The 57,671-nt window shown below is 56.1% G+C and carries 41 protein-coding genes and 2 rRNA genes (1 of these 43 running past the window's edge); 7 read left to right on the forward strand and 36 right to left on the reverse strand.

Features of this window, described 5'->3' with window-relative positions; translation table 11 throughout:
* The 10 genes from HMPREF9241_RS09505 to pheS all read right to left on the reverse strand — a co-directional run.
* Positions 1 to 1,272 (reverse strand): 23S ribosomal RNA (locus HMPREF9241_RS09505); the annotation flags it as partial.
* A gap of 334 nt (positions 1,273 to 1,606) precedes the next feature.
* Positions 1,607 to 3,149 (reverse strand): 16S ribosomal RNA (locus HMPREF9241_RS06840).
* A gap of 651 nt (positions 3,150 to 3,800) precedes the next feature.
* Positions 3,801 to 5,066 (reverse strand): tyrosine--tRNA ligase, encoded by a 1,266-nt coding sequence (gene tyrS, locus HMPREF9241_RS06845; RefSeq protein WP_006681555.1) that lies wholly within the window; start codon positions 5,064 to 5,066, stop codon positions 3,801 to 3,803.
* 42 nt (positions 5,067 to 5,108) lie between these two features.
* Positions 5,109 to 6,542 carry an argininosuccinate lyase gene (gene argH, locus HMPREF9241_RS06850; protein WP_006681556.1) on the reverse strand — a complete coding sequence of 478 codons (1,434 nt, stop codon included), beginning with the start codon at positions 6,540 to 6,542 and terminating at the stop codon, positions 5,109 to 5,111.
* On the reverse strand, positions 6,539 to 7,924 hold the full coding sequence (locus tag HMPREF9241_RS06855; RefSeq protein ID WP_006681557.1) for an O-antigen ligase family protein: 1,386 nt from the start codon (positions 7,922 to 7,924) through the stop codon (positions 6,539 to 6,541). Before HMPREF9241_RS06855 ends, argH begins: the two co-directional genes overlap by 4 nt.
* 139 nt (positions 7,925 to 8,063) lie before the next feature.
* A complete protein-coding gene (locus tag HMPREF9241_RS06860; RefSeq protein ID WP_006681558.1) occupies positions 8,064 to 9,287 on the reverse strand; it encodes an argininosuccinate synthase in 1,224 nt (407 codons plus the stop codon).
* Between the two features lie 57 nt (positions 9,288 to 9,344).
* Positions 9,345 to 9,857: an arginine repressor gene (locus tag HMPREF9241_RS06865; protein ID WP_006681559.1), complete on the reverse strand. Its 513-nt coding sequence runs from the start codon at positions 9,855 to 9,857 to the stop codon at positions 9,345 to 9,347.
* Positions 9,858 to 9,907: 50 nt separating this feature from the next.
* Complete coding sequence (locus HMPREF9241_RS06870) at positions 9,908 to 10,399, reverse strand: flavodoxin domain-containing protein (protein ID WP_040318670.1); 492 nt, start codon at positions 10,397 to 10,399, stop codon at positions 9,908 to 9,910.
* A gap of 128 nt (positions 10,400 to 10,527) precedes the next feature.
* Positions 10,528 to 13,176: a phenylalanine--tRNA ligase subunit beta gene (gene pheT, locus HMPREF9241_RS06875; protein WP_006681561.1), complete on the reverse strand. Its 2,649-nt coding sequence runs from the start codon at positions 13,174 to 13,176 to the stop codon at positions 10,528 to 10,530.
* A 1-nt stretch (position 13,177) separates the two neighbouring features.
* Entirely contained in the window at positions 13,178 to 14,263 is a 1,086-nt protein-coding gene (gene pheS, locus HMPREF9241_RS06880; protein ID WP_006681562.1) for a phenylalanine--tRNA ligase subunit alpha, read from the reverse strand.
* A gap of 206 nt (positions 14,264 to 14,469) precedes the next feature.
* On the opposite strand from pheS, the gene map reads away from it, so the two are divergent.
* On the forward strand, positions 14,470 to 15,357 hold the full coding sequence (gene map, locus HMPREF9241_RS06885; protein WP_006681563.1) for a type I methionyl aminopeptidase: 888 nt from the start codon (positions 14,470 to 14,472) through the stop codon (positions 15,355 to 15,357).
* 134 nt (positions 15,358 to 15,491) lie between these two features.
* Positions 15,492 to 16,247, forward strand: a complete 756-nt coding sequence (ppgK, locus tag HMPREF9241_RS06890) for a polyphosphate--glucose phosphotransferase (protein ID WP_006681564.1) — start codon at positions 15,492 to 15,494, stop codon at positions 16,245 to 16,247.
* Positions 16,248 to 16,325: 78 nt separating this feature from the next.
* Here ppgK and acnA read toward each other — a convergent pair whose 3' ends face one another.
* The 6 genes from acnA to HMPREF9241_RS06920 all read right to left on the reverse strand — a co-directional run bounded on the left by acnA (position 16,326) and on the right by HMPREF9241_RS06920 (position 26,376).
* Positions 16,326 to 19,016 carry an aconitate hydratase AcnA gene (gene acnA / locus HMPREF9241_RS06895; protein ID WP_006681565.1) on the reverse strand — a complete coding sequence of 897 codons (2,691 nt, stop codon included), beginning with the start codon at positions 19,014 to 19,016 and terminating at the stop codon, positions 16,326 to 16,328.
* A gap of 390 nt (positions 19,017 to 19,406) precedes the next feature.
* Entirely contained in the window at positions 19,407 to 20,633 is a 1,227-nt protein-coding gene (locus HMPREF9241_RS06900) for an MFS transporter (protein ID WP_006681566.1), read from the reverse strand.
* A gap of 749 nt (positions 20,634 to 21,382) precedes the next feature.
* The gene (locus HMPREF9241_RS06905) at positions 21,383 to 21,862 is read right to left on the reverse strand and encodes a hypothetical protein (protein ID WP_006681567.1); all 480 of its coding nucleotides are present in this window, start codon (positions 21,860 to 21,862) and stop codon (positions 21,383 to 21,385) included.
* 33 nt (positions 21,863 to 21,895) lie between these two features.
* Positions 21,896 to 22,834 carry an alpha/beta hydrolase gene (locus tag HMPREF9241_RS06910; RefSeq protein WP_006681568.1) on the reverse strand — a complete coding sequence of 313 codons (939 nt, stop codon included), beginning with the start codon at positions 22,832 to 22,834 and terminating at the stop codon, positions 21,896 to 21,898.
* A gap of 158 nt (positions 22,835 to 22,992) precedes the next feature.
* Positions 22,993 to 24,306 (reverse strand): class I SAM-dependent RNA methyltransferase, encoded by a 1,314-nt coding sequence (locus HMPREF9241_RS06915; RefSeq protein ID WP_006681569.1) that lies wholly within the window; start codon positions 24,304 to 24,306, stop codon positions 22,993 to 22,995.
* Positions 24,307 to 24,375: 69 nt separating this feature from the next.
* On the reverse strand, positions 24,376 to 26,376 hold the full coding sequence (locus HMPREF9241_RS06920) for an amino acid permease (RefSeq protein WP_083856969.1): 2,001 nt from the start codon (positions 26,374 to 26,376) through the stop codon (positions 24,376 to 24,378).
* Between the two features lie 199 nt (positions 26,377 to 26,575).
* Here HMPREF9241_RS06920 and HMPREF9241_RS06925 point away from each other — a divergent pair, with 199 nt between their 5' ends.
* Positions 26,576 to 27,226 (forward strand): potassium channel family protein, encoded by a 651-nt coding sequence (locus HMPREF9241_RS06925; RefSeq protein WP_006681571.1) that lies wholly within the window; start codon positions 26,576 to 26,578, stop codon positions 27,224 to 27,226.
* Between the two features lie 5 nt (positions 27,227 to 27,231).
* Complete coding sequence (locus HMPREF9241_RS06930; RefSeq protein WP_006681572.1) at positions 27,232 to 27,936, forward strand: potassium channel family protein; 705 nt, start codon at positions 27,232 to 27,234, stop codon at positions 27,934 to 27,936.
* A gap of 30 nt (positions 27,937 to 27,966) precedes the next feature.
* Here HMPREF9241_RS06930 and HMPREF9241_RS06935 read toward each other — a convergent pair whose 3' ends face one another.
* The 4 genes from HMPREF9241_RS06935 to HMPREF9241_RS06950 form a co-directional block, all read right to left on the reverse strand.
* Positions 27,967 to 28,671 (reverse strand): DUF3159 domain-containing protein, encoded by a 705-nt coding sequence (locus HMPREF9241_RS06935; protein WP_006681573.1) that lies wholly within the window; start codon positions 28,669 to 28,671, stop codon positions 27,967 to 27,969.
* Positions 28,668 to 28,976: a DNA-binding protein gene (locus HMPREF9241_RS06940; protein WP_243440792.1), complete on the reverse strand. Its 309-nt coding sequence runs from the start codon at positions 28,974 to 28,976 to the stop codon at positions 28,668 to 28,670. The genes HMPREF9241_RS06935 and HMPREF9241_RS06940 overlap by 4 nt, the downstream gene beginning before the upstream one ends.
* Positions 28,977 to 29,055: 79 nt before the next feature.
* Positions 29,056 to 29,697: a DUF3710 domain-containing protein gene (locus HMPREF9241_RS06945; protein WP_006681575.1), complete on the reverse strand. Its 642-nt coding sequence runs from the start codon at positions 29,695 to 29,697 to the stop codon at positions 29,056 to 29,058.
* A gap of 9 nt (positions 29,698 to 29,706) precedes the next feature.
* Entirely contained in the window at positions 29,707 to 30,009 is a 303-nt protein-coding gene (locus HMPREF9241_RS06950) for a DUF4193 domain-containing protein (protein ID WP_006681576.1), read from the reverse strand.
* 173 nt (positions 30,010 to 30,182) lie between these two features.
* Here HMPREF9241_RS06950 and sepH point away from each other — a divergent pair, with 173 nt between their 5' ends.
* Positions 30,183 to 31,337, forward strand: coding sequence for a septation protein SepH (sepH, locus tag HMPREF9241_RS06955; RefSeq protein WP_006681577.1), 1,155 nt, complete (start codon positions 30,183 to 30,185; stop codon positions 31,335 to 31,337).
* Between the two features lie 71 nt (positions 31,338 to 31,408).
* Here the strand turns inward: sepH and HMPREF9241_RS06960 are convergent, their stop codons facing one another.
* Positions 31,409 to 32,548 carry an alkaline phosphatase family protein gene (locus HMPREF9241_RS06960; protein ID WP_006681578.1) on the reverse strand — a complete coding sequence of 380 codons (1,140 nt, stop codon included), beginning with the start codon at positions 32,546 to 32,548 and terminating at the stop codon, positions 31,409 to 31,411.
* A 5-nt stretch (positions 32,549 to 32,553) separates the two neighbouring features.
* Positions 32,554 to 33,087, reverse strand: coding sequence for a DUF5998 family protein (locus tag HMPREF9241_RS06965; RefSeq protein ID WP_006681579.1), 534 nt, complete (start codon positions 33,085 to 33,087; stop codon positions 32,554 to 32,556).
* Positions 33,088 to 33,155: 68 nt separating this feature from the next.
* Between HMPREF9241_RS06965 and HMPREF9241_RS06970 the strand changes: the two genes are divergently transcribed.
* Positions 33,156 to 35,630, forward strand: a complete 2,475-nt coding sequence (locus HMPREF9241_RS06970; RefSeq protein ID WP_006681580.1) for a DNA gyrase/topoisomerase IV subunit A — start codon at positions 33,156 to 33,158, stop codon at positions 35,628 to 35,630.
* A gap of 47 nt (positions 35,631 to 35,677) precedes the next feature.
* Here HMPREF9241_RS06970 and HMPREF9241_RS06975 read toward each other — a convergent pair whose 3' ends face one another.
* The 3 genes from HMPREF9241_RS06975 to HMPREF9241_RS06985 form a co-directional block, all read right to left on the reverse strand.
* Positions 35,678 to 36,718 carry a GNAT family protein gene (locus tag HMPREF9241_RS06975; protein ID WP_006681581.1) on the reverse strand — a complete coding sequence of 347 codons (1,041 nt, stop codon included), beginning with the start codon at positions 36,716 to 36,718 and terminating at the stop codon, positions 35,678 to 35,680.
* 83 nt (positions 36,719 to 36,801) lie between these two features.
* On the reverse strand, positions 36,802 to 37,740 hold the full coding sequence (locus tag HMPREF9241_RS06980) for a GNAT family N-acetyltransferase (RefSeq protein ID WP_006681582.1): 939 nt from the start codon (positions 37,738 to 37,740) through the stop codon (positions 36,802 to 36,804).
* Between the two features lie 216 nt (positions 37,741 to 37,956).
* A complete protein-coding gene (locus HMPREF9241_RS06985) occupies positions 37,957 to 40,059 on the reverse strand; it encodes a DNA gyrase/topoisomerase IV subunit B (protein ID WP_006681583.1) in 2,103 nt (700 codons plus the stop codon).
* A 172-nt stretch (positions 40,060 to 40,231) separates the two neighbouring features.
* Here HMPREF9241_RS06985 and HMPREF9241_RS06990 point away from each other — a divergent pair, with 172 nt between their 5' ends.
* Complete coding sequence (locus HMPREF9241_RS06990) at positions 40,232 to 40,453, forward strand: DUF7455 domain-containing protein (RefSeq protein WP_006681584.1); 222 nt, start codon at positions 40,232 to 40,234, stop codon at positions 40,451 to 40,453.
* 144 nt (positions 40,454 to 40,597) lie between these two features.
* On the opposite strand, the gene smc is transcribed toward HMPREF9241_RS06990, so the two are convergent.
* From smc to glpA, 11 genes are all read right to left on the reverse strand, one after another.
* Complete coding sequence (gene smc / locus HMPREF9241_RS06995) at positions 40,598 to 44,113, reverse strand: chromosome segregation protein SMC (RefSeq protein ID WP_006681585.1); 3,516 nt, start codon at positions 44,111 to 44,113, stop codon at positions 40,598 to 40,600.
* Between the two features lie 123 nt (positions 44,114 to 44,236).
* On the reverse strand, positions 44,237 to 44,689 hold the full coding sequence (ndk, locus tag HMPREF9241_RS07000) for a nucleoside-diphosphate kinase (protein WP_006681586.1): 453 nt from the start codon (positions 44,687 to 44,689) through the stop codon (positions 44,237 to 44,239).
* Positions 44,690 to 44,809: 120 nt separating this feature from the next.
* Positions 44,810 to 45,511 carry a dihydroxyacetone kinase phosphoryl donor subunit DhaM gene (gene dhaM, locus HMPREF9241_RS07005; RefSeq protein WP_040318674.1) on the reverse strand — a complete coding sequence of 234 codons (702 nt, stop codon included), beginning with the start codon at positions 45,509 to 45,511 and terminating at the stop codon, positions 44,810 to 44,812.
* Entirely contained in the window at positions 45,508 to 46,140 is a 633-nt protein-coding gene (dhaL, locus tag HMPREF9241_RS07010) for a dihydroxyacetone kinase subunit DhaL (protein WP_006681588.1), read from the reverse strand. Before dhaL ends, dhaM begins: the two co-directional genes overlap by 4 nt.
* An 8-nt stretch (positions 46,141 to 46,148) precedes the next feature.
* Complete coding sequence (dhaK, locus tag HMPREF9241_RS07015) at positions 46,149 to 47,141, reverse strand: dihydroxyacetone kinase subunit DhaK (RefSeq protein WP_006681589.1); 993 nt, start codon at positions 47,139 to 47,141, stop codon at positions 46,149 to 46,151.
* Between the two features lie 95 nt (positions 47,142 to 47,236).
* Entirely contained in the window at positions 47,237 to 48,904 is a 1,668-nt protein-coding gene (locus HMPREF9241_RS07020) for a bifunctional folylpolyglutamate synthase/dihydrofolate synthase (RefSeq protein ID WP_006681590.1), read from the reverse strand.
* Positions 48,905 to 49,042: 138 nt separating this feature from the next.
* Positions 49,043 to 52,321: an isoleucine--tRNA ligase gene (ileS, locus tag HMPREF9241_RS07025; protein ID WP_006681591.1), complete on the reverse strand. Its 3,279-nt coding sequence runs from the start codon at positions 52,319 to 52,321 to the stop codon at positions 49,043 to 49,045.
* 346 nt (positions 52,322 to 52,667) lie between these two features.
* Entirely contained in the window at positions 52,668 to 53,654 is a 987-nt protein-coding gene (locus HMPREF9241_RS08800; protein WP_006681592.1) for a DUF4349 domain-containing protein, read from the reverse strand.
* 145 nt (positions 53,655 to 53,799) lie between these two features.
* On the reverse strand, positions 53,800 to 55,038 hold the full coding sequence (locus HMPREF9241_RS07035) for an anaerobic glycerol-3-phosphate dehydrogenase subunit C (protein WP_050998825.1): 1,239 nt from the start codon (positions 55,036 to 55,038) through the stop codon (positions 53,800 to 53,802).
* Positions 55,039 to 55,049: 11 nt separating this feature from the next.
* The gene (gene glpB / locus HMPREF9241_RS07040) at positions 55,050 to 56,300 is read right to left on the reverse strand and encodes a glycerol-3-phosphate dehydrogenase subunit GlpB (protein ID WP_006681594.1); all 1,251 of its coding nucleotides are present in this window, start codon (positions 56,298 to 56,300) and stop codon (positions 55,050 to 55,052) included.
* Positions 56,297 to 57,671 carry the 3' portion of an anaerobic glycerol-3-phosphate dehydrogenase subunit GlpA gene (glpA, locus tag HMPREF9241_RS07045; RefSeq protein WP_050998826.1) on the reverse strand. 257 nt of this gene lie beyond the right edge of the window, so 1,375 of the gene's 1,632 nt are visible here — the last part of the coding sequence; its start codon lies beyond the right edge, outside the window; its stop codon occupies positions 56,297 to 56,299. Before glpA ends, glpB begins: the two co-directional genes overlap by 4 nt.

Genomic DNA, 57,671 nt, shown 5'->3' on the forward strand with positions numbered 1-57,671 from the left:
AGGCAGGTCCCCTGCCCAGGCTCTTTCATGTGTGAGTGCCACAGCTTCGGCGGTACGCTTAAGCCCCGCTACATTGTCGGCGCGAAACCACTTGACCAGTGAGCTATTACGCACTCTTTCAAGGATGGCTGCTTCTAAGCCAACCTCCTGGTTGTCACCGCGATCTCACATCCTTTCCCACTTAGCGCACACTTAGGGGCCTTAGCTGATGATCTGGGCTGTTTCCCTCTCGACTACGAAGCTTATCCCCCGCAGTCTCACTGCCATGCTCAACCTAATGGCATTCGGAGTTTGGCTGACGTCAGTAACCCATAGGGCCCATCGGCCATCCAGTAGCTCTACCTCCACCAGGCAACACACAACGCTGCACCTAAATGCATTTCGGGGAGAACCAGCTATCACGGAGTTTGATTGGCCTTTCACCCCTACCCACAGCTCATCCCCCAGGTTTTCAACCCTGGTGGGTTCGGTCCTCCACACAGTCTTACCTCTGCTTCAACCTGGCCATGGGTAGATCACCCCGCTTCGGGTCCAGAACACGCGACAAACGCCATATTTCAGACTCGCTTTCGCTACGCATACCCCACACGGGTTAAGCACGCCACGTATCACTGACTCGCAGGCTCATTCTTCAAAAGGCACGCCATCACCCCACAAGGCTCTGACGGCTTAAAGGCACACGGTTTCAGGTACTATTTCACTCCCCTCCCGGGGTACTTTTCACCATTCCCTCACGGTACTATGCACTATCGGTCATCAAGAAGTATTTAGGCTTACCAGGTGGTCCTGGCAGATTCACACGAGATTTCACGAGTCCCGCACTACTCGGGCACCTATCCCACCTACGCATGCAACAGTCCATCTACACGACTATCACGCACTCCGGTCCGCTATCCCACACGGTTCAACTACCATCACACACGCAAGCCCCTCCCCGGCAGAGAAGAGACGAACAAGCCCCACAACACCGCACACGCAACCCCCGCCGAGTATCACACGCACACGGTTTAGCCTCCTCCGCTTTCGCTCGCCACTACTCACGGAATATCTTTTCCTACGGGTACTAAGATGTTTCACTTCCCCGCGTTCCCCCCACCACCCTATACACGTTCAGATGATGGTAACCAAGCACAACCCTGGTTAGGTTCCCCCATTCGGACACCCTCGGATCAAAGCTCGCTCGCCAACTCCCCGAGGCATATCGCAGGCCGCAACGTCCTTCATCAGCTCTTGATGCCAAGGCATCCACCGAATGCCCAACAAAACTAAACAAAACCACACAACAAGAAAATAAAGATGCTCACAACCACTATACAAATCACAAACAACCCACCACACACACCACCACCCCCCAAACACCCCACAAACACAGGGCGCAACAAAAAAGAGAGGCGGCAACATGCGAGCCAAAACGCTCAAACGGTGTTGAACGTGAACCCGACAGCGTGTCTGCTTCCATGGAGCTTGCACCCCTGTTTTCCACTAAAAACACCCACGCACCCACACCCACCAAGAAAAACCCTCGGTGAACACATGCGAGCACAAGAAACACACACCACACACACTCACGTGCCATGATGCGCATCCCCAAAAACGGGCTCCCTAGAAAGGAGGTGATCCAGCCGCACCTTCCGGTACGGCTACCTTGTTACGACTTCGTCCCAATCGCCAATCCCACCTTCGACCACTCCCCCCGGAAAACCGGTTAGGCCATGAGCTTCGGGTGTTACCAACTTTCGTGACGTGACGGGCGGTGTGTACAAGGCCCGAGAACGTATTCACCGCAGCGTTGCTGATCTGCGATTACTAGCGACTCCACCTTCATGGGGTCGAGTTGCAGACCCCAATCCGAACTGAGACTGGCTTTAAGTGATTCGCTCCACCTTACGATATCGCAACACTCTGTACCAACCATTGTAGCATGCGTGAAGCCCAAGACATAAGGGGCATGATGATTTGACGTCATCCCCACCTTCCTCCGAGTTAACCCCGGCAGTCCCCCACGAGTCCCCACCATAACGTGCTGGCAACATAGGGCAAGGGTTGCGCTCGTTGCGGGACTTAACCCAACATCTCACGACACGAGCTGACGACAACCATGCACCACCTGCACACCCCCAACCAAATGCCACCACATCTCTGCAGCGTCAGGGTGCATGTCAAGCCTTGGTAAGGTTCTTCGCGTTGCATCGAATTAATCCGCATGCTCCGCCGCTTGTGCGGGCCCCCGTCAATTCCTTTGAGTTTTAGCCTTGCGACCGTACTCCCCAGGCGGGGCACTTAAAGCGTTAGCTACGGCGCAGAAACCACGGGTGGCCCCCACACCTAGTGCCCAACGTTTACAGCGTGGACTACCAGGGTATCTAATCCTGTTCGCTCCCCACGCTTTCGCTCCTCAGCGTCAGTAACGGCCCAGAGACCCGCCTTCGCCACCGGTGTTCCTCCTGATATCTGCGCATTCCACCGCTACACCAGGAATTCCAGTCTCCCCTACCGCACTCAAGTCAACCCGTACCCACCGCACGCCCCCAGTTAAGCCAGAGGATTTCACGGCAGACGCGGCCAACCGCCTACAAGCCCTTTACGCCCAATAATTCCGGACAACGCTCGCGCCCTACGTATTACCGCGGCTGCTGGCACGTAGTTAGCCGGCGCTTCTTTACCCACTACCCTCACCACAACCCAAAGCTGCGGCTTGACCATGAGCGAAAAAGGTTTACAACCCGAAGGCCTTCATCCCTCACGCGGCGTCGCTGCATCAGGCTTGCGCCCATTGTGCAAAATTCCCCACTGCTGCCTCCCGTAGGAGTCTGGGCCGTATCTCAGTCCCAATGTGACCGGTCACCCTCTCAGGCCGGTTACCCGTCAAAGCCTTGGTAGGCCATCACCCCACCAACAAGCTGATAGGCCGCGAGCCCATCCCCCACCAGAAAAAACCTTTCCACCCACCAACATGCGCCAATGAGTGAATATCCAGTATTAGCAGCCGTTTCCGACCGTTATCCCAAAGAAGAGGGCAGGTTACTCACGTGTTACTCACCCGTTCGCCACTAATCCACCCCAACAAAGCTGGAGCATCATCGTTCGACTTGCATGTGTTAAGCACGCCGCCAGCGTTCGTCCTGAGCCAGGATCAAACTCTCCGAACAAAAACATATCCAGAAAAAACCAACCACCAAAACGCGGCCAGCCAATCCCAACAATAAAAACAAACTCAAAAACAAAAAACAGGCATAAAAACAAACACACTATCGAGTTCACAAACAACACCCACACACCCCAAAACAGCCACAAAAAACCGCAACCATCAAAAACAGGGAGGAAGCAACCACGCCACAATCACAAACCCAAAACCACAAACAGGCCCAAAAGCTTGCAACCACTCGGCGCAACAACAGAAACAATACCCACCCCCCACCACACCGTCAAATCAGCGCAAGCTTCAATTCCTACCTCTTGCACACCAGCAGATTCGCAGTATTTCGCCGAAAAGTGGCTCTGAGCAGCAAGGAAACACTAAAATTGTGATCTGTCAGCGTTTTGCAGACCACAAAACTAGACCGCGATTGCGACTCAGATCTCCGTAGCAAACGCCGACTGTCACACGGCGCCTACACGTCGCCACATACATGCGATTGCGTACGTACACGGCGACCAATACATCTAAGAACACCACGCAGCACAGCACCAATATCGAGATGCAATGACCTGTTAGAAACGCACTGCGGGGCGGAAACGTAGTGTTTCCGCCCCGCAGGTGAGTCCAATCAGGAAATCACTGCGATTCCCATACGGACGCTTCAGTCGTCGAATTCGATGACAGCAAGGTTGCGACGCCCCTTACGGATCAGCAGTCGATGACCAGCCAGAACGTCGTCAGCCGTGAACACAGCTTCCGCGTCCTCAAACTTGACGTTGTTCAGGTACGCGCCACCGGAAGCAATCGTGCGACGTGCGGCGCCTCGTCCCTTTTCCAAACCGGTTTCAACCAACGCGTCAACCATCGTTGCCTCACCGAGCTTCACAGTTGCGCGAGGAAGATCCGACGTAGCAGAAGCCAAGGTATCCGCATCGATTGCGCGCAGATCTCCACCACCCCAAAGGGCGTTGGTTGCGCCAAGAACACGCTCAAACTCTTCTTCACCGTGAACAAGCTTCGTCACCTCAGCCGCCAGGGCCTTCTGGGCTGCGCGCGCATGAGGACGCTCTGCAACCTCAACCTCAAGCTCTTCTATGCGAGCACGGTCAAGGAAGGTGAAGATCTTCAGGAAGCGAACAACATCGGCGTCCTCAACCTGCAGCCAGAACTGGTAGAAGGCGTACGGGCTCATCATCGTCGGATCGAGCCAAATCGCACCGCCCTCGGACTTACCGAATTTCGTACCATCAGCCTTCGTAATAATCGGAGTCGTCAGCACGTGCGACACCTCGCCGTCAACCTTACGAATCAGATCAACGCCACCGATCATATTGCCCCACTGATCGTTACCGCCGGTCTCGAGAGTGGCACCGTAACGACGATGCAGTTCAAGGAAATCGTTCGCCTGCAGGATCTGATAGGAGAACTCCGTGTAGGAAATGCCCTCATCCGATGCCAGACGACGCGCAACAATGTCCTTACCGAGCATCGTGCCAACGCGGAAGTACTTACCGATACCGCGGAGCAGATCAATGGCGCTCAGTTCCTCAGTCCAGTCGAGGTTGTTCACCATCGTCGCCGCGGCCGGTCCTTCAAAATCGAGAAAACGCGAGATCTGGTTGCGCAGATTGTCTGCCCAACCGCGAACGACCTCGGTCGGCTGTAGCTGACGCTCCCCCGATTGACGCGGATCGCCAATCTGACCGGTTGCCCCACCAACAAGTGCGAGTGGCTTATGACCAGCCAGCTGCAGGTGACGCATCAGAAGAATTTGAACAAGGTGTCCGTGGTGCAGAGAAGCTGCGGTCGGGTCGAAGCCACAATAAAAGGTGACCGGCCCGGCGTTCAGGTGCTCGCGAAGAGCATCAATGTCGGTGTGCTGGGCGATGAGACCCCTCCACTGGAGGTCATCCAGAATGTCGGTCACTTTAAATTCCTTCCATTTCGGCTCGAAGTAGCCGAGGCTATCTTAGCGGGTTGGGGTGGACGCCCACTCACGGCATCCAGCAATACGGACAGCAAGTGCTTGTCGTTGTTCCTCAACGCGAACAGGAGCAGTTCCCCCCTTCCCCAGTCGCGCGGATACAGATCCTGCGACGTTCAGGACTTCGCGGACATCCGGGGTCAGAAGCGACGAGGCCGAGGTCAATTCTTCATCGCTGAGATCAGCAAGCTCGACGCCACGTCGCTCTGCCATCTTGACGCAAGCTCCAGAGATTTCGTGCGCGCTACGGAAAGGTACTCCCCTACGCACAAGCCACTCTGCAATGTCCGTGGCAAGCGAGAATCCCTGAGGTGCGAGCTCCGCCATGCGCTCCAAGTTAAGGGTCATCGTTTCAACCATTCCCGAAACAGCGGGCAGCAAAACATCGAGCGTATCCAGCTGATCGAAGACAGGTTCTTTGTCTTCTTGAAGATCGCGATCGTATGCCAGCGGGATGCCCTTGAGCACCGTCAATAGGCTCATCAGATCACCGATCAGGCGACCGGCTTTACCGCGAGCGAGTTCAGCCACATCGGGATTCTTCTTCTGAGGCATGATCGATGATCCTGTTGAGAAGGAATCATCAAGAGTCACGTAGTCGAATTCCTTGGTGTTCCACATGATGATTTCTTCGCTGAGGCGAGAGATATCAACGCCGATCATCGCAAGGATAAAAGAGCACTCCGCAACGATGTCACGCGACGCGGTTCCATCGATCGAATTATCCACCGAATCATCAAAGCCGAGCTGACGAGCAACAGCCTGCGGATCCATGCCGAGAGTATTACCTGCCAGAGCGCCCGAGCCATAGGGAGAAATCGCGGCACGCTTATCCCAATCGGCAAAACGTTCAACGTCGCGAATCAGAGGCCATGCGTGTGCCATCAGATGATGCGCCACCAAAACGGGTTGTGCGTGTTGCATATGAGTACGCCCCGGCATAACAGCGTCACCAGCACGTGCAGCCTGCGACAAAATCGCGTCCACAACATCCAGGACGCGGCTCGCAATATGGCGCGTCTCGTCACGCAGGTACATGCGAATCAGTGTTGCAATCTGATCATTACGCGAACGCCCCGCACGCAACTTTCCGCCAAGCTCACTACCCGCGCGCTCAAGCAAACCACGCTCGAGTGCCGTATGGACATCCTCATCGTCCGGCGATGGAACAAACGCACCCGACGCAACATCGGCATCCAATTGCGCCAACGCGGCATGCATCGCGTCGATTTCATCAGCGCTTAAGAGGCCAGCCTCGTACAGCGCGTCAGCGTGGGCATGAGAACCAGCAATGTCCACATGCGCGAGACGCCAATCGAAATGGGTAGAAACTGAAAGGGCTGCGAGCGCCTGCGCAGGACCACCGGAAAAACGGCCACCCCACAAAGCAGTCGGTGTTGTTGTCTCTTGCGAAGTCACGGGTTCATCATTCCTTGCCCTCGCGACAAACTCCAATTCGCGAGACGTTTAAACGGACCATATTTTGCAAACAGTGAAGCAAAAGGTTGTTTTTTCGCCACCCACGCTGCCAAGATGACAAAAAGAATCCAGTTGCCTTCAAACAAAAGACGGGATTCAACCGTCGACTGAATAATCAATGCTGAAGCAATCATTGCTGGCATTACAACCCTGCGGGATTCATCGATATGGCGCACAGCGTAAATGAACGTGCCAAAGAATACTGTCGCAACGGCGACGCTCAGAATTGAGACTCCGATAATGCCTGTCTGGAAAAGGGCCTCGATAAACGAGTTGTGAGCCTGAGTTGTCGGAGTTCCATCACCGCGACGAATGAAATTCGAAAAAACAGGCACATCACCTTGATAGCCAATGGTGAAGCCCCATCCGAGAATCGGATGTTGGCTCCACATGGGGAGAAGCGCCTTCCAGATGTCACCACGACCTGAAAAATCCGGGGAACGACCAAGGAAATCAGTGATCGCCAAACGGTTAAACAGTGCGATCACCGCTCCTGTCAGAGTCAGCGAGACGATCAAAGAAATCAGGGCGGGACGATGAGGACGCGTCACCGACTTCACCAAACCGAAGGACATTGCGATCGCCATACAGATGATGACCGCGACGGTGACCGTTCCTGAACGCGTCAGAGCAATTGTCACAATCGAAATGATCAGCCAGATAATCGTTGACGTCGTGTTTTTATACGTTGACATCCATTTGACAAGCAAACAGAGAATCAACAGCAACGCAATAAACGCAAGCGGATTCCGATTACCGGGGAAGCCTTGAATAGGGCCACCATTAAAAAGATCTCCATAAACCCAATAGGACATATCGGGCACGGATTCCCCAGCGCGGATCATTGGAATCGGAGCCAAGCGCTGTTTCCAGATAAGAGCGGTGAACAGCTCAAGAGCGTAGGAAACAATCAGAATGACCTTGAACGAAACGATGAGAAGATTCGCTGTTTCCGTAAACGTGTAACAGGCAGAAATCGCCAAACCTGTAAGAGACACGCCGATTGTCACGACGGCAAACATCGCAGAATAATGCGGATATTGCGACCATGTGACCGATAAAGCGCACCACATGACGAACAGCAGTGTGGCAAGTGGATACGCAACCTGTGTGAAACGAATCTGATTGAGATGCATCAGATACGCCAAAGCAACAAATAATGCCACCATGACAACCGAAGACCCGTAGAAGCCAACGATATTACGTACGCCTTGGCCTGCGAAGCCTAGAAAGAAGATTGCAATGGTGACGATATCTAAGGCTCGACGCTCAGGCGTCGTCTTCGCCCCATACCTGCGTAGAAACTCAACCGATTCTTTCATCGTGACCACTCTAGCGAAAGAACGTGCCACGCCCCGGTGTCCATTGGGCACACTTAGATAAAGAAAACACGTGTGCCCAAGGAAATCGGCCTTGGGCACACGTGCATATCAGTGTTTGTTTGACCAAACGAACGTCTGCTCAGTATCCCTGCGAGTTACCCAGACGGACGTCACGAGCAGCCGCAAGCTTCGACTGCAGACCGTAGATATCAATGAATCCACGCGACGAGGACTGATCGAAGCTATCGCCAGTCTCGTAGGTTGCCAGGTTGAAGTCATACAGTGAAGCCTCGGAACTCCGCCCATTCACAGTTGCACGGCCACCGTGCAGGACCATACGAATATCACCGGTCACATACTGCTGAGTATCTTCAATGAACGCATCCATGGACTTCTTCAACGGTGAGTACCACTGGGCTTCATAGACCAATTCACCCCACATCTGCTCAAGACCACGCTTGTAGCGGCGCTGCATGCGTTCGAGGGTGATGGATTCCAACCCCTGGTGTGCTTCGATCAAAGCGAGAGCACCGGGAGCCTCGTAAATCTCACGTGACTTGATGCCAACCAGACGATCTTCGACCATGTCAATACGACCGATGCCTTGAGCGCCTGCACGGCGGTTCAGCTCTTGGATTGCTTCAAGCGGGGTGACTGCGCGACCGTCAATGGCTACCGGGATGCCCTTTTCGAAGGAAATGACGACCTCATCCGGAAGCGGCGGGTAAGTCGGATCATCGGTGTAAACGTAGACGTCCTTGGTCGGCGCGTTCCACAGGTCTTCAAGGAAGCCAGTTTCGATTGCTCGACCCCACACGTTCTGGTCGATCGAGAACGGGTTATGCTTCGTCGTTTCGATCGGCAGGTGGTGCTTCTCGGCGTATTCGATAGCAACGTCACGCGTCAGCGCAAGGTCACGAACCGGCGAGATGCAGTCCATGTCGGGGGCCATCGACGTAATCGAAACCTCGAAACGTACCTGGTCGTTCCCCTTGCCGGTGCAACCGTGAGCAACAGTGTGTGCGCCAAATTCGCGCGCAGCTTTCACCAGGTGCTTGGCGATCACGGGACGGGACAGAGCTGAAACCAGCGGGTACTTACCTTCATAGAGGGCATTCGCCTTCAGTGCCGGCATGCAGTATTCGTTGGCGAACTCGTCGCGAGCATCTGCAACGTAGGCTTCCACCGCACCGCAGTCGAGCGCGCGCTGGCGGATGACCTCGAGGTCTTCGCCGCCCTGCCCCACGTCAACTGCAACCGCAACGACCTCGCGACCGGTCTGTTCGCCGATCCAACCAATAGCAACGGAGGTGTCCAAACCGCCCGAGTATGCGAGGACAACGCGGTCCTTGTGCTCTGCCATGTTGTATTCCTTCTCCGATGAAAGTGTGAGAGTGGAGTGAATAAGAAAAGTGTGGGCTCAGTGAGCGGAAGATCCGGGCTCAGCAAGATCCATCAGATACGATTGGGTCTGCTGCGCATCTTCAGAAGATCGACAAATCACAAGGATTGTGTCATCGCCCGCGATTGTTCCCGCAACTGCATCAAGACGAACAGCATCGATAGCTGAGGCCAAGAGATTGGCTGCTCCAACCGTTGTCCTGAGCACCAGCTGATGGTCAACAAGGATTGAGGTAACGAGGATCGACTGGCACCATTTCTGCAAGCGTTCGTGTCCAGCTTCGCCTTCGTGGGTTGCTCCCCCGTCAATATCGGGAACGGAGTAGATGCGAGTGCCGTCAGCCACACGAATCTTTGTCGCACGCATATCGACAAGGTCACGCGACAGAGTTGCCTGAGTAACGTCAATACCTTGCTCACGCAACAGATCGCGAAGATCCTTTTGCGAACCGATTGATCCGCTAGCAAGAATTGAACGAATTGCTTCACGTCGCGCAGCGGGCGTTTGTGTGCTTCGATCTCCCATATGCATGATTATACATAACTATGTATAAATTGCACAATGGCGCGAGGCGCCCAAAATCAGCGCTGTTCGAGATCCTTCAGAATCGAATCAGTCCACTCGTTGATCTCATCCCAGTTGCGGAAATCGCCTTCCACAACACCGGCAAGACGTGCAACTGAGCGTTCACGCAACGAAAGCAACGATGGGGTGTAGCGACCAGCAAAAGAATGAAGATCAATAGCACTGACGCGAGTCAGAAGCGGACCGATACGCGTCGGATCCTGAGGGGCATGCTTCGGAACACCATTCATACCAACCGAGAATGCCCACACGGGCTTGTTTTCAAGCTGGGCGCTAAAACGATCCATGAAATCGTGCGCTCCATCCATCCACTGCAGGATATAAACAGCCGAACCGCAAATCACAGCGTCATAAGTGTCAACAGAAGTAACATCCTCCGGCGCGATGCGATCAGCCGTGTGACCGGCATCTTCGAGTCGCCTCGCAATCGCGTCGGCAACTTCGTTCGTTGAACCATGCTTTGAAGAAGCAGTGACAAGGATATGCATAGCTATAAGTGTGGCAGAAAGCCGGGCTGGAGTCGCGCTGACATCTCGTACTGAGTCAAGATACACAAGGCGCGGACTCCAGCCCGGCTGTTCTATCGGTCATCGTGCCCCGTCAGGAGCCTCGTTAACTAAGAGCGCAACTGTGCTCCCAGCACCTTGCCCGCCTTCGCGACGACACTTTCGCGAACCTCACGAACTTCGTCGGCACTCAGCGTGCGATCCGGCGCACGCAACTTCAGAGCGAACGCCAGCGAGCGAACGTCAGCGCCAAGTGTCTCGGATTCGAAAATGTCGAACAGCGTCACTTCTTCAAGCAACGCTCCCCCGCCCTGGCGAACAACCTGCTCGACGCGAGCAACAGGGATCGACTTCGACACAACAAGAGCGATGTCTTCCTTCGCAATCGGGTAAGTCGAGACGGGCTTCACCTGCGTCGGCTCACCGCTCATCGCCTCAATCAGAGCAGACAGATCAACCTCTGCGGCGCACGAACGGGCCTGCAAGCCAAACGACTTGCACACGCCGGGGTGAAGTTCGCCAGCCATCGCGATATCAATCAAATCGCGACCACGGCGGACGAATACGCGAGCAACACGACCCGGATGCCACGGAGCAACATCAGCCGGATCCGATGCAGGTTCAGGCATCAGCGGACCGGGCACCTTCTTGTAGTCGGCATCCCACGCGCGAGTGACCTCAATGCGAACGCCCAGAAGAGACGCAATATTCTCGACCGTCTCAAGAGCATCCGACCATGCGAACATGCGAGCAGGCTCGACAACCGGCGAAGCCGAGGCACGACCGGCAAGGACAACACCCACATGCCACGGCTGAGCAGGAGTGCCAGCACGCAGTCCAGCAAGTTCCTCATCAGTCGGGCGCTGTTCAGCGCTCAGAAGATCGGCAGGAACTGTGCCTGCAGGGCGAACAACAAGTCCGGTTTCAAACAGCGCCACGCGGTCGCTACCGCGTGCAACGTTGCGTCCGGCAGCGTCAAGCAAGGTATCAATGATCGAGGTGCGCAACAGGGGTGCATCATCCGCAAGCGGGTTACGAAGCTTCAGAGCCTGACGACGTTCATCGCCCTGAGTGAGACGCTGACGATCGAAGGAATCCGAAACGAACGGATAGCTGAGAACCTCAACCAAACCAGAAGCTGCAAGCGACGCAGAAACGTGACGACGCGCCTGCTGCGCATCAGTCAAACCAGCACCGGCAGGAGCCGACGGCAGAATCGACGGAATAGTGTCGAAACCGTCAAGACGTGCAATTTCCTCAACCAGGTGGGCAGAACCAGTCAGGTCGGGACGCCACGTCGGAACGGTCACGTTGAAGATTCCGTCTTCGATTTCGTCGAGCATGCAACCAATTTCAGTGAGAAGCTCCTCAACGCGTTCCTTCGAGTAGTCGACGCCGATCAAGCGGGCGGCATCGGTGTACGGGAAACGAATTGACGAGGCCGGCGCGACTTCGTTGAAGTCGGATACTGCTGCATCTGCCGTTCCCCCGCCGTACTCAACCAGCAGGTCAACAGCTCGTTGAGCTGCGACAGGAGCAAGCTGGGGATCAGTGCCACGTTCGAAGCGCTTCGACGCTTCAGACGGCAGGTGGTGACGACGTGCGGTACGGGCGACCGACACCGCATCAAAGTGAGCGGCTTCGAGGAGGATATCCGTCGTGGAATGCTCGACCTCTGAATACTGACCACCCATAACACCGGCCATGCCGATGATGCGTGATCCTTCACCGTTCGGAGAATCTGTGATCAGCAGGTCCTGCGGATCCAGTTGCCGATCGACCTCATCCAGCGTTGTCAGACGCTCACCGGCGCGTGCGCGACGGACAACGATCGGAGCTTCAAGAGCATTCAGGTCGTAGGCGTGCATTGGCTGCCCAAGGTCGAGCATCACGTAGTTGGTGATGTCAACGGCCAAGGAGAGGCTACGCATTCCTGCTGCTTCGAGACGCTCGACCATCCAACGCGGGCTGGGAGCCGAAGGGTTCACGCCACGAACAATGCGGGTGACAAAACGGTCCGCACCGGGCTTACCGTGGATCGGCGCGTCGTCTGCGATACGCACCTTGAATCCGTCAGCGGTTGCCTCGGGCACCGAAGCAACACGGTTTCCAACCAGACCGGGATCCGTGAACTTCGCACCCGTCGAGTGCGCGAATTCGCGTGCGACACCGCGCATTGAGAAGCAGTAACCGCGGTCAGGGGTCACGTTGATCTCAAGAGTCTCTTCGCCCAAGCCAAGGAAACCGAGCAGATCAGAACCCGGAGCAGGGATCTCACGGTCTGGGAAATACTTCGGCAACACGATGATGCCATCGTGATCGTTACCCAGTCCCAGTTCACGGGCAGAGCAAATCATGCCATCGGAAATGTGGCCGTAGGTCTTACGCGCTGCAATCGCGAAATCGCCGGGAAGAACTGCACCGGGCAGGGAAACAACAACGAGGTCACCCTCAACGAAGTTGTGAGCACCGCAAATGATGCCACGGCTTGGCAGATCCGAAGGTTCCTTACCGGCACCCGGCTGGTCGTTGTACTGACCAACGTCGACGCGACAGTAATTGACAGTCTTGCCGTTGGAGGCAGTTTCCTTCACCAGGGTCAGAACCTTGCCAACAACCAGCGGACCGGTGACCTTTGCGGGGTGGATTGCTTCTTCTTCCAGACCAACCTTCACCAGCGCTGCTGCGAGCTGCGCGGCATCAAGATCAGCAGGGACCTCGACGTGATCGGCGAGCCAAGAAATCGGAACCATTGGCATGTCAGTGTCCCTTTCCAATCAAACCGAACTGCTGGCTGAAACGAACGTCGCCTTCAACGATGTCGTGCATGTCAGCAATTCCGTGCCGGAGCATGAGGGTGCGTTCAATACCCATACCGAATGCGAAACCGGTGTAGACCTCCGGATCGATTCCGTTTGCTCTGAGAACGTTGGGGTTCACCATGCCGCAACCACCGACTTCAATCCACCCGGCGCCGCCCTTCTTCTGTGGGAACCAAATATCAAGTTCGGCACTGGGCTCAGTGAAAGGAAAAAACGACGGGCGCAGGCGCGCCTTCGCTTCAGGACCAAACATTGCCTGAGCAAAGTGATTGAGCACGCCCTTCAGGTGCGCCATGGTCAGGCCCTTATCAACGGCCAAACCTTCGACCTGGTGAAAAACCGGGGTGTGCGTCGCGTCGAGAGCGTCAGAACGGAACACCTTGCCCGGGCATGCGACGTACAGAGGGACACCGCGGTCAAGCATGGCACGCGACTGCACCGGCGACGTGTGAGTACGCATCACAAGGTGCCCATCATCGGCGTTCTGGCCACCAGCAGAAGTGCCGTCAACGTAGAACGTGTCCTGCATCTGACGAGCCGGGTGGTCGATGTCGAAGTTCAGGGAGTCGAAGTTAAACCATTCGTGTTCAACTTCGGGGCCTTCAGCGATAGCCCAGCCCATGGACGTAAACACATCTTCGATCTCTTCAATCAGAGTCTCGATCGGGTGACGCGCACCCGTCACCGTGCGATGCCCACCGGCAGTCACATCGACGGATTCTTCGCGAAGAACACGTGCCTCGTTCTCAGCTTCAAGCACTTCTTGACGGACGGCGAGAGCCTTCGAAATCTGGCCGCGAGCACCACCGAGATTCTTACCTGCAGTGCCACGGTCTGCGGGTTTGAGGGAACCGATGATGCGGTTGGCTGCGACCAGCGGGGCGTTGTCGCCAAGGATCGCTTGCTTTGTGGCCTTGAGTTCTTCGAGTGAAGATGCGGCTTCAATATCTGAAAGTGCAGCTGTGACGAGGGCGTCGACGGCTGCGCTATCCAGTGGATTGAGGTCAGGGGCTTCCTGGGCCATGTCCTGTTTCCTCCAATTAGGTCTCGTTTTGAACGCACTATATGCCCTGCCATGATAGTCCGAGCCTGCAAGATACCGCCTTGTCGTCCACATGGGGTCACTCACGCTGGGTTCCTATCTTCGTTGTCTGCACAGTCAGCAGTCATAAAGGAGCCTCGTCGCCTGGCCATCTGCCCGAGGTGCGCGAAAGGACTAGTCTTAAAGGTATGACTCATGTATCTGATTTAGCCAAGCGTGCGCCACTTGGAACCTTGAAACCGGGAACTATCTCCCCTGTTCGTTTAGTCCCGTCTCATATTGATCGTCCTGAATACATGTTCCATGAGGGTCCGGAGCGCGTGACTGCGTCGGATATTAAGGACGTGTCGACGATCGAGCGTATTCGTCACGCGGGTCGTATTGCTGCTCAGGCTCTGGAGGCTGTAGGCAAGAGCGTCGCACCGGGCGTGACGACCGACGAACTCGACCGTATTGGCCACGAGTTCCTCATTGACAACAATGCCTACCCGTCATGCTTGGGGTACATGGGTTTCCCGAAGTCTCTGTGCACGTCGATCAACGAGGTCATCTGCCACGGCATTCCCGACGATCGCCCGTTGGAAGAAGGCGACATCGTGAACGTTGATATCACCGCCTATGTTGATGGTGTTCACGGTGATACCTGCGCGATGTTCGAGGTTGGCAAGGTCGACGAGGAATCGCACCTTCTGATTGAACGCACGCATGAAGCGATGATGCGTGGCATTAAGGCTGTTGGTCCGGGTCGTGAAATCAACGTGATCGGTCGTGTCATTGAACGTTATGCGAAGCGTTTCGACTACGGCGTGATCCGCGATTACACGGGGCACGGTGTGGGCGAGGCCTTCCACTCCGGTCTGATTGTTCCTCACTACGATGCTGCACCCGCGTATTCGACGATGATGGAGCCCGGTATGGTCTTCACGATCGAGCCGATGTTGACCCTTGGTGGCATTGATTGGGAGCAGTGGGACGATGACTGGACCGTTGTGACCGCTGACCGTTCACGTACTGCTCAGTTTGAGCACACCCTCGTTGTCACCGAAGACGGTGCGGAGATTTTGACTCTTCCGTGAGTCTGAGGCTGGCACATTTTTGCTGATCGACGAGGTCGCGCGGACGTAACTGTTCGCGCGACCTTGTTGCTCGGCGCTACGATACGATAGCGACTGAGTCGAACAATGATGTTTCGGAAGGGATCATTCGCACAATGACGACCGTTGGATGTGGAATCGATATTGGTGGATCTGGCGTGAAAGCAGCGCTGGTCGACCTGGAGACTGGTGAGTTCATCGGCGAACGTATTCGCATTGAAACGCCCAAGCCTGCAACCCCCGATGCAGTTGCTGATGTTTGTCGTCAGCTTCTTGAAGGTCTTGAGGTTGCCTCCGATATTCCTGTCGGAATTACCTTCCCAGCTCCAGTGATTCACGGCGTTATTCCTTTTATGGCGAATCTGGATGATTCGTGGGTTGGTGTGAATGTCATTGACCTGATGGAAAAGCACCTTGGTCGCAAGGTTGTTCCACTCAACGACGCTGATGCTGCTGGTCTGGCAGAGGTCGTTTACGGTGCTGCGAAGGATGTCCCGGGTCTGGTCATTGTCACGACGCTCGGTACAGGAATCGGTTCGGCTCTGATCATGGACGGCAAGCTCGTCCCCAACTCTGAGCTCGGCCACCTTGAGATCGACGGCCACGACGCCGAGACCCGCGCCTCGTCCGGTCAGAAGACACTTCAGGATCTGTCGTGGAAGAAGTGGGCGAAGCGCCTTCAGAAGTACTACAGCCACGTTGAAATGTTGTTCAGCCCCGACCTGTTCGTGGTCGGCGGTGGCGTGTCGAAGAACCACGCGAAGTTCATGCCGTTGCTTGATCTGAAGACGAAGATGGTCCCGGCTGAGCTTCGTAATACCGCCGGCATCGTCGGTGCAGCGTGGTACGCGGCATCCTGGCCTTGTGAATAATTCACTCGCAAAATCTTGAAGGCGACTACCAACTTGGTAGCGCACCGTGCCTCCCCACTCGTCTTACCGCGCGCGTTTTTAGTCACGCTGAGCGAGGCCCCGCAAAACGTACTGCAGGATGCCACCGTGTCGATAGTAGTCAGCCTCACCGGGCGTATCGATACGCAGGCGCGCATCGAAGGTAACGGAGGTACCGTCTTCGCGTAGAGCCTCGACCGTCAGAGCCTGCGGGGTTATGCCCTCATTCAAAGCGGTGACACCGTGGATTGAGAAGACCTCATCACCGGTCAATCCCAGCGAGTCACGCGTCTGCCCTTCGGGGAACTGCAAGGGCAAGACACCCATGCCGATCAGGTTCGAGCGATGAATGCGTTCAAAGGATTCAGCAATCACGGCCTTCACGCCGAGCAAGGAGGTTCCCTTTGCTGCCCAGTCACGAGACGAACCGGAACCGTATTCCTTGCCACCGAGGACAACGAGGGGGGTGCCCTGGGCAAGATAGTCGACGCTGGCGTCATACACGGTTGAAACCGGTGCACCCGGGTGAGCAAAGTTCTTCGTGAAACCGCCTTCAACACCGGGAAGCATCTCGTTACGAATACGGATATTCGCGAACGTACCGCGGATCATGACCTCATGGTTGCCTCGGCGAGAACCGTAGGAGTTGAAGTCCTTGCGCTCGACTCCGTGGCTCATCAGGTACTGCCCCGCGGGGGTTTCCGGCTTGAAAGCGCCAGCCGGCGAAATGTGGTCGGTTGTCACCGAGTCGCCGAGCTTCAGCAGAACGCGAGCACCTTCGATATCCGAGACTGGAGCAGGCTCCAAGCCCATGCCCTCGAAATACGGGGGCTTACGCACGTAGGTGGATTCTCCGTTCCATGCGAATACATGGCCTTCGGGGGTGTTCAGAGAGCGCCAGCGTTCATCGCCAGCGAAGACATCCGCGTAGCCGTTTTCGAACATGGAGCGGTCGATCGACGCGTCGGTTGTCTTCTGTACTTCATCGGCGTCCGGCCAGATATCACGCAGATACACTTCCGAACCATCTGCGGGGTCGATTCCCAGCGGATCATTCTCGAAGTCGAAGTCCATCGTGCCAGCCAACGCGTAGGCGATGACAAGTGGGGGGGACGCCAGGTAATTCATCTTCACGTCGGGGTTGATGCGACCTTCGAAGTTACGGTTGCCCGACAGAACCGACACGACAGCGAGGTCGTTGTCGTTCACCGCTACAGAAACCTCGGGAGTCAGCGGGCCAGAGTTACCGATACAGGTGGCGCACCCATAGCCAACCAGGTTGAAGCCCAGAGCATTGAGGTCGTCCCAGAGGCCTGCCTTCTCATAGTAGTCGGTGACAACCTTGGAACCGGGTGCCAGGGACGTCTTCACCCACGGCTTCGACGTCAGACCACGCTTCACAGCGTTACGTGCCAGCAGACCGGCCGCCAACATGACCGATGGGTTCGACGTATTCGTGCACGAAGTGATCGACGCGATCACCACATCACCGTGGTTCAGGCGAGTCTTCGTCCCATCGGCCAGAATCAACTCAACATCCTCACGCGGACCGTCCGGCGCATAGGTGCCGATCGTCTTCTCGAACATCTCCTTCGAGTCCGACAGCTCGATACGGTCCTGCGGGCGCTTCGGGCCTGCAATCGACGGAACAACCGTCGACAGGTCGAGTTCAAGGTATTCGGAATAGCGGGCTTCGCGTGAAGGATCGTGCCAGAGACCCTGCTTCTTCGCGTATGCCTCAACGAGGGCAATCGATTCTTCGCTCCGACCCGTCAGGCGCAGGTAGTCAAGCGTGACCTCGTCGATTGGGAAGATGGCGGCGGTGGAGCCGAACTCCGGCGACATGTTGCCGATCGTTGCGCGGTTCGCGAGCGGAACTGCGCCCACGCCACTGCCGTAGAACTCAACGAACTTGCCGACGACTCCGTGTGCGCGCAGCATCTGCGTAATCGTGAGCACGACGTCGGTGGCGGTTGTGCCAGCGGGGATTTTACCCTTCAGCTTGAAGCCAACAACGCGCGGGATCAGCATCGAAACGGGCTGGCCAAGCATGGCAGCTTCGGCTTCAATACCACCGACGCCCCAGCCGAGCACACCGAGACCGTTGACCATCGTGGTGTGCGAGTCAGTGCCGACGCAAGTGTCGGGGTAGGCCATCTTCGAACCGTCGGCTTCATCCTTGACGAAAACCGTGCGGGCGAGGTGCTCGATGTTGACCTGGTGAACGATGCCGGTTGACGGAGGAACAACACGGAAGTTGTCAAATGCCCCTTGACCCCAGCGGAGGAACTGGTAGCGCTCCTGGTTGCGTTCGTATTCACGTTCAACATTGCGTTCGAATGCGATCGAGGTGCCGGCAACGTCAATCTGAACGGAGTGGTCGATGACCATTTCAGCGGGGGCCAGTGGGTTAATCAGAGTCGGGTCGCCACCGAGGTCAGCAACTGCTTCACGCATCGTTGCGAGGTCCACGATGCAGGGAACGCCGGTGAAATCCTGCATGATGACGCGCGCAGGGGTGAACTGGATTTCGGTGTCAGGCTCGCCATCCGGATCCCACGATGCAAGCGCTTTGATGTGCTCAGCGGTGATGTTTGCTCCGTCTTCGGTGCGCAACAGGTTTTCCGCAAGAACCTTCAGTGAGTACGGAAGCTTGTCGAGGCCATCGACCGCGTCAAGCGAGTAAATCGTGTAGTCCTGAGAATCAACGCTCAGGGTGGTTTGTGCTCCGAATGAGTTCACGGATGCCATGACCTCTCCTCCACTGTTGCGCACACACTTAAGTATCTTGATATCAAGATTACTTGCTGACGTGGTGTCCGCAAGTAGAAATAGGACAGATTCGTTGAATTCAGACTTTTCGGTGAATTCTCGGCTTCCCTCAGGTGGTGCAGGAGGCCCTCACACAACACTCGCCTCAGAAATCAACAACATTGGTGTACTAAAAACCCGCGGATGTTGGTTCTCAGTGAACAAAAAGACACAAAAGATGCCAGCAATTCATGCGAGCCAATCATTTTTCCATCCGCACCATGTCTACCACCGGTCAGACGTGAAACCGCATTGATGAAAGGTTGAGATGAGCGCATAGCCCATGCGCTCGTAGAAACGAAACGATGACTCGCCCAGATGAGGATCGCGCTAGGCAGTATCCTCGTCCGCATGCGTAGCGCTGATCCACAATAGCAGGCGGTGGCTAGCGGCCATCGCGAACAGCAAAAGCATGAGGTAGTAAGGGAATAACGCGACAGAAAAATGGTTCGCAATCAACCCAAAAAACGGTGGCATGGCGAGGGTGCCCGCATAGGCGGTTGCCATCTGGACGCCGATAATCGCCTGCGATTTGTCCGCTCCGAAGCGCGCAGGTGTTGCGTGGATGATGCTCGGATACACCGGAGCACACCCCAAGCCAATCACCACAAGCCCCATCAACGCGATGATGTTATGGCCTGGGATCACCGTGGTGGCGATACCGATGACAATCAAGGCTTCACCACCAATAATCATCTGATCGTCGCTGAATCGAATGGTCAGGAAACCACTGAGTGCCCGCCCCACCGTAAGACCAACGAAGAATGCCGCTGCGTACGAAGCGGCGTCTTCAGCAGATACTCCGCGGTGAAGGTTCAGGTAGCTGGCAGCCCAGAGTCCAGCTGTAGCTTCGATCGCGCAGTAGCAGAAGAATGTGAGCATAACTGCTTTTGCACCACGGATGCGAAGAATCTGCGCCAGGGTCAAAGGGGTACGAGGCCGCGCTTGACGATCATCAGCATCCGCCTGATGTGTGGGCGCGGAGTTGGCGTCACTCACACCGGTATTGACAGGTGTTTTCTTCCATAGGGGAAGACTGATAAAGAGCAACGTCGCCAACCCGATTTGCATCAGGCCAATGATTCGATAGCCACCAGCCCAACCAACATGCCCGGTGAGCGCGTACCCCATGATGTACGGGCCAAGGCTGGCGCCCACGCCCCACATGCAGTGCAACCAGCTCATATGTCGCGACTTGTAATGAAGAGCGACGAAATTGTTCAGCGACGCATCAACACTACCCGCGCCCAAACCGTAAGGAATCGCCCAAAGACAAAGCTCAAGGAATGACGTTGAGAAGGAGAAGCCGAGAAGGGCTACAGCGGTCATCGCGACGCTCGTTGCTGTCACCTTGCCGGTACCAAAACGCAGGGTCAGGCGGTCGGAGTTCAGGGAGGAGACGATGGTACCCGCTGCAATCAGCATTGAAATGATGCCTGCGTAGGAAACAGGGACATCGATCTGCGGATAGATCGACGGCCACGCCGCACCTAACAGTGAGTCTGGCAGACCCAAGCTGATGAAGGCGACGTAAATGACGGCAAGCAAGAGTTGCATGAAGCTCCATGTATCGATTGACAGGTGCGTGAAGCTCTAGTGTATGCATCCAACGCCTGGACGAGTGACTGGTCGCAGTGTAAAAAACTGGGGTCTATGTTCGGCACGCAGAAGATGATTCGTCATCCAACGAGCCCTAAAAATGAGTTCCATCTGCTCGACATTTCCACGCCTACTTCTCCCCCATTCCCCACCGCTACAGTGGCGCCAAAATGCAAAGTGAGCAGATTCAGCTACCAGAAGAGACAAAACCAACCCGCGACGACGATCAGCGAAACGATGCCAGTACCTAAGATACGAAGGTCAATCTGGAGGAAGAACCGACAGCGTCAATTCACGCGTTGAAGCAAAGCAACTGTCTCTAGGTGTATCACGACTACCCTGATGATAACCCTGCATCAAGAACTTAGTCTTAACACTCGTTGCAGAGTGGAAGCTGGCAAAAGGAATGTTGTAGATGGTGCAAGTCAAAGGTCGTTGCAAACAGAATCTTTTATCATTTAAGTGACTTTAAATACTCTTTTGGCTTGGCATAATGCGCTTACTTTCCCGGGCTTTATCGTTCGTCGTTATCTTTCTAATAATCCAACAATCAAAACCTGAATTACCTTTGGATAAGAATCAAAAAAATATCTCGGATTTATAAACGCCAAAGCAGCCGCCGCACGGTTAAAGATTACAGCTATTGCAGTTCCGCCCATAGCGGCTCGCATGACATCCCCGTAAATCACCCTCACAATGGTTGTTGGTCAAAATAGAGTCAGTAAATATCCGTCAAGCATCGCAACAAAAAAATACAGAACCAGCGCTCTTAAAAAAGCTTCAATGTGCTTTTTAGGATTTTGGTAGAGTTCCTTTTGCGGTATTTTTGATAGCCTTATCCGTTTTATATTTCTCCACCATAATAGATCAATAACAATAAGGTCAAAAACATTTAACGTTTCGCCTAAAATCAGCAAACGAATAAAGTTATGCATAAAGTTTGCTTGACGAATGATGATTCCTAACAATAAAAATAAGATAGTAAATAGTAAAAAATTTGCGATCCATGCAGCAAATCTGTCTGTTTCCTTATATTTCCCCTGATACTCTTCAATCTCTTTGATTTGCTTCTGAACTTCATCAGGATAGGACATGTAATTTCTTAAATTTTTCTCATCCGTGCCGGTACCCAAAAAACAGAGCGCAAAAAATGCAGAGCATAAAATGACGGTTTCAATTAAAAGCACGGATTTTCAAATCCCTTCTTCTCCGTCCTTAGATTAAGATTTCAATAATTCAATAATTTGTTCCTGCGCCTCTCTGCCTTCTCTAAAAAACCTTGCCATAGGATAACAGTGACACATCCCTTTACCTACAATGATTTCATATGGGACACGGTATTTTTCCATTGCTTTTTTAAACTCTTCCGCAAAGGCGTAGAGGCATTCATTTTCGCCGTAATAAAAATATGTTTTCGGAAAGTCGGTAAAATCTCCTACCGTTCCATCTAACATATATTCCGGTAAATCTTCATCTCCATTTAAAATTTCTCTTGCAGTTTTAATATATGTAGGTTCAATCATTATGTCTTCATGGTTAAGTTCATTTAATCTCTCCCATATTCCCTTATTTTTGTCAAGACTTACATCGGGAATTCCGCCCGGAGAAACTGAAATAATTTTACCAGGCATTTTAAGGGGTCTGCCTAAAGCATTATTATAGAGAAATATTCCAATAGATAGGCAGGCACCTGACGAAAATCCAAGCACGCTAATATTTTCCGCCTTATAAGTTTCTGTCATTAACCTATAGGTTTCAAAACAAACTTCATAGGTTTTATCCACCTTTATATCCTCTGAACAAAGAGGATAAAATAAAAACCAAACATCTTTACCGGTTTTTTTCATTATTCTTTCAGACAAAGTAAAATCCAATTTGTTTGGTTGTGTAATCATTCCTCCGCCGAAGAGATAGAGAACCGCCCCATGAGAAGAACTCTTATTTTTTTGATATGAAATCAGACTATATCCCATGACATCTCTGTCGTAAAGATAATAATTTTTTCTCTTTGCCCTCTTCATTGCCTTATCTAAATCAAATACTTCTTTTGCATTTTCTCCCTTTGCATACTCAAGCATCTCGTCTTTGTTCTTTAAAAACATTTTTTTGACATTTAATAGTCTCACTATTCCTGATGCAATTTTATAATTTAAACTCATTTTATTTACTCCTTTAAGTATGAAGAATTTACAGTTTTGCTAAACGCAGACGCAAGATCATTGTTTTCCCCCGATCGACATTCTTCATTGAAAGTCGGCTGATGAAGTTCTGGAGCAGTTCTTCGAAATCCCTTGATTTCAAGCCTTTTCTATACTGTTTAGTCCTTAACCCTTGACATCAAACAGATAGTCTCAACGTGATGCGTATGCGGGAATAAATCCCACGCATTGAGGCTAGCCAATTCATACCCCGATTCGGTGAGCAGGCGCATGTCACGGGCACCGGCAGCAGGATCACATGAAACCAGGACAATCTTCGATGCACCACACTGAGCAATAGCCTCAGTCACCTCACGACCTGCACCCGCGCGCGGAGGATCAAGAACAATGACGTCCGGGCGTCCTTCTAGCTCCGCTGCAAGTTCACGGACACCTTCAGTGTCGACATTCCCAACATAGGGTTCAACCCAGTCAAAGGGCGCGCAGTTCTCCCCTGCGTCCTCGACCGCGCCCGCAGAACCTTCCAAGGTGACAACGTGACCGCGTGCACCAACAGCCTTTGCCATCGGAACACTGAACAGGCCAGCACCCGAATACAGCTCCATCACCCGGTCGCCTTCAGACAGACAAGCAACACCCATGACTGCGTTTGCAAGAACTTCAGCGCCCATGACATGCGTCTGCCAGAAGCCCCCAACACGAACGCGGTACTCCAGTTGCTCACCGTTCACCGTGACATGCCAAGGCAATCGCGTTTCCGTGAACTTTTCACCCAACGAGTTGAATGTTCCGCGAGGAGTCACGACGACCGGAGAGCCACCGTCAGGCGCGACAACGCGCACACGGTCAGCAGGCTCAAAGAAGGGAGCCCATTCAGAGTTCGCACCCCACAGGCCCAATCGTTCAATCGGCTCTGAAGCCAATGGCATCAAATCTAGAGCAATGACATCTTTGCCACGATAGGTGTGCATACCGGCCAAGCCAGCGCGATCAATGACGACCTCGATGCGCGTCCGACGGTGCAATAAAGTCTGGTCGGCCTCGTCCCCAGGAGCTGGGCGCACTGTAACACCCCCCAGATCCTCAACGCGGGCAGACAGAGCCTCACCCCCAACGCGACGAAGCTGGCCACGCAGAACCGTCTCTTTCCACACACGCTGAGCCGCGGGCGCCACATGAGCAAGCTCGCCACCGCCGACACCACCGGGGCCAGCCTGTGGCCACACGGACGGCACACGATCGGCAGATGCCTCAAGAATCTCTACAGCGTCAGCCCACGCAAGGTTCTTCTGCACCGCCGTCACGCGTGCCTTCACCTTTTCGCCGGGCAATGTGTGACGGACAAACACCACGCGCCCGGAAACGTCGCGGGCAACACACGCGCCACCGTGAGCCGGCTCGCCAACACGCAACTCAATAATCTCTTCGTTGCGTGGAGTGACAGTGCGGTGACGATAACGGCGCTTATTCATATGAAGCCTTTGATAATCCCCGATGGTGGCAAAGCCTCACGGGAGCGAGTTGGATGTGAAGAAACGATTCTACTTCGAAGCCAACGAAGGCGGTCGCGTGTTTTCGTGGGCACTCGAATAGTGCTCATCGGACTTGAAGGGGTCGTTAATCAACTGACGACCTTCCACTTCGTCATCTTCGCCTAGCTTCCACGGCACGGTCGTAATCACTACACCGGGGACAGACAGGAGGGCACGACGAAGACGCACCGCAGTCTGATTGTGCATTGCATTTTCCCACCAATGACGGACAAGGAACTGGGGCATATACACAACCAGCATTTCCTCCGGAGCGCGACGGCGACGCCCGCGCACGTACTGCAACACAACCTGGTTGAGGTCGCGGTATGGACTCGACAGCAGGGTCAACGGGATCGGTAGACCAGATTCTTCCCATTCCTTGCGGATGTGGGCTTCCTCGTCATCGTCGGCAACGACGCTCACCAGTTCCAGAGCGGAGGGTTGCGAGGCGCGGGCCGCAGCAATAGCTCGCATAGACGGGCGAGAAAGGTTAGAGACCAGTACCAGGGCACGAACGCGGGTCGGAAGCGCACGCTTCGCCGACCAATCGTCGACACGCAGCTGAGAGCGAATCTGCGTGTAGTGATGCTGAATGCCGAGTTGGACGCAGAAGACGACCGCAATCATGATCAGCGTAATCCACGCACCGTGCGTGAACTTCGTGGCCAAAACGATCAGCAGAACCAAGCCGGTCATCATAAAACCGATGATGTTCACCGCACGCGAGCGCAATACGGCGCCTCGTTCTGAGCCGGTCTGGCGCATACGCAGAGCGCGGTTCCAGTGACGAATCATGCCCAGCTGCGAAAGTGTGAAGGAGATAAACACACCGAGCACGTACAGCTGGATCAGGCGCGTCGTCTGGGCTTTGAATCCAACGATCAAGATGATCGCTGCAAGAGCCAGAACAACGATGCCGTTCGAGTATGAAAGGCGATCGCCACGCTTGTAGAGCTGTCGCGGAAGGAAGGAATCACGGGAGAGAACCGACGCAAGAGTCGGGAAACCGTTAAACGCAGTGTTTGCTGCCAAAACCAGAATCAAACCGGTCACGGTCGTCACCAAGAGGAACAGGATTGATCCATGGCCGAAAACAGCCGAAGCAATCTGACCAATTGCGGGAGACACAACCGTCTCTTCACCCACGGGCTGGCCGTTAAGTGTCAGCTGTTCGACGGCGTCATCGACAATCTTCACACCGGTTGCACGCGCCAAGATCAGGATCGACAGCATCATTGTTGCGGCAATCAAGCCGAGCAGTGCAAGCGTCGAAGCAGCATTCTTCGACTTGGGACGCTTAAACATGGGCACGCCGTTCGAGATTGCTTCAACGCCCGTCAAAGCGGCGCAACCGGAAGAGAACGCGCGCATCAGCAGGAACGCTCCCGCAAGGCCCGCCAGACCAGAGGAGAATTGATCGGAAGCAACCAGTTCGTATTGCGCTGTCGGTGCGCTCCCCAGGTGTCCTGTCGCCATCTGCACAAAGCCGACGATCACCATCAGCGCGATCGCACCCATGTAAATGTATGTCGGGATCGCAAATGCGCCACCTGCTTCTTTCGTGCCACGCAGGTTCAACAGGGACAAGATGATGACAAGCAGAACTGCGATCAGAACCTCGTGCCCCGCAAGCGACGGCAAAGCAGTCGTGATGTAGGCAGCACCCGACGAAATCGATACGGCGACCGTCAGGATGTAGTCGACCAGCAGAGCTGATGCGACAACCAGACCCCACGTGCGACCAAGGTTCGTTGTGACAACCTCGTAGTCACCGCCACCCGACGGGTAAGCATGCACGGTCTGGCGGTATGACAACACGACAACTGCAAGAACCGCAGCGACGACGACACCAACCCAAATCGACTGCAGGGCAGCCAAACCGCCCGCCAACGCTAAGGTCAGCAGGATTTCATCGGGGGCATAGGCGACCGACGACAGCGCGTCTGAGGCGAAGATCGGTAGCGCAATGCGCTTAGGCAGAAGCTGGTGTCCCATCGCGTCCGAACGCATCGGACGACCGATCAGAACACGTTTTGCTCTGGCGAAAACGTTATACAGCACGGGCTAAAGCGTAGCCCTATTAGCGTCAAAACAGCACTCCTTGGGGCAACTCTTTAAGTGATACCGAGAACATGTGCTCTAGGCCAGCCCTTCAGACGTGACGAAAGCACGCTGATGCGGGTAGTTTAGGAGCGTGCATTTCGTCATTATGGGATGCGGTCGCGTTGGTTCTTTCCTCGCCACCGCTTTGGATGCTGATGGGCATTCAGTTGCAGTCATCGACGTTGATCCGAAAGCTTTCTCGCGTCTGCCGTCAGATTTTTCCGGCAAGCGCGTCACCGGCTTGGGTATGGATCGCGAGGCCCTGAAGAAAGCTGACATTAAAGACGCCTATGCGTTCGCAGCTGTCTCCAGCGGTGATAACTCGAACATTATTTCGACGCGTATCGCCCAAGAGACCTTCCACGTGCCACACGTTGTCGCACGAATTTATGATCCTGAACGCGCCTACGTGTACGAGCGTCTCGGCATCCCAACGGTTGCGACCGTGAAGCGCACGGCAGAATCAGTTCTGCGCCGTATGCTTCCCCCGGATGCGGCGGTCACATGGACGCACCCCACGGGCGAGGTTTCCTTGGTTACGGCGACGCCCGAGACATCGTGGTACGGCGTTTCTTTCCCGACAGTTGAAGAACTTACCGGCGAGCGTATTGCCTTCGTATCCCGTTTGGGGACTATCGTTCCAGCGCGCCAAGACTTCGTGGTGCAAGAACACGACCAGCTGTACTTTGCGATCGGTGGAGCAGAGTCGACGCGCTTGCGTTCTATTCTGACGGCCACCCCGAACTTTGAGGACTGATACGCATGAAGATCGTTATCGCAGGCGCAGGCTCGGTTGGTCGCTCCGTCGCCCTTGAACTTCTCGAACACGGTCACGAGTGCACTCTGATCGATAAGCAGCCCGATAAGTTACGCGTTGCATCGGTTGCTGACGCGGACTGGGTTCTCGCTGACGCCTGTTCTCCCGACGCTTTGCGTGAAGCAGGTCTTGCGGAAGCTGACGTGATGGTTGCCGCGACGGGCGATGACAAGGCTAATCTGGTTATTTCTTTGCTAGCGAAGACCGAGTTCGCGGTGCCGCGAGTGGTTGCTCGTCTGAACAATCCTCACAATGAGTGGCTGTTCAATGGCTCGTGGGGCGTTGATGTTTCGGTGTCGACCCCACGCATTATGACGGCTCTCGTGGAAGAAGCCGTGTCCGAGGGTATTCCGGTTCGTTTGTTCTCGTTCAACTCTGCTGAAGTATCGATGTACGCGATCGTTTTGCCCGAGGGCTCCCCGATCGTTGGCAAACGCATTTCTGACACGGATCTGCCTCCGCGCACCGTATTGACGTCGTTGCTCCGTGATGGTCGCCCACTCACGCCATCGGATGATGATCTTTTTGAGTCCGGTGACGAGTTGTTGCTGTTGATTTCCGATACGGAGAAGAATGCTCTGTCGACTCTCCAAGCGTTGGTGGAAGTTCCGCCAGCGGCCGACGAAGAGGAAGTCGAGTCGGAAGAATAATTCCGCCTTCACCCGATTCGCGATTCGTCGCTACGAGGCCTGGGCTGGATGCTCATCCGCCTTTGTTGGAGAGAACGGTTTTAATCCCATCCAGGTGAGCCATGTGACGAGGGCAAAGAGTGGCAGTCCTAGGACAAGCTTCGCGATACCTAATGGGCCAACCATGTGAGCAAGCCATAGGGGAAGCTCAATGCCAAGACGTAGTGCGAAGAGCCCTGTCCAAAGCCACGTAAGAAGAAGGCCTCGACGCTTAAGGCCGGCCCACTCTTCTTTGCGATACCAGTCAGCTTCCAGTTCCCAGAACATCCCAGCGCCCCGGGAGACAAGTGGCTTTCTTACGACGATCGACGCAAGGAAGCCAACAAGGAAAGCTGCCGAGGTGATCAGGCCCCACGTGTAGAAGTTTTCTCCCCTGCCCGAAGCAAGAGCCCAGACCACGCCGATTCCTACACCGATGACGCCTGAAAGCGATTGCGTCAGTGGCTGACGCTGAACAAGACGGATGCCAACGGCGAGTAGCGCAACGACACCCGCGACGACCGATGCGCCGACGACCGAGTGGAAAATGATGAAAACGACAACGAAGAGAAGGGCTGGCACTACGGATTCAGTGAGTCCGCGCCAGCCTCCGACCGCCTGGGTAAAAGAAAACGATTCTTCGTTGAGTTGACGCGTCCAGGTCGGACCAGACTCGGTCACGCCAGTGGATTCATCGTGTTCATCTAAGGCGCTCACATGTTCTCCGAAGCGATGATGCGGTAGAGCGGATTGATGATTGTCAGCACGTCTCCTTGCATTCCTGCTGTACCTTCAACCTCAATGTGTTCGCCGACTTTCAGCCCCGGAATTGACACGCGTCCCGGCCATCTCAGTTCAATGGAGGCCGTCCCGTCATACAGGGTTCCAACCAGCATGAAATGTGATCCTTCAGGCGGGTAGGTCATTGACATGAGCGTGCCAAAAAGCGTGACGTGTTGACGATTGTGAACGTCACGAATTGGAGTGGTTCCACGGCGCGCTCGCCTCTGTTCCTCATCCAGAGCCTCGTCTTTTTGACGACTGTCCGTCGAGAAATGTTGCGCGAGTGCGCTCCAGAAGCCTGACGCACGCGAACTGTGTTTAGACACGAGGAATCTCGACTTCTTCGTTCGGAAGGTGAAGAGGGAGCAACCCAAGGCGAGCGCGTGGCTGATCGTCGCGAACGACAACGATCCGGTCAATGATCGACTCGAAGTTTTTGCCTGCCTCATTGCTCAGAGCCGCAGGGCCAAGAATGTCAATGCGCGCAAACCAACGGTCGCCTTCACGTCCGATGATCCTCATCCGCGAGGTCCCCTGTCGGCCATCCGGAAGGGAGACTGGAATATCAGCTTGGAGCTCAGTCCCGTAACGCGTATCGCGATCAATGACTGTTGCAGAATCCTTCAGCAATCCGGCACGGATCTCTTCGCGGATTTCATCCCACACGCCACCGCTTCGGGGTGCTGCAGCAACAGAAATCTGCAGACCGGAGTCTCCGATAACGATTAAAACCTTGAGAACGGAGTGACCGTCATCGCCGACCTGGGTACGCAACTGGGCACCGGGGACGGATGGAAGAAGCAAGGAGCCCATATCGATGTAGCCGTTGGACGTATCGCACTCGCCAACCGAGCGAGGGCCCGGCAAATCAATCGGGTCAACGGTTTCTTCAGGTGCTACCTGCGTTCCAAGCTCGGGAATATCGGTTGCTTCAGCCTTTTTCTTTCGAGAGAAAAACAAGATAGCGCCTCAGCCCGCGCACTCGGTGCACACCGGCAGCCCAGCGTCGTCAACGTAGGCGAGCTGAGAAGCGTGGTGGACGAGGAAGCAGGACGAGCAGGTGAATTCGTCATCCTGACGGGGAATAACGTGAACGGTCAGTTCTTCCTTCGACAGGTCAGCACCGGGGAGCTCAAAGTTCTCAGCTGCTTCGGTCTCGTCTTCTTCGATTTCAGCGGAACCAGCGTCACCTCGACGCGACTTCAGTTCCTCGATTGAATCTTCGGCAACATCATCGTCATTCTTACGAGGTGCGTCGTAATCGGTAGCCATGAGTTTCGTCCTTCGGGCGGGTTATTTCATGATCTGATCATGAACTGTATCGGCGGAGGGAATATAACACTGTTAAGAGACGAATGCCACCACTTAGGACTTTGCGGCGCGTTCAATCACGATTAGTGCCTACAGTTTGAGAACATTTCGCTGATGAACTGTAGGAGGTGCTCATGATCGAGCTCGATTTGCTCGGTATCGGCGCAGACGGCGAAACGCTGGTCTTTACCGATCCAAACGGGGAACGCTACCAAGTCTCTATTACTGACGAGCTTCGCGGATCAATCCGTCGTCATCGTATGCACCTCGAGCCAGCACCCAGCCCAGCGCGTCAGCAGATCTCTCCCCGCGAGATTCAGAGCCTGCTCCGTGCCGGCGCTACTCCCGAAGAAATCGCCACATCCCACGCATGCGATATCGAGATGGTGCGTTCCTTCGAAAGCCCCATCCAGGCTGAAAAAGAATACGCACTCCAGCGCGCGCAGAATATGCGTATTGGCTCGGTAGCGGACGGCCCGAAGATGGGTGAGCTTGTCATTGATCGATTGGCCGCACGCGGTGTTGATCCGTCAACTTTGGAATGGAATGCAAGTCGCGAAGGTGCTGGCCCCTGGCAGATTTGCTTGACGTTCATCCAGTCGGCGTCAGAACACGCCGCCAATTGGCTGTTGCCGAAGACCGGTCCTCTTGAAGCTATTGATCAGGAAGCCCAGTGGCTGACTGAAACCCAGTCGTCGACTCCTGCGGCTTCAATCTTCACTCCCCTGCAGCCGAACGCACCCGATGCGTTGGATCCTGCAGACCTCGAAGAAGTTCGCGCACGTGAAGCGATCATTGATCAGTTGAATGCGAGCCGCGGAAAGCCTCAGGACATCGAGTATGACCTTGATGACGAGGATTTTGACCCCGAAGAGTTCGAACAGGCCACGCTGACCGATTCTTCAATTTCGGCTCGCATCTATTCCTTGGCACATGCTCGCACGAAGGAAGAGGAAGAGGTCCCTTCGCAGAACTCCGAGTTCCCTGTTCTAGATGCACTGTCCGCATCGACGCCGATCCCGAGCGCGTCTACTTCTTCACCAAAGGACAAGGAAGCTCCCAACTCGAAGACCCAGGACACGAAGGTTCCTTCTGCAAAGAAGACTGCGCCCGCGAAAAAAGCGTCCACCGATTCGGATGCTGATTACGATGACCAGTCGTTGCCAGGTCTTGAAAACCTTGTTGAAGAGCCTCATTCTTCAGCGCCAGCTAGCGCGAAGAAGTCGAAGTCTCGTCGTCGTTCTGTTCCCAGTTGGGACGAGATCGTCTTCGGTTCAAAGTCGAAGTAGTCGTTTTCAAACGAGAAACCCACGACACATGATGCTCGTGAGTTTTTCGTTTTTTTGCTGACGGCTCGGGTTCAGGAAAGCCGGATCAGCGGAATTCGCATTTCAGCTTCGGTCAGGGAACCGTGGACTCCAGGCATCGCGATCATTTCCGGCTTTTGTGATCTGGAATCAACGAGGCCTGCGCGTCCATTAAAGAACGCGATACCCGCGCCAATTTCGCGATTACCTGGGCCTTCACCCAAGAGGCTCGCAGATTCATCGCAACCGAGTACCCACGCGACGTCGTTCAGTTCATGCTTCCAACGGTCAATCACTTCGGATTCACGGCCAGCTTCGGTATGAATGTGAACAGCGCGTGTTTCTCCGGCAAGGATCCGTACACCGTCGGCAAGATCTGGACGATCCGCAAGATCAATCAACGCACCATGGTCAATATCGATCATGCCGTGGTCAGCAGTCAGTACCGTACGCACGTTGCGGGGCAGGCTACGAAGCAGGCGCCCCAATCCGGCGTCGAAGGCTTCAAGAGCATCGGACCATTCCCAAGAGCTCACTGCATGCCCATGGCCCGTATGGTCGATTTCTGACCAGTAGAGGTAGACGACCTGCGTGCCTTTCTTGAGCTCTCGCAGAGCCGCACTGGCACGCTCATCCCAGGTTTTGCCAGCCACGTGGCGCGCGCCCCTTAAGGCAGCCTTCGTCAAGCCCGAACCAGCGAACGTCGGCGGAGAAATAACTGCGGACTTCACCCCCTGCTGGCTGAGGCGCTCAAAGTAAGTCGGACATTCTTGCCATGCCAGAGGATCTGGACCATTCTCAAACGCCAGAAGATTCATCACCGAATCCCCCCGGGCAACCGCATAGCCCACCATCCGCGTCTTCCCAGGCTTTTCCCCCGTTCCAAAAGAGGTAATCGCAGCGGCTGTCGTCGACGGCGCGATCGTGTGAAGGTTCACAATGTCATCGCGCACCGACCGCAAGGTCGACGCGTGCCCAAGGTGAGACATCAAGGGAACATAGCCCAAGCCATCGACCAAGATGATCAGGAGCTGCCCTTCTTCACGGTCAAGCGACAAACGAGCCCGAGCGGCCTCGTTCCCCAGAGGCAGACCGGCACATGCCAAAGCGGCACCAAAAACATCAGCCAAACACGGGTCAGCCTGCGAAGGCACATCTGCCCATGCGGGAACCGAAACGGGTGAAGTGGCCATGGCGATCAGTGGTGATCTCGAGTAGCAGATGAAAGCAGATCCACGAACTGCCTGGCTTCAGTCATTGCATCCACGCCATCAGCGTCGACGCTGATACGGAAATTCAAATCATCGGGGAAAGATGCGACCGTGTAACCGTGTTCCGCTGTGCACGAGGGATCGCCACATTGAGCGGGCTCAACTTCGCTACGACGCATTGCCCCCAGATCAACCGAGATGGTCAGCTCCGCAGGAAACATCGATGTCATCGCCTCACGATAGACCTCAATCGACGACACCGTCCCCAAACGGGAAAGGGGGAAGATCCCCGTGCCAACGGAGGCTCCGCCATCTTCGAGTTCATCAACATGCATATGAATCAGCACACTGTCAGTCAGAGTCGCCAATGACAGGTGGCGGAAAACCGACCCCTGATCAAAAGCAGCATCCACCTGGCAAAGAGTGGCGCGTGGCGTCTGACCACCCAACGCGCGCTTCAAAGATGCGGTAACAAGCTGGGGGAAAAAGCCCGTTCGATTGATTCGATCCCATGTGTTCACCCTCTAATTGTGCCCGCGTTCGGCGTGGGAGTCGAACAGAGGTTCTTTCGCCCGTGATAATCGCGAATATGGCTAAGAAGGACCTCGTAGAACCACTGCCCGTTGCGGACGAAGACATCAGTGAAATCAATGTCTCCGAAGAGATGCGAACCTCCTTCTTGGAATACGCCGTCTCTGTCATCTACGCTCGCGCACTCCCAGACGCACGCGATGGCCTCAAGCCCGTGCAACGACGCATCCTGTTCCAGATGGATCAGATGGGACTTCGCCCCGACAAGGGCCACGTGAAATCCCAGCGTGTTGTCGGCGAGGTTATGGGCAAGCTTCACCCGCACGGTGACTCGGCAATTTACGAGGCTCTCGTGCGCCTCGCTCAGCCGTTCAACCTGCGTCTTCCCCTAGTCGACGGACACGGCAACTTTGGCTCTCTTGATGACGGCCCCGCAGCCGCGCGTTACACCGAAGCCCGCATGGCTCCCTCCGCGTTGGATCTTGTCACCGGTTTGGATGAAGACACGGTTGAATTCGTGCCGAACTACGACAACCAGTTCATGCAACCCGAGGTACTCCCAGCGGCATTCCCCCAGCTTCTGGTCAACGGCGCTTCCGGTATTGCTGTTGGTATGGCAACGAATATTGCCCCGCACAATCTTGCTGAAACAATCGCAGCGTCCATTCACCTGATTGAGCATCCGGATGCCACCGTCGCCGACCTGATGCGTTTCGTGCCCGGGCCTGACCTGCCTGAAGGTGGCGTCATCGTCGGACTCGATGGAATCAAAGACGCCTACGAAACTGGTCGCGGTGCTTTCAAGACTCGCGCAAAGGTCGGAGTCGAACGCGTCAGCGCACGCAAGATGGGGTTGATCGTCACCGAACTGCCCTACATGGTCGGCCCCGAAAAGGTCATCGAAAAGATCAAGGAAAACGTTAACGCCGGGCGGCTGAAGGGTATTTCGTCGGTTCAGAACCTGACTGACCGTATCCACGGCCTGCGTTTGGTCATCGAAATCAAGAACGGTTTCAACCCCGAAGCGGTCCTGCAACAGCTGTACAAGCGCACACCTCTTGAAGATTCCTTCTCGATCAACGCCGTTGCCCTCGTCAATGGTCAGCCTCGTACCCTCGGTTTGAAAGACATGCTGAGCGTATTCGTCAACCACCGTCTTGACGTGACAACGCGACGCACGAAGTTCCGTCTGGGTAAGGCTCAGGATCGCCTTCACCTGGTTGAAGGTTTGTTGATCGCAGTCCTCGATATTGATGACGTCATTGCGATTATTCGTTCGTCTTTCGACGTGGAAACCGCTCGCGAACGACTGAAGATTGCCTTCGACCTGACCGATATTCAGGCGAACTACATTCTGGAGCTCCGCCTGCGTCGCTTGACCAAGTTCTCGCGCATCGAGCTAGAGAACGAACGCGATGAACTCCACGCAACGATCGCACACCTTGAAGAGATTCTTTCCGATCCGGTGATGTTGCGAGGCCTGGTCATCTCTGAGTTGCGCGATGTTGCTCAGCGTCTGGCTACTCCCCGGCGGACTCTGCTGCTGTCGTCTGCCGGAGCCGAATCGGGGAACGAGGCGACGAGTGGCGCCGCCTTGGCTGCTACGTTGCCGGCCACATCGAAGTCCGGCAAGGGAATGGACCTGCAGATCCCTGATGACCCGTGCGTCGTTGTGCTGTCATCGAACGGTGGTCTGGCTCGAATTGAAGGCGGAGACCCGCTAGAACCGGGGCCTCGTGCCAGCCACGACGGGTGGATAGCACAATTGTCGTCGACCGCACGTTCTCAGATCGCGGTTGTTACAGCAGACGGTGTTGCTCACCGCATAGAGGTCGTGGACCTACCCGCGCTCCCCCGCTTCGATACAGGATTGTCGCTGGCCGCAGCCACGCCCGCATCTCTGCTCTTGCACACGAATTCTCCCGCGATCGGTTTGCTTGATCCCGCATCAGACCAGGTGTATGCGATGGGTACTGTCCACGGCACCGTGAAGCGCTTGAAGCCGGATGTACTTGCCCGTGACGAATGGGAAGTCATCACACTGGATGACGGTGATCGTCTAGTTGGTTTCGGACCGTGTGCCGACGACTACGATCTTGTCTTTGTTTCAACCGACGCGCAGCTTCTTCGTACGCCGGCATCGAAGGTACGACCGCAGGGTCGCACCGCCGCTGGTATGGCTGGTATGAAGCTTAACGATGGTGCCCAAGCACTCGGATTCTGGGCTCTGTCAGTATCATCAGACTCCTTCGTCGTCACCGTCGCAGCAGCTGAAGGAGCACTGCCGGGAACGGGTCAGACGACCGCTAAGGTAACTCCGCTGGAACTCTACCCGGTCAAGGGTCGCGGTGGTCAAGGCGTCCGCGCCCAGCGTTTCCTGCGCGGTGAGGATCGCATTGACTTGGCGTGGGTGGGTGACCGTCGACCTCGAGGCGCCTCAGCTGATGGCTCCCCCGTTGACTTGCCCGACGTTGACGAACGTCGCGATGGGTCAGGTACTCCCGTGGTTCTTCCAATCACCCTCATCGGCTAAGGCGCTACAACGGTTCGCGCCGGCGCGAAAGTGCCGGCGCGGCCTCGTCACACATCGATCGCGTACAAGCGCGTCTGACCCACCGTCGCAAAACCCAAATAATCGTAGACGGCAAGCGCTCTGGAATGATTCGCGCTTCCGAGCCCAGCGCCGATACGATCCATCCCATCGGCTGCCATCGCGCGCATCGACGACGTAATCAGGGCATCGACGACGCGATACGAACGCGCCTCTTCCAAGACACCCATCTGGTCGATATAGCCTTCGCGCCAACCAAGAGCAACCCAGTCCTGGACGTACTTCGAGGCAAGGAGGAAACCAACCACGCACGGACGGTCACCCCTGCGGTCCACGGCAACGAACGACCACTGCGGGACGAAAGAAGTACGTCCCATCAGCCACTGTTCACGAGTGAGGGCAGGACTACCCCACTCAATCTCGGAGAGCCGATTCGCGGCGTGACGCGCCGGTTCATCCCACTCATCCGACCAAGGTTCAATCGTCAAATAACGGCCAAGATCCGGAGTCGGAGGAATCTGGGACAGATCCGCACGAAGTTCATAGTACGAACGGGTCCAGTGGAAGCCACGCAACTGAAGCTGCTCTTCCAGCTCATTTTCACCCGCCTCGACAAGCATGGTGATCTGAGCCGGCGCATCCGTCTCCGCTGTAGCAAGCATCTGACGCGAAACTGCTTCCTGCCATTCAACCAGCGAACTGCCCAAGCCAATGCGACGGAACGACGGGTCAACGCCTCCGTCGCACAGGCACTCCACACGACCACTCTGGCGCATTGCAACGCGACCGTAAGCGACCATGCGTCCCTTCGCGATACCACGAGTCGTCATACCGGCCAGCCCACGCCAGCCTTCAGCCGACAGCATCTCTTCGACTTCGTCGACACTGGTGCGATATGGAGGATTATCCTGCGCTTCCATGCGCGCAATCAGCGTCGCCAATTCATGCAGGCGATTCATGCTGAGCTCTTCCCAGACAATCCCATGATGGGACGGCGGGAATGGCACGTCGTCGGATGCGCCTGTACGACGAGCCAGCGGGATTTCACCCGTCAACGCATTGTCAGCCATGCGCGTCCTTTCTTGTCAACACCAGATTGTGAGATATTCACGTCCCCGTATTCGCCCACGGGCACGCTAACCCGCAGGACACCTTATTGGTCAATCGAATAGAAAACCTGCGCGGGCCCGTCAAGGAAACCGAGGTGCTCGTAGATGGCATGGGCATTCGACGTATTCTTCGTATCCACATCCAATCCGATCCTGGACATTCCCGATTCAGCGGCCGCCGCCACCGCTGCACCAATCAACGCGGTTGAAAGCCCGTGCCCACGATGCGATTGATCAACGGCCAGAAGTTCCGCGTATGCCTCTGTCTTACCGGTCGCGGCCCACCGTTCAACGGGGCGTCCCACGACGAAACAGCCAGCCAGCTCACCCTGCTCAGATACTGCTCCGAACGACCAGCGAGGATCCAAATTCGAGGTAGATTCTTCCCACCAGGCCTCGTGCAAGTAGGGCAGGGTGTGCTCAGCGAAAGAACGCAAGTACAGTGCTTTCGCGCTCCCCATATCAACATCGGACCACGGAATGATCGAATAGCCGTGGCGAGGCTTCCGAGCCTTTTCAGCCCCTAGAAGCTCGCGGTACATCACTTGGAACGTAGCCTTCGCGTAGAAGCCCGCCGCAATATACAAACGACGACGATCCGTCATGTGGGCATCAACGACGTTGAAAATTGATGCGGGGACCTTCGAGTCCGCTCCGAATGTTTCGACCAGCATTTGACGGGCACGGCCATCTTGCCAGTAGAGGAGAGCTCGGCCCAATCCACGTCCACGCCAATGCGGATGAATGTAGGCGTTGACCTCGGCGGCAGCATGATCTGAGAGCGAAGTGAGGACTCGAACGGCTGCGACTGCGCAAATACGATTGTCTGAATCGATACCGACAAGCGCATCGATCCAGAAATCTTGCGTGCGACCTTCCACCATGTCGGCGATGTCGGATGCACTCATACGATGATGCATCTCATCAGCAGCCTCAACCTGACGAATCACGTCATAAACACCCGGAGCGTCGGAGGCGATCATCGAACGCCACCTCAATCCGATGTGGGTGCCCGGATACGAAACTGAGGCTGGTGGCTTCAAACGTTGCGCAAGTCCAGTCATAGATCCTAGTGTACGTGCGCATCGGGTCTTTGGTCACATACGCGGGAAGGTTCTGCGCTAGGTCTCAGCGGCCAGGTGCTCAATACACACGGTGCGAAAAGACGAGGCCCAACACGATGGGGCGACAGGGAGTTTTCAGGCGTCGATGCGCATGCGGTCGATGCCAGAGGATCCTTCGACAATGAAATCCTTACGCGGTCCCACCGTGGAACCCATCAGCAGTTCGAACACATCTTCTGCTTCGCGCAAAGCGTCTTCATCATCAAGGGTGATGCGTCGCAAGGAACGATGCGCGCGATCCATGGTGGTTTCAGCCAACTGGTCCGCGTCCATCTCACCCAGGCCCTTGTAGCGCTGGATCGGTTCTTTCCATGTCCGCCCCGCCTTACGCAGTTGAGCAAGCTTCTTGTGGAGTTCATCTTCGGAATACGTGTAAATCAGTTCGCGAGGCTTGCGTCCCTTAGCGCTCACTTCAATGCGGTGCAACGGTGGAACAGCAGCGTAAATTCGGCCAGCTTCGACCATGGGGCGCATATAGCGGAAGAACAGGGTGAGCAACAACGTGCGAATATGCGCGCCATCGACGTCAGCATCGGTCATCAAAATAACCTTGCCGTAGCGGGCGGAATCAAGATCGAAAGTTCGACCTGATCCTGCACCAATGACCTGGATAATGTTCGCGCATTCCGCGTTCGCCAGCATATCCGCTGTCGATGCCTTTTGGACGTTCAGGATCTTGCCTCGAATCGGGAAGAGCGCCTGATACTGGCTGTTGCGTGCCGCCTTTGCCGTGCCCAGTGCCGAGTCACCCTCGACGATGAACAGTTCGGTTTCTAAGACATCTTCCATTCGGCAGTCTGCGAGCTTCGCGGGCAGAGAGGATGTTTCAAGCGCATTCTTCTTACGCGAAATTTCCTTGTGAATACGCGCTGAAACACGCGCTTTCATTTCGCCGACAACCTTTTCCATCAGCGAAGACGTCTGCTGTTTGTCGTCGCGCTTTGAGGAATTAAACTTCGCATTCAGCCAGTCGGTGACAACGCGAGACACGACCGTACGGACTTGTGGTGTACCCAGGATTTCCTTGGTCTGCCCCTCAAACTGCGGTTCGGGGAAACGGACGGTGACAACGGCAGTCAGACCGGCTTGGACATCATCCTTTTCGGGACGCCCATCTTTGGTACCCACCTTCAACTTGCGCGCGTTCTTATCAATCTGCGCGCGCAACACCTTCAAGACAGCCTGCTCGAAACCGGCAACGTGTGTGCCACCCTTCGGGGTCGCAATAATGTTGACGAATGACTGCAGTGAAGTATCGTAGCCAATCCCCCATCGCAAGGCGCAATCCACCTGGCACGTGCGTTCCACTTCGGTCGCAGCGAGGTGTCCCGTTGACGGATCGAGTGCCTGAACGGTTTCGGTGAAGGTTCCTTCACCTTGAATATGCCACGTGTCAGTCACAGGACCATCGCTGGCCAGCCAGTTCGTAAAGTCAACGACGCCACCGTCGTAGCGGAATGACTCGTGAAGCTCTTCTTCTGCGCGCTCATCCCAGCAGTTGATGGTCAGGCCGGGAACAAGGAATGCGGTCTGGCGTGCACGCGCACACAAAGCTTCCCATGAGAATCCTTCGGTTGACGGGAAGATCTGAAAGTCAGCCCAGAAACGCACGCGTGTACCGGTGACATTCTTCTTTACCTTGCCAACGGTTTTCAGCTGCGAGGATTCTTCAAACGGAGTGAACGGTGAATTCGGGGTGCGTTGCTTCGAATCGTCGAATTCGCCGGGCTCACCGCGACGGAAACACATTTCCCATGTCTTTGAGCCGCGGTCAACCTGCACGTCAAGACGCGCGGACAGCGCGTTCACAACGGACGCACCCACGCCGTGCAGACCACCCGATGACGCATAGGAACCGCCACCGAACTTACCACCAGCGTGAAGCTTCGTGTACACGACCTCGACGCCTGACAAACCGACACCGGGGACCTCGTCAACCGGAATACCTCGACCGTTGTCAGCCACCGACGCAGAATAGTCAGGGTGCAGGCGCACATTGATCGTGTCGCAGTGACCTTCAAGAGCCTCGTCAACGGCATTGTCGATAATTTCCCAGAGACAGTGCATCAAACCGCGGTGGTCCGTGGAACCGATGTACATGCCGGGGCGCTTACGAACAGCTTCCAGTCCTTCAAGGACGCTGAGGTGCCGTGCCGAATAGTCAGATGAAGAAGTCACCCGCTTATCTTAAAGAATCATTGAATGAGCGCCATTTCACCTCGCCGTATTCTTCCAGATGACGCGTGTTCCACTTGCTCGCATGATGAGCACACTCGCGTACGGATTGCGCCGAGGGTGAACAATCGCTTTTGAACGCGACATTACCGACTCTTTAGTGTGTGATTGAAACATGACAACGCTTTCACTTCAGCCAGAAACCTCAACGGCCCCGGTTCTCAACGCCGCCGACCGTTGCGACAAGTGTGGCGCGAAGGCGTGGCTGCGTGCCACGATGCCATCCGGCTTCCAACTGTTCTTCTGCGCCCACCACGCGACGCAAAACCTTGACGCCCTTATGCTGTCGGGCGCCTCGATCCTCGACGAACGTCACTTCCTGAACAAGGACAACTGATCATCTGCTGTCTCGGTTCTCTTTGACCACGCCACGACTACTGAATAGACAATGGGTACGCCATCTGGCGTACCCATTGTCTTTGTTATCGCGCGGGCAGAAAACATAAAGATGCGGACACGGGTTTCTCAAACTAACACGGCATTATGAGCGCGCAAGACGCTGGGAAACAACTCCTGTCACACCATCACGCATCGAGACGCCATAGAGAGCATCGGCGATCTCCATAGTGCGTTTCTGGTGCGTGATCACGATCAGCTGAGATTCTTCACGTAGCTCTTTAAAGATTGCCAGAAGACGCGACAAGTTCACGTCGTCGAGTGCGGCTTCAACTTCGTCCATCACGTAGAACGGAGATGGACGAGCTTTAAAGATCGCGACGAGGAAAGCAATAGCTGCGAGTGAGCGTTCACCACCCGACAGCAAACTCATTCGCTTGACCTTCTTGCCGGCGGGGCGAGCTTCAATTTCAATGCCCGTGGTCAAAGGCGAATCTGGGTCGGTCAAAATCAGATCACCTGTACCGCCGGGGAACAAAACGTCAAAGGTGTGCGCGAACTGTTTCTTCGTGTCTTCAAATGCGGAAACGAATGCTTCTTCAACCAGTCGATCCACATCGGTAATGATGCTCATCAGATCGGCTTTTGATTCTTTGAGGTCTTTTACCTGTTCCATCAAGAATGCATGACGAGCAGCCAGAGCATCGTGTTCTTCCAAAGCCAGGGGGTTCACGCGCCCCAGGCGCACCAGCTCGTTTGAAGCTTTCTCAAAAGCCTTTTCTTGTTCGCTTCGAACAAAAGGCTGGCCTTCTTCGCTGACTTCTTCATCCGGGTCCGATGGGAAAACGGGTACCAGGGTATGGGGTCCGTATTCTTCAATCAAAGTGTCAGCATCGAGCGCAAGCTCTTCCATTGCTCGACGCTCAACATCACTCGCTTGCAATTCCAGTTGAGTGCGCGCAATTTCGTCACGTTGAACCTCGCCAGTAACGTCGGCTAGGCGCTTCATTTCTTCATCCACGGCCAAGCGCAGGGCACCAACGCGCTCATTTTCCTGCCGAGTTTCTTCAGCAACCGCCGTCTGGCGGGCCGAGGCGATAGCAAGTAGCTGGGCAGCCTCGTTCACTGCCTGACGCGCGTCGGCCTCAATCTCCGTTGCAGCACGCAACGCAACCTGGCGTTGAGCTTCGCGCTTCGCATAACGGCCACGCTCTTCGCGCTCTTTTGCTGCTGCCTGGCGAAGGTTTCGGGCACGCGCGCCAGCCTGCCTGGATTGTTCTTCTAATGCTCGCAATGCCAGGCGCGCTGAGGTTTCCGCTTCACGGGCTTCTTTCGCCGTTCTGGCAGCACCCTCAGCTTTATCGCGCGCTGCGTCGACGTCTTCAGAGGGACTCTCCGACAGTGTTTCGACTTTCGATCGCGCTTCTTCAACGCGTTCTTTAGCCCATTCGACATGATCCTCGGCACGTTTGAGCGCTTCTCGTCCACGGCCTACCTCAGCTTCACTGGCTGCGAGCGCGGACTGGAGTCGTGCAGTCTTTTGAGCGCGTTCAGCCTGCAGGGCGTCGTGGGCACGCAGAGCTTTCAGGGCTTCGTTCGCTCCGCGTATTGCCAGGTCCAGCGCAGTATTCGCTGCCGTGAGTTCATCAGAGAGGGCATCGCACGTGTGTTGTGCTGCCTCGGCCTTCGTAGCGGCTGCTTCGTGTTGGGCTTTGATGGCAAGTAATGAGTCGGCTGTCTGTCCGGCTGCTATAACACCTGAACGAGTCACCATTGTTCCGCTCAATGTAACGGCAACGTCCACTGTGTCGATCGCAATGCCACGTTGGGCAGCATCAAGATCGTTGGCAACTACTGCGCCACAAAGCAAGGCTGAAACGCTCGCTGCGACTTTCGGGTCTGGTGTCACGCACTCTCGCGCCCACGTCAGGCCCTCGGGTAGTTTCTGCTTGGCAGGCGCGACCTCGTCCCCATTCGCGATCATCATCCGTAACTGGCCACTATTGGACTCCTGGGCGTCGCGCGCTTGAGTGAGCGCAGAATCCAGGGAATCCATGACGACGGCGTCCGCAAATGGGCCAAGTAGCGTCGCGATCGCGTTCTCGGTTCCTTGGCGGGCGTTCACGAAATCCTGGACGGCACCCAGCACGTGGTCACGATCGAGCAGGTGAGCCGTGTCATCGTCACGCGCAAGAAGCTGGGTCAGGGCATCACGACGCGCTTCCCAGTGAGCACGATCGGCGCGAGCTTCGCGTTCAGCGGCAAGGAGGGCATCAACTTTTGCTCGTGCCTGATCACGATGGATGCCCGCCTGCGCATGCGCGCGACTCACATCGAAATCGCCACCCGATTCTTCGGGCGCGTCCTCAACGGCTTTCTTCGCTTCTTCAGCTCGCGCGAGTGCAGCTTCGAGCGCGCTACGAGCACGACCGGCTTCTGCTTCACCGGCTTCCAATCGGGCGTGAGCACTCCCAACATCACCCGTCAGGCGCGCCACTTTCTCACGATGGTCAGCGACGAGTGCGTTGACCCTGGCGAGTTCTTTGGCTGCGCGTTGATCTTCGTCTTCCGCTTGTTCCTTGGCGCGTACGAGGCTACTCAATTCACGTTGGGCTTGCTGAACACGCTGGAGAAGGTCCCCGTCCTCATTCGAAGCAGCTAATGCCCTCTGGTCCAAGACATCCGGGTCTTCACCCGTCGGTGTAGCTTCGGGGCGCGAATACTGTTTGACGCGCTCGGCAGAGATTGCGAGCGTCGTCTTCGCACGCTCATGGACGCTGGTCGCTTCCTGCCAGACTCGCGTCACGTCATTCGCATTGCGAGCGCGAGCTTCTTGATTGCGTTCGCTTTCCTCAATTGATGCCCGCAGATCCGCAATCTTGGTTTCATGCGCACGCTTCAGCTCTTCGAGACGGGTATCAATATGCGACTGACGTTCAAGCTTCTCGCGCACGTTCACAAGATCGTCGGCGAGCAAGCGAGCTTTCGCGTCTCGCACTCGTACTTGGATCAACGAGGCCTTGCGCGCCTGCTTCGCTTGGCGCGCAAGAGGACCCAACTGGCGTCGGATCTCTTCAGTCAGGTCCAGAACACGCACGAGATTCTGATCCATGTCAGCGAGCTTCTTCAGCGCACGCTCTTTACGCCGGCGATGCTTCAGCACACCGGCAGCCTCTTCAATGAACCCGCGACGATCTTCCGGGGTTGCTTGAAGGATCGAGTCGAGGCGCCCCTGCCCCACGATGACGTGCATCTGACGTCCCATGCCCGTATCGGACAGCAATTCTTGAATATCAAGCAGTCGAGCAGGTGAACCGTTAATTGCGTATTCGGAGCCCCCACCGCGGAACAGTGTCCTGGTGATCGTTACTTCCGTGTATTCGATGGGAAGAGCGCCATCTGAGTTATCGATCGTCAGATCAATCTGCGCACGTCCTAAAGCCGGACGTCCCGATGTGCCGGCGAAAATAACGTCCGACATGTTAGAGCCACGCAGGCTCTTCGCGCCCTGCTCGCCCATCACCCAGGCAAGTGCATCCACAACGTTCGACTTACCCGAACCGTTCGGACCCACGACACAGGTGATCCCGGGTTCAAGCTTCAACGTCGTCGTAGACGCGAAAGACTTAAACCCGCGTAGCGTCAGGTTCTTTAAGTGCACGGGTCAAGGATACGTGGAAACTGTGGGAAGAATAAGAAAAAGTGGCGCCTGCAGATGCAAACACCACTTTTTCATAATGTGATGCGTGCTCCTCGGACAGGTTCACGCTCATACAAGATAGTCTCAGCAACACAGTTCAGGGAACCACAGTGCGATCTCACGCTCAGCAGAAGTCGGGGAATCTGAACCGTGAACAACGTTCTCCACGTGGTTCGAACCCCAGTCGCGTCCAAGATCGCCTCGAATAGTTCCAGGAGCAGCCAAGGTCGGGTTTGTTGTGCCCATGAGAATACGCATACCCTCAATCACGCGGTCACCTTCAACCACGACGGCAACGAGCGGGCCCGAGCTCATGAAATCAACCATTCCGTTAAAAAAGTGTTGCTCACGGTGCTCCGCGTAGTGCTCTTCAAGGAGTTCCCTAGAGGCCTTCTTAATCTTCAGGCCCTTCAGGACATAGCCCTTCGCTTCGATGCGACGCAGAACCTCTCCGGTCAGACCGCGAGCAAACCCATCGGGCTTGACCAGGATCAGAGTGTGTTCCTTATTCGGGTCGAGCAGATCAGGAGTTGGCATTCGCCCTCCTTTCATTACACGTTGTTCAAGGAATCAATATCGTAACCGATGATCGCATCATCGTTCACACGACGTGGCTGTGGCGGTACTCGGATGAATATCCACCACAGCCACACCGCATCACGAAGCGTTTTCGATCATCTCTTTGAGAGCAACAATGCTCTCAGCTGCCTGCGGACCAGTAGCCCGCAGTTCAACCGTTTCGCCCTGCTTCACACCGAGAGCCATGATTTCAAGAACGGAAGCGGCATCTGTTCCATTCACAAGAATCTCGGCATCAAATGTGGCTGCAAGACGAGCCAGAAGAGCTGCCGGACGAGCATGCAGACCAACCGGATCAGCAACAACTGCCGTGTCCGTGACACCATCGGTTGGAGCTGAAGAAGTCTGGCGATCCTGATGCATAGAGTGAAGCTCGATCATTGGTCCGATCGCATTACGCGCAGCATCGGCAACGTCATTCAGGCAATCACCCAATTGAGCGCGCACCGCAGCCGCGACAGCACCCTCAACAAGCGGAGCTTCAATGAACTTCAGATGATCGGGATCGTCGGCAAAATCCAGAACCGATTCAACCGTCATCGTGGCTGAACCAAGATCTGTCAGGATCAAGACACCTGCACCATCGCCATCGCCAACCTCATCGAGGCAGGCGCTGACAGCAGCGTCAATCTTGTCGAAGGACGTACCGATCCCGCCCTCATCAGTACCACCCGCGGCTTGGAAGAAAACCTCGGGAGCCATCTGCCGGGCAAGTTCGACTACGCCACGAGCCAGAAGATCCGAATGGCTTGCGATGACAAATGCAACGCGCGCCATCATTCCACCTCAGCTGCTTCAAGCGCCTTCGCAAGGATGATCGCGGACGACACAGCACCCGGATCAAGATGTCCCTTGGAACGCTCTCCCAGGTAGGAAGCACGACCCTTGGTTGCCTGAAGAGGTTCAGTGGCAAGAGCACCCTTATGAGCGGCCTCGGAAGCAACCGCCAGAACCTGTTCAGGTGTGGCGCCAGATTCTGCAGCAGCCTTAGCTGCGTCATACGCCGGACCCCAGGCATCGACCATGGTCTTCTCGCCACGCTCTGCCTTGCCACGAGCCTGAATGCCAGCGAGAGCACCGCCGATCAGGGCAGCAACAGCTTCAGCGGTCAGAGGTTCGTCGACAGCAACCTTTGCTGCGCGCAGGAAAGCTGTTCCGTACAGAGGACCAGCAGCCCCACCGACCGTCGACATCAGAGTCTTCGCAACGATCTTCAGGCAGTCCTGAACGCTAGTCGGAGGCGTTGCTTCGAAGGCTTCCATGACTTTGCCGAACCCACGATCGAGGTTCTCACCATGATCACCGTCGCCGATCTGGCGGTCCAGATCGATCAAGTATTCACGCTGAGCACCAATCTCTACGCGAGTAAGCGCAATCCAGCGCATTGCCCATGCAGTATCTAGCGCCATCTAGTCCCTCACTTCCATGCCGGTGTTGCCACCGGCGCATCGAACAGTTCAAGCATTTCGTCATCCACACGGAGCAGGGAGACAGAAACGCCAGGCATTTCAAGGCTGGTCACGTAGTTGCCCACCATTGTGCGAGCAATCTTAATGCTGTCTGCTTCCAGCAGCTGAGCCAGTCGACGATGGCAAATGTAGAGCTCGGACGAAGGTGTGCCACCCATTCCGTTGACCAGGGTGATCACACGCTGGCCCTTTTCAAGCTTCAGGTCATCACGAACCTTGATATAGAGCTCTTCCACCAGTGCGTCAGCGGTTTCCATCTTGCCTCGACGGTAACCGGGTTCACCGTGGATACCGATACCGAGCTCGATCTCGTCTTCGCCAAGATCGAAGGAGGGGGTGCCTGCGTGAGGAACCGTGCACGGGCCAAGTGCGAGGCCCATGGAACGCATCTCGTCGTTCACACGCTGAGCGATTTCGGTGACCTTGTCAAGGTCGTCGCCACGTTCTGCAGCTGCACCGGCAAGCTTCTCAACAAAGACGGTGCCGGCAACACCACGACGGCCTGCAGTGTACAGCGAGTCTTCGACCGCGACGTCATCATTGACGACAACGGAACGGACCTCGATGTCTTCCATTTCAGCCATTTCGGCGGCGGTCTCGAAGTTGAGGACGTCGCCGGTGTAGTTCTTCACGATGTGCAGGACGCCTGCACCGTGATCGGCAGCCTTTGTGGCTTCGAGGATCGGATCCGGGGTCGGGGACGTGAAAACGGCGCCAGGAACGGCAGCATCCAGCATGCCCAGGCCGACAAAGCCTGCGTGCAACGGTTCGTGACCAGAGCCACCACCGGAAACCAGACCGACCTTGCCGTTAGCCTTCGGGGTTGCGCGGGTAACGAAATCGGGATCGAGGTGAACCTCCACCATATCCGCATGCGCCAGAGCAAACCCTTCGAGGGTTTCCTTGACGACGTTGTGGACGTCATTGACCAGCTTCTTCATCGTGCCTCCTTGCATCAAAACAGAGCGGTCATGCTCTGGGACTATGGTGCCACGACTTTTGCTACTCGACTAGCAAAAAGACGGCTCGCTGCCCCCTATGGACGAATGCCAGCAAGATCAAGCATGTGGCCTGCAAGAACGACCGAGCCAAAGACGACCACGCCGCATTTGTCTGCGGGGTCAGTGGTGGCTTCAGCAAGTGTCGCCGCACGATCGACCGCTTCGCCAAGATTGTCGCGTACTTCCACCCTGTCTTCACCAAAGACATCGATTGCAATTTCGCGCAATTGCTGGATATTCGCAGCACGTTCGCCGGGCATTTCGGTGATGACAATCGAATCCAGATGCGGTTCCATTTCGGCCAGAACGGACTCGATGTCCTTGTCTCCCATCGCCGAATAGACGCCGACAACGTGAGCGAATGCGAAGGAATCGTCAAGCGCATCGGCAAGGACGCGAGCACCTGCGGGATTATGTGCAGCGTCGACAAGAATTGTCGGGGATGTGCGCACAACCTGCAGGCGTCCCGGCGAAGTCGCCGTCATCATGCCATTTTCGACGATCTTCGCATCCAAGGCGCGACCGCCCATGAACGCTTCGACACCAACCAGAGCTGCCGCGGCGTTGTGAGCCTGATGTTCGCCAAAGAGCGGAACGAAAACGTCAGTATAGGTGGCGGAAGGAGTGCGGACAGTAACCAGCTGACCGCCAACACCCATCTGGCGATCAAGGAGCTCGAAGTCTCGGCCTTCAAGGCGGACGATCGCATCGACTTCGCGGGCGCGGTCCAATAGGACCTCTAGTGCTTCTTCGGGTTGCTCGGCGATCACGACAATCTGACCGGGCTTGATAATCCCGGCCTTTTCTTCTGCGATTTCACGGATCGTGGAGCCCAGCCACTTCGTATGATCCAGATCGATCGGCATGATCACAGAAACGCCGGCCTCAATGAGGTTCGTGGCATCCCACGTTCCACCCATGCCGACCTCGATAACGCCAGCATCGACCGGGTGATCCGCAAACGCTGCCAACGCTAGAGCAGTAAAGACCTCAAAAAACGACAGGCGTACTCCTCCGTCAGCAACCGACTTCGTGTCGACCATCTCGACGTAGGGCGCGATATCGTTCCAGGCTGCGATAAAGGCTTCGCGGGAAATTGGTATGCCTTCGATACTTATTCGCTCACGCACATCAATCAAATGCGGAGACGTAAATCGTCCGACGCGCACGCCGAACGCAGTCAGCACCGCATCGATCATGCGTGCGGTCGATGTCTTGCCGTTCGTACCCGTAATGTGCACGGTCGGGAATGTATTCTGCGGATCGCCCAGGATATCGAGCAGCATCCGGATGCGATCCAAGCTCGGCTCAATGTCGTGTTCGGGTGCGCGCTCGACGATTGATTCGTAGATCTGAGCCACCGCAGCATCCAGCTCAACCGAATCTGCAGCCTTCGCGAGAGCTTCTTCGTGTTCTGCGCGCGCTGCCTCGGCGTCGTCGGCAAAGTCTTCGTCGATATCGCCTTCCAGCTCGGCGAGAATCGAAGGATCGGGGCCAAGTAGCAAGGAGGATTCGACGAGGTTCCGCAGAGCAGTTTGCAGTTCAGCCTCTTCGGCATCTTGCCCGTGATCCGTTACGTCAGTCAATGCCACCTCATCGGGCTCGTCAGCCGCTTCAAGGTAGGGAATCAGATCCGCAGGGATTGAGCCTGCAACCGCTTCTTCCTCGCTATCGCCAAAGAATGCGGAGTGATCGTTCGACATGAGGGCCTCCAGAGCACATGTTGCCCGGCGCATCGAAAGTGCGCGCAGTTAAAAAGCGACCCGCCTATTTTATACGGTTCGGGGCTGGGAGCACTTCGTAGTGATGTGATCCCAGCCCCGAGTCACGCGATCAAATGATCAGTGCTTTGCGACGCTCACCGTGAGCTTCTCGCCGGCTTCCACGTTCACCTGAAGGGCGAGCGTTTCGTGGGCGATCATTTCAGTGTGCGCGTTCACGGCGTCCACGCGATCAGTAGGAACAACGAGGTTCAGCGTGATGCGGTCAGCAATATGCAGGCCGGCGTTCTTACGCTCATCCTGCACGGCGCGGATCACGTCACGTGCGTAGCCTTCAGCTTCCAGCTCCGCGGTCAGCTCTGTATCAAGCAGGACCACCGTGCCATTGCTCATGACGTCCGCCGCCTGGCCTTCTTCAGCGTCCACGGTGGTGGCCACTAAGAACTGCTCGCCGGTCAGAACAACCGGCTGGCCATTAAGCTGGACGGTCGCAAAAACACAGCTACCGTCTTCGTTCACGGTCCACTCGCCCGACTTCTGCGCCTTGAACAGCAAAGACGTCAGCTTACGGAGCTCGGGAGCAAAGGCGCGCGGGTTCAGCGACAGTTCGATGTTCGCACGCAAACCGGATTCTTCCGGCGTTCGGAAGCGAACGTCCTTGACGTTGACCTCGGATGCAACAAGGTCAGCGAACTGGCCGAGCGCACCCGCCTGCTCAGAGACGATCGTCATGCCGGCAAGTGGCTGACGAACGCGCAGGTGATGGTTCTTACGCAGGGCGTGTGCCGTCGACACAACGTCGCGGACCTCGTCCATTGCAGACACCAGTGCGTCGTCAGCAACCAGATCCGAGATCACCGGGAAGTCAACCAGGTGGACAGACTCACCACCGGTCAGACCGCGCCAGATTTCCTCGCTGAGCAACGGGAGTAACGGAGCTGCAATCTCAGACAGACGGACAAGAGCGGTGTACAGCGTGTTGAACGCAGCCGAATCCTCCTCCCAGAAACGCTGGCGCTGAGTACGCACGTACCAGTTCGTCAGAACATCCAGGTAATCGCGGACGTGCTCGCATGCCTTCGCGATGTCATACCAATCCAAGTCAGCCTTGACATCGGCTGCGAGCGAGCGCGTGCGTGCCAGCAGGTAGCGGTCCATCTTCGACAAGCTGGAAACCACCGCTTTGTCGTTGAGGTCCCAGGCCGTGGCCTCGTACCCCTTGCCCCCATTCGCTGCCCCCGCGTACAGAGTGAAGAAGTAGTAGGTATTCCAGATCGGCAGTAGCACCTGGCGAACCGTGTCACGGATACCCGTGTCGGTCACTATGAGGTTGCCACCGCGGACGACAGGCGAGCTCATGAGGAACCAACGCATCGCATCCGAACCGTAGGTGTCGAACACGCCGTTGACGTCCGGATAGTTGCGCAGGGACTTGCTCATCTTGCGGCCGTCATCACCCAGAACGATGCCATGCGAGACAACGTTCGTGAACGCCGGGCGGTCGAACAGAGCGGTCGCCAGGACGTGCAGGGTGTAAAACCAGCCACGCGTCTGGCCGATGTACTCGACGATGAAGTCGCCCGGGTAGTGCGACTCGAACCATTCCTGGTTCTCGAACGGGTAGTGAACCTGCGCGTACGGCATAGAACCAGACTCGAACCAGCAGTCGAGAACGTCCGGGATACGGCGCATCATCGACTTGCCCGTCGGATCATCCGGGTTCGGGCGAACCAGCTGATCGATGAACGGGCGGTGCAGGTTATCCACCTTCACGCCGAAGTCGCGCTCAAGTTCCTTAAAAGAACCGTAGACGTCTTCACGCGGGTAGTTCGGGTCATCTGAACGCCAGACCGGGATCGGCGCACCCCAGAAGCGGTTACGCGAGATCGACCAGTCGCGAGCGCCGGCAAGCCAGTTTCCGAAGATGCCGTCTTTGGTGTGCTCAGGAACCCAGGTGATCTCTTGGTTGAGTTCGACCATGCGATCACGGATAGCGCTGACGCGCACGAACCACGAGGACACAGCCTTGTAGATCAGCGGCTTACGGCAACGCCAGCAGTGCGGGTAGGAGTGAACATACGACTTCTGCTGAACCAGAACGGCACGCTTTTCTTCGGGAACGCGGGCCAGCGGACCAGTACCATCGCGCAGGTCAACGGTGATCGGCTTATTCGCATCGAACACCTGCATGCCCTGGTAGTCGGGAACTTCAGACGTGAAGCAACCGCCTTCATCCACCGGGATGACCGGTAGGATTCCGCGTTCCTGGCAAACGAACATGTCGTCTTCACCGAATGCGGGTGCGATGTGGACCAGGCCGGTGCCGTCTTCCGTCGACACGTAATCGCCGGGGATGATCGTCCAGCCGTCCGGGCCGGGAGCCGCACCCTTGGCGCGGTGATCGGCGTTGTCGAAATAGTCGAAGATCGGGAAGTAATGCTTGCCCGCAAGCTCGCTCCCCTTGAAGGTCTTCACGATCTGCGGTTCTTCGCCCAGTTCCTTCGCGTATGCGCCAAGACGCCCCTGAGCGACAACGACATCCTGGCCGGCAACCGGGGACTCGAGGTCAGCCGGAACGCGCACGACCACGTAGTCGATGGTCGGGCCAACGGCGACAGCTTCGTTCGACGGCAAGGTCCACGGGGTCGTAGTCCAGATCAGGACCAGTTCACCCTTGTCAGAGCCCTCAACAAGAGGCTCTTCGAGGCGCATACCAACGGTGACCGTGTTGTCTTGACGATCCTGGTAGACATCGTCATCCATCTTGAGCTCATGGTTGGACAGCGGGGTACGGTCGTGCCAGCAGTACGGCAGAACGCGGTGGCCCTGGTAGGCAAGATCCTTGTCATAGAGAGTCTTGAATGCCCAGATGACCGACTCCATGTAGTTCGGGTCGAGCGTCTTGTAGTCGTTAGAGAAGTCAACCCAGCGAGCCTGGCGGGTGACATAGTCTTCCCACTCGTTCGTGTAACGAAGAACAGACGAACGGCAGGCCTCGTTGAACTTCTCGATGCCGAGGCCACCTTCGCGGGTGATCTCAGTGACATCTTCGATGCCGAGGATACGCTGCGCCTCGAGTTCAGCGGGCAGACCGTGCGTGTCCCAGCCGAAACGGCGTTCAACGCGGTGGCCGAGCATCGTCTGGTAGCGACCAACAATGTCCTTGACGTAGCCGGTCAGAAGGTGACCGTAGTGCGGAAGCCCGTTGGCAAAGGGTGGGCCGTCGTAGAACACGAACTCGTTCTGACCGCCTTCGCCAGCAGGGCGCGCCTCAATGGACTTACGGAAGGTATCGTTATCGGCCCAAAAGGCCAGGGTTTCGCCTTCCATCTGCGGGAAGGACGGGCTTGCGTCCACCTCGTTGTCGCGGTGACGCGGGTAAAAGCCGTGCTTCGTCATTGTTGTCCTCGTCTGTTCGATTCACAGGGACGAGGACCAGCTTCACTGGGACCCGCGGTACCACCCCGCTTGCTCTACCACCCCGATGCGTGCGCGCCGCAGGAGCAAAGCCGCTTCTTTTATTCGCTGTAACGGGCTCACCCGTTCGGTTCTACTGTGGGCGCACTGCGAGCGCGCCCGGTTCTTCCGAAAACTCCCCGGTGATACCCCGCGCCGTGTGGCGCAGGCCGGATCAACGTTGGTGTTTATCGTAGCTGAAATTACGACTGAGAGCCGAGCCAGCCCACGTGGCTTGTCCCTCACATCCCTCCGGCGAGGGATCAACGTCAGCGGTTAGTCTTCCCGGTCACATGTTGCGTGCGACCAGCGTATTCGTCGCCTGAGCAACGGGATCCCCCTGAGCCTCGGGCTCAGTTTCCGTAGACATGGTAGGCGTTGCCTCCCCTCGTGCGCGCCGGCGAGCCCTTCTACGGCGATATAGCCACACGAAAAATAGCGTGATCGGAATAATCACGATAAGCCACGGGACAAACATGATCAGTCCATACACAAGTCCTGCGATTCCCTGAGAGAACGCCTGCCAGGATTCTTCCCATGCCGAGCTTGAGGGAACCGGAGTGATCGCTGTCGAATGGAAAGAAACCTCAAGAGTTGAATACGACACTTGGTCGGAATACCAGGCGCGCTGCGCTTTCAGACTGTCGAGTTCTTCCTGACGACTTGTGAGTTCGCGTTCTGCTTCCAAGAGATCCGCTGTAGTCTCTGCCTGATCGATCAAAGTGGTAAGGCGGGCGATGGATGCTTCCAACGCTGTGATGCGAGCGTCAAGGTCAGCGACTTCAGCCCCCGCATCGGCAGTATCAGTCGATTGATCAGTGACCTTCCCCAATTCTGCAAGCTTCTGACGAGTTTCTTCGAAGCTATTTGCTGGGATCTTGAATGTTGCGTAGCCCCACGGTGAATCCGATTCTCCCTGCAGGGAAGAATGAGCAACTGAGCCAGCCGCTTCAGTGACGATAGTGGAGGCATGAGCTAACGCTTCAGCGGGATCAGCAACATCGAGGCTCATATTACCGGTGACGATCACGTGAGCTTCAACCGTTGTTCCTTGCGATTCTCTGTTCGAGTCATACGAAGAGTCAGAGTCTGAGTTACTTGCCTCGCTCGTAGAGGTGCCATACTCGTAGTTCTGACCCACAGACGCCCCACTGGGGTCAGAACTCATCATTGAGCTTGCGCAACCGGCTAAAAGCAGACTTGTTATCGCTACAAGGGCGGTGGCGACTAGTGGCTTTCGCGTTGTCTGCGAGGATCGGACACAACGGGGGTTCATGACTCCTCCTTCAAGTCGCGTGGTCTTTCATCGTATCGTCACTACGAAGAAACGGTGCCGTATCTGAAGGAAATAAAGCCCTGATTGCAGTGAGGCGGTGCGAACCACGTGGGTTCGCACCGCCTCACTCGCCTGTATTCAGCGTTCAGCTATGCAAGCCGTACGCCTTGTGGATCAGCCAGATCGGGTGAACAACGTTCGCACCCGTTGCGGTGCGCAACTGCCAACGGCACGTTTCCGTGTCGCATGCGGCCAGTTCAACGTTGACCTGCTTGATGAAGTCGAAGACAGGCTTTCCGACTGCCTGGGCAATGTCGTACTTTTCCTTCTTCATGCCGTAGGTACCAGCAATACCGCAGCAAGGCTGGTTCGATTCCTTGACCTTCACACCGGGGATCAGTTCCATCAGTTCGACAGCCGGCAGGCCGAGACCCTGAGACTTCAGCTGGCATGGTGCGTGGTAAGGGATGGTGATGTCCATCGGCTGGAAGTTCAGATCCAACTCGCCCTTTTCGTGCAGGTGCATGAGGAATTCGCAAATGTCCCACATACGCGAGCCCACGTCCTTCAGCTCCGGAGTATTCATCTCGAGGATCTCGTTTGCCTCATGGCGGAGCATGCCCGCGCACGAACCGGAAGCGGAGATAATCGGCGCGTTGCGGTTGGCCTTGCGCAGATCGTTTGTCAGCTTCGAGACATACTTGCGGGACTCGTCGTACAGGCCGTTCGACTGCAATGCCAAACCACAGCAACCGTGTGGCGGAACCAGAACCTCGTACCCGAGGTATTCGAGAACCTGGACCGAGTGGATCGACGTTTCGACCTCGAAGTACTGGCCTGCGCAACCGTGGAAGAAGATGACCTGGCCCTTGCGGCCAGAACCTTCCAGCGGTGTGTGCTTCTTGAACCAGCCTTCGAAGGTGCGACCAGCGGCCTTCGGCATCGGTGCACTACGGTGAACGCCGATGACTTTTTCCATGGCAATACGGATCGGCTTAACATCGAGCGCCCAGTTCGCGATCGGAGCAACCGGGGTCATGACGGTACCGATGAAGCCGGTACGACCAATCAAGTGATCGCGAAGCGGAATGCCCTTTTCCTTCTTCATGTCGGTGCGAGCGTGGTGGATCATCTCGGTGACCTTCACGCCCTGCGGGCAGACCAGCGTGCAGGTGCCACACGACGAGCAGTAATCGATCGACGAATCGACAATCTGTCCTGCCTTGCGGTAGCGCTCCGCCTGCGGGCCGGAGTACTTCGGGCCCGGGAACAGATCGGTCACGCGCATGACCGGACACTGGGTTTCACAGATCGTGCACTTGACGCAGGAGTCGAGGGTGGAGCGCAGACCGAAGTTTTCGTCGGTCAGGGAAAGAACGTTCATTTCTTCGATGGTCACTTCAGGCTCCCAAGGATCGAATCGGCGGCGCGGAGTGCGGAGGCAAGGGCAATGCCTTCACCTGACTTTTCGCGCCAACGGGTTGCGCCAGCCAGGTTTCCGCCGGCTGCGTAAACGTTGGTGTAGACGGGCTTCTTGGCTGCGTCCAGCGGGTGCATCTCATCGTCAACGTCAAGGCCGGCGAGGAAGATCGGCTGGTCGCTACCCCAGAAGTCACCGTGGAGAAGCTGGCCCTCAGCGCCGAGAACCGGCAGGCCGAGGATCGTTTCGGTGACCTTCCCGTAGGAATCCATATCGAGTGCGCCGGATTCGAAACCGCCACCAGCGAGGATGACATTCTTCGTTTCGATGCGCGTCGAGTGACCGGCGGTCCCGATCGTCACGGCGGTGACATTCTGGCCGTCAGTTTCGATGCCCTTCACGGCAGACCCGAGAATGAAGCGCGCTTCAGCCTTCACTAAAGCGGTCAGGACCTGGTTCATACGCATACCGGGGATTGATGGCGGTTGCATCGGGATCTCGAAGACCTTGTGTCCGAGCTGGTCAGCAATGTCTTTCCAGGCGTTCAGGTCATCGAGACCAAGCACGGCGGGAAGGCCGATGATTTCACCTTCGCGAACGTGAGGCTTGATGGCCTCAACCAGCTTGGTGCGCTTCTCGGATCGATCCAATGTGCGCGCATGGTTCGTACCGGTCGTATCGGCCTCGTCTGCACGCATCTCGACGTCAACGATCAACGAACGCGCCTTGATCGGTTCGCCATTCGGTGTGGTCTGGCGCGAGAGGTTTTCGGCAGCGAGGGTCGGGTAGAAATCCTTCAGTCGACGCAGACCGACGATCAGGTACGAGGCTCCGTCTGCAGGAATACCCGCTTCCATCGAGGGCTGGTACAGGCTCGTCGGACGGAGCGCACCGATCGCGGTCGGAAGCACAACGTTCTTTTCGGGATCGCCAACCAAAAGGTCAGGACCTAGGACATCCTTCAACCAGTTCGCGCTGTGAGCAATGAACTCGGGAGTGAAGTGCGTGTACGGGTGCGTCGGACGCGAGGAAATGTGCTCGGAGATCTGAGCGATCGGAGCATCCACGCGAGACTCGGAGTATCCGAGAATATCGACGGTGCCCTGGCCAAGCTGCAAACCGCCAAGCCCCTTCGTTACAACCGTGACCGAAGCGCCACCGCGAGCAAGATAAAGAGCTGCGGTAAGACCGGCAAGGCCAGCGCCAATAACAACGGCGTCTCTCATCGTGCGTCCTCCTTATTCTCGGAAGCTGATGCAGGAAAGACAAATTCCTCGCCAGGCTCGCCTTGCGCCATCGGCAGGTGCTCGACATCGAGCATGCCTTCATGAATCCAGTTATCAAGCGCTGCCTGACGTAGCTGCTTGCCGTAGGTGATCGGCCATAGACCAATCCAACGGTTCTTCAAGAAGGTCTTGAACAGTTCGTTTGCCTTCTCGGAATCGATATCCCCACGTTCGTGAGCAATACCGGTTGCACGCTGGGAGCAGAAGCCACCCTGGCAGGGGCCCATGCCGAGGCGAACCTGACGACGAACGTCATCAAGCTGACCGCCCGGCAAAGCATCCATTGTGTCTTCGAGCATCTTGCGGGTGACCAGTTCGCATTCGCAGATGATCTGATCGTGGCTGGGGGCCGCGTTCGTGTGCTCGATGTCGTGTAGGCGGTGGCCGATGGTGTAGAGCTTCGGCGATGCGGTCGGGACTGCTTCACCGGCGGTCTTGCACTCGCGTTTCTCGCCCATTTCTTCACACATGATGTCGACGATGCGCTCTGCCATCAGACGGTAGGTCGTGAGCTTGCCGCCGGCGATGGTAAGCATGCCGTAGACGCCGTCACGCGAATTATGGTCGATGACCGACATGCCACGAGCCATGTGGCGCGTGTCGGTTGCTGCAACACGCGAATCCTTGACCAGCGGTCGGGCACCTGCCCACGCGTGAACCGCGCGAGCCTTGCGGAAGCCGGGAACCATTGCTTCGCCAGCATCGAACATCTGCTGAACCTGATCGGCGGGGATCGTCAGCTTGTCCGGGTCGTCTGCCTTGAGGTCCGTCGTGCCGATGATGCACACCGGGTGGTCAGGAACGATGATGTCGCCGTCGGCTGGCCAGATGCAGCGATTGAGCACCGTCTGGGTCAGGCGGAAGTTCATTGCAATCATGATGCCGGCGCCGGGGACGACGTCAACGCCGTGACAGTCAGCCATCGCGGCAATCTGACCGGCCCAGGGGCCACCACAGTTCAAAACGAACTGACATTCGATGCGAGTGTCTTCGCCGGTGCGAACGTTGTGGACGATGACTGCGCTGATGCGGTCACCTTCGCGTTCGATCTTTGTGACCTTGTTGTAGGTCATCACTTGTGCGCCGTAAGCCTCTGCGGAACGGATTGCGCCCCAGACCATCTGCCAGCCGTCGACGGAGCCGTCGAGGACCTCGAATGCACGCTTGAGCTTGGGGTCAAGACGAGGCTCACGCTTCAGTGCCTCGGCGACGCTGATTTCCTGTGCCGGCACTTTTGCCGCGGCAGCGCGCTCGAGGAATTTATCTGCGTATTCTTCGTCGTCTTGCGAGGTAACCACGAACAGGCCACCG

Source organism: Schaalia turicensis ACS-279-V-Col4 (assembly GCF_000296505.1).
Classification (GTDB): domain Bacteria; phylum Actinomycetota; class Actinomycetes; order Actinomycetales; family Actinomycetaceae; genus Pauljensenia; species Pauljensenia turicensis_A.

Coding starts and splice junctions, on each gene's coding strand:
- HMPREF9241_RS06855 (WP_006681557.1), bottom strand. CDS start 7,924: ATGAAAGAATCGGTTGAGTTTCTACGCAGGTATGGGGCGAAGACGACG.
- HMPREF9241_RS06860 (WP_006681558.1), bottom strand. CDS start 9,287: ATGGCAGAGCACAAGGACCGCGTTGTCCTCGCATACTCGGGCGGTTTG.
- HMPREF9241_RS06865 (WP_006681559.1), bottom strand. CDS start 9,857: ATGCATATGGGAGATCGAAGCACACAAACGCCCGCTGCGCGACGTGAA.
- HMPREF9241_RS06870 (WP_040318670.1), bottom strand. CDS start 10,399: ATGCATATCCTTGTCACTGCTTCTTCAAAGCATGGTTCAACGAACGAA.
- pheT (WP_006681561.1), bottom strand. CDS start 13,176: ATGCCAATGGTTCCGATTTCTTGGCTCGCCGATCACGTCGAGGTCCCT.
- pheS (WP_006681562.1), bottom strand. CDS start 14,263: ATGGCCCAGGAAGCCCCTGACCTCAATCCACTGGATAGCGCAGCCGTC.
- map (WP_006681563.1), top strand. CDS start 14,470: ATGACTCATGTATCTGATTTAGCCAAGCGTGCGCCACTTGGAACCTTG.
- ppgK (WP_006681564.1), top strand. CDS start 15,492: ATGACGACCGTTGGATGTGGAATCGATATTGGTGGATCTGGCGTGAAA.
- acnA (WP_006681565.1), bottom strand. CDS start 19,016: ATGGCATCCGTGAACTCATTCGGAGCACAAACCACCCTGAGCGTTGAT.
- HMPREF9241_RS06900 (WP_006681566.1), bottom strand. CDS start 20,633: ATGCAACTCTTGCTTGCCGTCATTTACGTCGCCTTCATCAGCTTGGGT.
- HMPREF9241_RS06910 (WP_006681568.1), bottom strand. CDS start 22,834: ATGAGTTTAAATTATAAAATTGCATCAGGAATAGTGAGACTATTAAAT.
- HMPREF9241_RS06915 (WP_006681569.1), bottom strand. CDS start 24,306: ATGAATAAGCGCCGTTATCGTCACCGCACTGTCACTCCACGCAACGAA.
- HMPREF9241_RS06920 (WP_083856969.1), bottom strand. CDS start 26,376: ATGCGTTCGGACGCGATGGGACACCAGCTTCTGCCTAAGCGCATTGCG.
- HMPREF9241_RS06925 (WP_006681571.1), top strand. CDS start 26,576: ATGGGATGCGGTCGCGTTGGTTCTTTCCTCGCCACCGCTTTGGATGCT.
- HMPREF9241_RS06930 (WP_006681572.1), top strand. CDS start 27,232: ATGAAGATCGTTATCGCAGGCGCAGGCTCGGTTGGTCGCTCCGTCGCC.
- HMPREF9241_RS06950 (WP_006681576.1), bottom strand. CDS start 30,009: ATGGCTACCGATTACGACGCACCTCGTAAGAATGACGATGATGTTGCC.
- sepH (WP_006681577.1), top strand. CDS start 30,183: ATGATCGAGCTCGATTTGCTCGGTATCGGCGCAGACGGCGAAACGCTG.
- HMPREF9241_RS06960 (WP_006681578.1), bottom strand. CDS start 32,548: ATGGCCACTTCACCCGTTTCGGTTCCCGCATGGGCAGATGTGCCTTCG.
- HMPREF9241_RS06970 (WP_006681580.1), top strand. CDS start 33,156: ATGGCTAAGAAGGACCTCGTAGAACCACTGCCCGTTGCGGACGAAGAC.
- HMPREF9241_RS06975 (WP_006681581.1), bottom strand. CDS start 36,718: ATGGCTGACAATGCGTTGACGGGTGAAATCCCGCTGGCTCGTCGTACA.
- HMPREF9241_RS06980 (WP_006681582.1), bottom strand. CDS start 37,740: ATGATCGCCTCCGACGCTCCGGGTGTTTATGACGTGATTCGTCAGGTT.
- HMPREF9241_RS06990 (WP_006681584.1), top strand. CDS start 40,232: ATGACAACGCTTTCACTTCAGCCAGAAACCTCAACGGCCCCGGTTCTC.
- ndk (WP_006681586.1), bottom strand. CDS start 44,689: ATGCCAACTCCTGATCTGCTCGACCCGAATAAGGAACACACTCTGATC.
- dhaM (WP_040318674.1), bottom strand. CDS start 45,511: ATGATGGCGCGCGTTGCATTTGTCATCGCAAGCCATTCGGATCTTCTG.
- dhaL (WP_006681588.1), bottom strand. CDS start 46,140: ATGGCGCTAGATACTGCATGGGCAATGCGCTGGATTGCGCTTACTCGC.
- dhaK (WP_006681589.1), bottom strand. CDS start 47,141: ATGAAGAAGCTGGTCAATGACGTCCACAACGTCGTCAAGGAAACCCTC.
- HMPREF9241_RS07020 (WP_006681590.1), bottom strand. CDS start 48,904: ATGTCGAACGATCACTCCGCATTCTTTGGCGATAGCGAGGAAGAAGCG.
- ileS (WP_006681591.1), bottom strand. CDS start 52,321: ATGACGAAGCACGGCTTTTACCCGCGTCACCGCGACAACGAGGTGGAC.
- HMPREF9241_RS08800 (WP_006681592.1), bottom strand. CDS start 53,654: ATGAACCCCCGTTGTGTCCGATCCTCGCAGACAACGCGAAAGCCACTA.
- HMPREF9241_RS07035 (WP_050998825.1), bottom strand. CDS start 55,038: ATGAACGTTCTTTCCCTGACCGACGAAAACTTCGGTCTGCGCTCCACC.
- glpB (WP_006681594.1), bottom strand. CDS start 56,300: ATGAGAGACGCCGTTGTTATTGGCGCTGGCCTTGCCGGTCTTACCGCA.